Source organism: Bacillus sp. MMSF_3328, from assembly GCF_030733525.1.
Classification (GTDB): domain Bacteria; phylum Bacillota; class Bacilli; order Bacillales; family Cytobacillaceae; genus Bacillus_AB; species Bacillus_AB infantis.
On record NZ_JASHIV010000009.1, the window covers coordinates 114,502 to 172,008 of the forward strand.

At 46.3% G+C, this 57,507-nt stretch carries 54 protein-coding genes and 4 pseudogenes (1 of these 58 only partly in view); 17 read left to right on the forward strand and 41 right to left on the reverse strand.

The window, feature by feature from the left end:
* Positions 1–233 precede the first annotated feature (233 nt).
* The 3 genes and pseudogenes from RBB45_RS15760 (at position 234) to RBB45_RS26335 (ending at position 3,129) form a co-directional block, all read left to right on the forward strand.
* Entirely contained in the window at positions 234–1,661 is a 1,428-nt protein-coding gene (locus RBB45_RS15760; protein WP_022544390.1) for a PAS domain-containing sensor histidine kinase, read from the forward strand.
* A gap of 151 nt (positions 1,662–1,812) precedes the next feature.
* A pseudogene (locus tag RBB45_RS26330) lies at positions 1,813–2,367 on the forward strand (protoglobin family protein); the annotation flags it as partial.
* A gap of 243 nt (positions 2,368–2,610) precedes the next feature.
* Entirely contained in the window at positions 2,611–3,129 is a 519-nt protein-coding gene (locus RBB45_RS26335) for a methyl-accepting chemotaxis protein (protein WP_371931603.1), read from the forward strand.
* 61 nt (positions 3,130–3,190) lie between these two features.
* Here RBB45_RS26335 and RBB45_RS15770 read toward each other — a convergent pair whose 3' ends face one another.
* From RBB45_RS15770 to RBB45_RS15785, 4 genes are all read right to left on the reverse strand, one after another.
* Entirely contained in the window at positions 3,191–3,331 is a 141-nt protein-coding gene (locus RBB45_RS15770; RefSeq protein ID WP_306009907.1) for a hypothetical protein, read from the reverse strand.
* A 54-nt stretch (positions 3,332–3,385) separates the two neighbouring features.
* Complete coding sequence (locus RBB45_RS15775; RefSeq protein WP_306009908.1) at positions 3,386–4,159, reverse strand: class I SAM-dependent methyltransferase; 774 nt, start codon at positions 4,157–4,159, stop codon at positions 3,386–3,388.
* Positions 4,160–4,246: 87 nt separating this feature from the next.
* Positions 4,247–4,708, reverse strand: coding sequence for a GNAT family N-acetyltransferase (locus RBB45_RS15780; protein ID WP_306009909.1), 462 nt, complete (start codon positions 4,706–4,708; stop codon positions 4,247–4,249).
* Between the two features lie 22 nt (positions 4,709–4,730).
* Entirely contained in the window at positions 4,731–7,013 is a 2,283-nt protein-coding gene (locus tag RBB45_RS15785; protein WP_306009910.1) for a bifunctional diguanylate cyclase/phosphodiesterase, read from the reverse strand.
* Between the two features lie 196 nt (positions 7,014–7,209).
* Here RBB45_RS15785 and RBB45_RS15790 point away from each other — a divergent pair, with 196 nt between their 5' ends.
* Positions 7,210–7,506, forward strand: a complete 297-nt coding sequence (locus tag RBB45_RS15790) for a hypothetical protein (protein WP_148974053.1) — start codon at positions 7,210–7,212, stop codon at positions 7,504–7,506.
* A gap of 19 nt (positions 7,507–7,525) precedes the next feature.
* Here RBB45_RS15790 and RBB45_RS15795 read toward each other — a convergent pair whose 3' ends face one another.
* The 3 genes from RBB45_RS15795 to RBB45_RS15805 all read right to left on the reverse strand — a co-directional run bounded on the left by RBB45_RS15795 (position 7,526) and on the right by RBB45_RS15805 (position 11,441).
* Positions 7,526–8,509 carry a Gfo/Idh/MocA family protein gene (locus RBB45_RS15795; RefSeq protein ID WP_224949643.1) on the reverse strand — a complete coding sequence of 328 codons (984 nt, stop codon included), beginning with the start codon at positions 8,507–8,509 and terminating at the stop codon, positions 7,526–7,528.
* A 120-nt stretch (positions 8,510–8,629) separates the two neighbouring features.
* Positions 8,630–9,823, reverse strand: coding sequence for a PDZ domain-containing protein (locus RBB45_RS15800; RefSeq protein WP_224949641.1), 1,194 nt, complete (start codon positions 9,821–9,823; stop codon positions 8,630–8,632).
* A 163-nt stretch (positions 9,824–9,986) separates the two neighbouring features.
* Positions 9,987–11,441 (reverse strand): S41 family peptidase, encoded by a 1,455-nt coding sequence (locus RBB45_RS15805; RefSeq protein ID WP_306009911.1) that lies wholly within the window; start codon positions 11,439–11,441, stop codon positions 9,987–9,989.
* A 194-nt stretch (positions 11,442–11,635) separates the two neighbouring features.
* On the opposite strand from RBB45_RS15805, the gene RBB45_RS15810 reads away from it, so the two are divergent.
* On the forward strand, positions 11,636–12,673 hold the full coding sequence (locus tag RBB45_RS15810) for an STAS domain-containing protein (protein ID WP_129613341.1): 1,038 nt from the start codon (positions 11,636–11,638) through the stop codon (positions 12,671–12,673).
* Positions 12,674–12,725: 52 nt separating this feature from the next.
* Here the strand turns inward: RBB45_RS15810 and RBB45_RS15815 are convergent, their stop codons facing one another.
* The 5 genes from RBB45_RS15815 to RBB45_RS15835 all read right to left on the reverse strand — a co-directional run bounded on the left by RBB45_RS15815 (position 12,726) and on the right by RBB45_RS15835 (position 17,384).
* Entirely contained in the window at positions 12,726–14,072 is a 1,347-nt protein-coding gene (locus RBB45_RS15815) for a murein hydrolase activator EnvC family protein (protein WP_306009912.1), read from the reverse strand.
* Between the two features lie 164 nt (positions 14,073–14,236).
* Positions 14,237–15,130 carry a permease-like cell division protein FtsX gene (gene ftsX, locus RBB45_RS15820; RefSeq protein ID WP_022544394.1) on the reverse strand — a complete coding sequence of 298 codons (894 nt, stop codon included), beginning with the start codon at positions 15,128–15,130 and terminating at the stop codon, positions 14,237–14,239.
* Entirely contained in the window at positions 15,120–15,806 is a 687-nt protein-coding gene (ftsE, locus tag RBB45_RS15825; protein ID WP_022544395.1) for a cell division ATP-binding protein FtsE, read from the reverse strand. Before ftsE ends, ftsX begins: the two co-directional genes overlap by 11 nt.
* 342 nt (positions 15,807–16,148) lie before the next feature.
* Positions 16,149–16,466 (reverse strand): cytochrome c551, encoded by a 318-nt coding sequence (gene cccB, locus RBB45_RS15830; protein WP_009793010.1) that lies wholly within the window; start codon positions 16,464–16,466, stop codon positions 16,149–16,151.
* A gap of 45 nt (positions 16,467–16,511) precedes the next feature.
* The gene (locus RBB45_RS15835) at positions 16,512–17,384 is read right to left on the reverse strand and encodes a YitT family protein (RefSeq protein WP_009793009.1); all 873 of its coding nucleotides are present in this window, start codon (positions 17,382–17,384) and stop codon (positions 16,512–16,514) included.
* A gap of 293 nt (positions 17,385–17,677) precedes the next feature.
* Here RBB45_RS15835 and RBB45_RS15840 point away from each other — a divergent pair, with 293 nt between their 5' ends.
* A complete protein-coding gene (locus RBB45_RS15840) occupies positions 17,678–18,178 on the forward strand; it encodes a hypothetical protein (RefSeq protein WP_224949633.1) in 501 nt (166 codons plus the stop codon).
* 91 nt (positions 18,179–18,269) lie between these two features.
* Here the strand turns inward: RBB45_RS15840 and prfB are convergent.
* From prfB to RBB45_RS15865, 5 genes are all read right to left on the reverse strand, one after another.
* Positions 18,270–19,374, reverse strand: a protein-coding gene (gene prfB, locus RBB45_RS15845) for a peptide chain release factor 2 (protein WP_101549396.1) whose coding sequence is annotated in 2 segments (ribosomal slippage) — positions 18,270–19,301 and positions 19,303–19,374 — 1,104 coding nt in all. Because the reading frame shifts where the segments join, the coding sequence is not laid out codon by codon here.
* Positions 19,375–19,469: 95 nt separating this feature from the next.
* Positions 19,470–21,986 carry a preprotein translocase subunit SecA gene (secA, locus tag RBB45_RS15850; RefSeq protein WP_094768492.1) on the reverse strand — a complete coding sequence of 839 codons (2,517 nt, stop codon included), beginning with the start codon at positions 21,984–21,986 and terminating at the stop codon, positions 19,470–19,472.
* 592 nt (positions 21,987–22,578) lie between these two features.
* On the reverse strand, positions 22,579–22,863 hold the full coding sequence (locus RBB45_RS15855) for a hypothetical protein (protein ID WP_009793004.1): 285 nt from the start codon (positions 22,861–22,863) through the stop codon (positions 22,579–22,581).
* Between the two features lie 18 nt (positions 22,864–22,881).
* Positions 22,882–24,804, reverse strand: a complete 1,923-nt coding sequence (locus tag RBB45_RS15860) for a tetratricopeptide repeat protein (protein WP_306009913.1) — start codon at positions 24,802–24,804, stop codon at positions 22,882–22,884.
* Between the two features lie 72 nt (positions 24,805–24,876).
* Complete coding sequence (locus RBB45_RS15865) at positions 24,877–25,719, reverse strand: DUF1028 domain-containing protein (RefSeq protein WP_306009914.1); 843 nt, start codon at positions 25,717–25,719, stop codon at positions 24,877–24,879.
* A gap of 130 nt (positions 25,720–25,849) precedes the next feature.
* Between RBB45_RS15865 and RBB45_RS15870 the strand changes: the two genes are divergently transcribed.
* Together RBB45_RS15870 and RBB45_RS15875 are read left to right on the forward strand one after the other, a co-directional pair.
* The gene (locus tag RBB45_RS15870; RefSeq protein WP_306009915.1) at positions 25,850–26,842 is read left to right on the forward strand and encodes a BMP family lipoprotein; all 993 of its coding nucleotides are present in this window, start codon (positions 25,850–25,852) and stop codon (positions 26,840–26,842) included.
* Between the two features lie 13 nt (positions 26,843–26,855).
* Positions 26,856–28,514, forward strand: a complete 1,659-nt coding sequence (locus tag RBB45_RS15875; protein WP_306009916.1) for a methyl-accepting chemotaxis protein — start codon at positions 26,856–26,858, stop codon at positions 28,512–28,514.
* A gap of 44 nt (positions 28,515–28,558) precedes the next feature.
* Here the strand turns inward: RBB45_RS15875 and RBB45_RS15880 are convergent, their stop codons facing one another.
* The 5 genes and pseudogenes from RBB45_RS15880 to RBB45_RS15900 form a co-directional block, all read right to left on the reverse strand.
* The gene (locus tag RBB45_RS15880) at positions 28,559–29,089 is read right to left on the reverse strand and encodes a chromate transporter (protein WP_306009917.1); all 531 of its coding nucleotides are present in this window, start codon (positions 29,087–29,089) and stop codon (positions 28,559–28,561) included.
* Positions 29,086–29,658 carry a chromate transporter gene (locus tag RBB45_RS15885; RefSeq protein WP_306009918.1) on the reverse strand — a complete coding sequence of 191 codons (573 nt, stop codon included), beginning with the start codon at positions 29,656–29,658 and terminating at the stop codon, positions 29,086–29,088. The genes RBB45_RS15880 and RBB45_RS15885 overlap by 4 nt, the downstream gene beginning before the upstream one ends.
* A 152-nt stretch (positions 29,659–29,810) precedes the next feature.
* A pseudogene (locus tag RBB45_RS15890) lies at positions 29,811–30,966 on the reverse strand (gamma-glutamyltransferase family protein).
* A gap of 74 nt (positions 30,967–31,040) precedes the next feature.
* On the reverse strand, positions 31,041–32,609 hold the full coding sequence (locus RBB45_RS15895) for a glutathione ABC transporter substrate-binding protein (RefSeq protein WP_306009919.1): 1,569 nt from the start codon (positions 32,607–32,609) through the stop codon (positions 31,041–31,043).
* Entirely contained in the window at positions 32,606–33,700 is a 1,095-nt protein-coding gene (locus RBB45_RS15900; RefSeq protein ID WP_306009920.1) for a M24 family metallopeptidase, read from the reverse strand. Before RBB45_RS15900 ends, RBB45_RS15895 begins: the two co-directional genes overlap by 4 nt.
* A gap of 183 nt (positions 33,701–33,883) precedes the next feature.
* Here RBB45_RS15900 and nikC point away from each other — a divergent pair, with 183 nt between their 5' ends.
* The 8 genes from nikC (at position 33,884) to RBB45_RS15940 (ending at position 41,438) form a co-directional block, all read left to right on the forward strand.
* A complete protein-coding gene (gene nikC / locus RBB45_RS15905; protein WP_224949615.1) occupies positions 33,884–34,783 on the forward strand; it encodes a nickel transporter permease in 900 nt (299 codons plus the stop codon).
* 13 nt (positions 34,784–34,796) lie between these two features.
* Positions 34,797–35,717: a nickel ABC transporter permease gene (gene nikB / locus RBB45_RS15910; RefSeq protein WP_224949613.1), complete on the forward strand. Its 921-nt coding sequence runs from the start codon at positions 34,797–34,799 to the stop codon at positions 35,715–35,717.
* 23 nt (positions 35,718–35,740) lie between these two features.
* On the forward strand, positions 35,741–36,769 hold the full coding sequence (locus RBB45_RS15915) for an ABC transporter ATP-binding protein (protein WP_306009921.1): 1,029 nt from the start codon (positions 35,741–35,743) through the stop codon (positions 36,767–36,769).
* Positions 36,750–37,748: an ABC transporter ATP-binding protein gene (locus tag RBB45_RS15920; RefSeq protein WP_306009922.1), complete on the forward strand. Its 999-nt coding sequence runs from the start codon at positions 36,750–36,752 to the stop codon at positions 37,746–37,748. Before RBB45_RS15915 ends, RBB45_RS15920 begins: the two co-directional genes overlap by 20 nt.
* Before the next feature lie 150 nt (positions 37,749–37,898).
* On the forward strand, positions 37,899–38,669 hold the full coding sequence (locus RBB45_RS15925; RefSeq protein ID WP_306009923.1) for a sensor histidine kinase: 771 nt from the start codon (positions 37,899–37,901) through the stop codon (positions 38,667–38,669).
* Positions 38,666–39,361, forward strand: a complete 696-nt coding sequence (locus RBB45_RS15930) for a response regulator transcription factor (RefSeq protein ID WP_306009924.1) — start codon at positions 38,666–38,668, stop codon at positions 39,359–39,361. The genes RBB45_RS15925 and RBB45_RS15930 overlap by 4 nt, the downstream gene beginning before the upstream one ends.
* Positions 39,358–40,626, forward strand: coding sequence for an SLC5/6 family protein (locus tag RBB45_RS15935; protein WP_306009925.1), 1,269 nt, complete (start codon positions 39,358–39,360; stop codon positions 40,624–40,626). The genes RBB45_RS15930 and RBB45_RS15935 overlap by 4 nt, the downstream gene beginning before the upstream one ends.
* A gap of 422 nt (positions 40,627–41,048) precedes the next feature.
* Complete coding sequence (locus RBB45_RS15940; RefSeq protein ID WP_306009926.1) at positions 41,049–41,438, forward strand: sporulation protein; 390 nt, start codon at positions 41,049–41,051, stop codon at positions 41,436–41,438.
* 457 nt (positions 41,439–41,895) lie between these two features.
* Here RBB45_RS15940 and hpf read toward each other — a convergent pair whose 3' ends face one another.
* The 6 genes from hpf to flaG all read right to left on the reverse strand — a co-directional run bounded on the left by hpf (position 41,896) and on the right by flaG (position 46,320).
* The gene (gene hpf / locus RBB45_RS15945) at positions 41,896–42,450 is read right to left on the reverse strand and encodes a ribosome hibernation-promoting factor, HPF/YfiA family (RefSeq protein WP_094768487.1); all 555 of its coding nucleotides are present in this window, start codon (positions 42,448–42,450) and stop codon (positions 41,896–41,898) included.
* A gap of 238 nt (positions 42,451–42,688) precedes the next feature.
* Entirely contained in the window at positions 42,689–43,075 is a 387-nt protein-coding gene (locus RBB45_RS15950) for a DUF8042 domain-containing protein (protein WP_129613333.1), read from the reverse strand.
* Between the two features lie 8 nt (positions 43,076–43,083).
* A complete protein-coding gene (fliT, locus tag RBB45_RS15955; RefSeq protein WP_306009927.1) occupies positions 43,084–43,425 on the reverse strand; it encodes a flagellar protein FliT in 342 nt (113 codons plus the stop codon).
* Positions 43,425–43,826: a flagellar export chaperone FliS gene (gene fliS, locus RBB45_RS15960; RefSeq protein ID WP_306009928.1), complete on the reverse strand. Its 402-nt coding sequence runs from the start codon at positions 43,824–43,826 to the stop codon at positions 43,425–43,427. The genes fliT and fliS overlap by 1 nt, the downstream gene beginning before the upstream one ends.
* Positions 43,827–43,868: 42 nt before the next feature.
* A complete protein-coding gene (gene fliD, locus RBB45_RS15965; RefSeq protein WP_306009929.1) occupies positions 43,869–45,950 on the reverse strand; it encodes a flagellar filament capping protein FliD in 2,082 nt (693 codons plus the stop codon).
* Positions 45,951–45,966: 16 nt separating this feature from the next.
* Positions 45,967–46,320: a flagellar protein FlaG gene (gene flaG / locus RBB45_RS15970; RefSeq protein WP_306009930.1), complete on the reverse strand. Its 354-nt coding sequence runs from the start codon at positions 46,318–46,320 to the stop codon at positions 45,967–45,969.
* A gap of 278 nt (positions 46,321–46,598) precedes the next feature.
* On the opposite strand from flaG, the gene RBB45_RS15975 reads away from it, so the two are divergent.
* A complete protein-coding gene (locus RBB45_RS15975; protein WP_306009931.1) occupies positions 46,599–47,330 on the forward strand; it encodes a DNA endonuclease in 732 nt (243 codons plus the stop codon).
* Between the two features lie 77 nt (positions 47,331–47,407).
* Here RBB45_RS15975 and RBB45_RS15980 read toward each other — a convergent pair.
* The 13 genes and pseudogenes from RBB45_RS15980 to RBB45_RS16035 all read right to left on the reverse strand — a co-directional run.
* Positions 47,408–47,521: pseudogene (locus RBB45_RS15980) on the reverse strand (flagellin); the annotation flags it as partial.
* A 341-nt stretch (positions 47,522–47,862) separates the two neighbouring features.
* Positions 47,863–49,746 (reverse strand): flagellin N-terminal helical domain-containing protein, encoded by a 1,884-nt coding sequence (locus RBB45_RS15985; protein WP_306009932.1) that lies wholly within the window; start codon positions 49,744–49,746, stop codon positions 47,863–47,865.
* 504 nt (positions 49,747–50,250) lie between these two features.
* Positions 50,251–51,339, reverse strand: coding sequence for a flagellin (locus tag RBB45_RS26420; protein ID WP_483861647.1), 1,089 nt, complete (start codon positions 51,337–51,339; stop codon positions 50,251–50,253).
* Between the two features lie 336 nt (positions 51,340–51,675).
* A pseudogene (locus RBB45_RS26345) lies at positions 51,676–52,029 on the reverse strand (flagellin N-terminal helical domain-containing protein); the annotation flags it as partial.
* Positions 52,030–52,172: 143 nt separating this feature from the next.
* Positions 52,173–52,406, reverse strand: coding sequence for a carbon storage regulator CsrA (gene csrA / locus RBB45_RS15995; protein ID WP_306009934.1), 234 nt, complete (start codon positions 52,404–52,406; stop codon positions 52,173–52,175).
* Positions 52,407–52,838, reverse strand: coding sequence for a flagellar assembly protein FliW (fliW, locus tag RBB45_RS16000; protein ID WP_306009935.1), 432 nt, complete (start codon positions 52,836–52,838; stop codon positions 52,407–52,409).
* Between the two features lie 16 nt (positions 52,839–52,854).
* Positions 52,855–53,415 carry a DUF6470 family protein gene (locus RBB45_RS16005; protein ID WP_306009936.1) on the reverse strand — a complete coding sequence of 187 codons (561 nt, stop codon included), beginning with the start codon at positions 53,413–53,415 and terminating at the stop codon, positions 52,855–52,857.
* Between the two features lie 52 nt (positions 53,416–53,467).
* Positions 53,468–54,331 carry a flagellar hook-associated protein FlgL gene (gene flgL, locus RBB45_RS16010; RefSeq protein WP_306009937.1) on the reverse strand — a complete coding sequence of 288 codons (864 nt, stop codon included), beginning with the start codon at positions 54,329–54,331 and terminating at the stop codon, positions 53,468–53,470.
* An 11-nt stretch (positions 54,332–54,342) separates the two neighbouring features.
* Complete coding sequence (gene flgK / locus RBB45_RS16015; protein ID WP_306009938.1) at positions 54,343–55,941, reverse strand: flagellar hook-associated protein FlgK; 1,599 nt, start codon at positions 55,939–55,941, stop codon at positions 54,343–54,345.
* Positions 55,942–55,958: 17 nt separating this feature from the next.
* The gene (locus tag RBB45_RS16020) at positions 55,959–56,441 is read right to left on the reverse strand and encodes a flagellar protein FlgN (RefSeq protein ID WP_306009939.1); all 483 of its coding nucleotides are present in this window, start codon (positions 56,439–56,441) and stop codon (positions 55,959–55,961) included.
* Between the two features lie 18 nt (positions 56,442–56,459).
* The gene (flgM, locus tag RBB45_RS16025; protein WP_306009940.1) at positions 56,460–56,726 is read right to left on the reverse strand and encodes a flagellar biosynthesis anti-sigma factor FlgM; all 267 of its coding nucleotides are present in this window, start codon (positions 56,724–56,726) and stop codon (positions 56,460–56,462) included.
* Positions 56,727–56,829: 103 nt separating this feature from the next.
* Positions 56,830–57,246 carry a TIGR03826 family flagellar region protein gene (locus tag RBB45_RS16030; protein WP_306009941.1) on the reverse strand — a complete coding sequence of 139 codons (417 nt, stop codon included), beginning with the start codon at positions 57,244–57,246 and terminating at the stop codon, positions 56,830–56,832.
* 38 nt (positions 57,247–57,284) lie between these two features.
* Positions 57,285–57,507, reverse strand: partial view of a ComFC family protein gene (locus tag RBB45_RS16035; protein ID WP_306009942.1) — the 3' portion only. It continues 497 nt past the right edge of the window; 223 of the gene's 720 nt are visible here — the last part of the coding sequence; its start codon lies off the right edge, out of view; its stop codon occupies positions 57,285–57,287.

Here is a 57,507-nt window from a genome sequence, read left to right on the forward strand (position 1 = left end):
GATAAAAATTCTTATCCACAATTTTTGAAAACCCTTACTTAATTTTGGGGAGTTTTGAAAAAATAAAACTCCATCTGCTGTGGATAAAGGAGGTTTTCCACATTTTTCCTCCCCTTATCAACATTCTCCCCAGACTTCACACAAGAAGAGGGAGTTTACTCCTATATTTATGCCCGCTTGTCTATTGTATAATAGTGGAAAAGAGCAAATTGAACTGCATTCCGGGAGGGAGAATGGTTTTGATTGCAACAAACAGAGACTATCAATCTGAATTATTTGTGGACAAAGTTGAAGCAAAGAATCTCGAACTGGCTCTGAAGCATTCGGCAGACCTGATTTCAAGGCATACAAAAGAAGGCATCTTTTTATATGTTTCCCCATCCTGCAGCACCCTTTTGGGCTATTCACAAGAGGAACTGTACAAGGACTGCATTCTGGCCTACTGCCACCCCCAAGATAAAGAAATCCTCAAAAAAGAATTCCGCGGGCTATCCCCGGGCAGCAGCTCACGCATTTCATTCCGGTTCCGCCGCAAGGAAGGCGATTATATCTGGCTGGAGACCAGCATCAGCACACTCGGCGACGGCCAGGAAGCCATGTGCATATCAAGAGATATGACCGAGCGCGTCAATATGGAAGAAGAAAACATGGAAACCCAGGAAAAGTACCGTTTCCTTGTCGAATACAGCAGGGATACCATTGGCATGACAACCGAGAAAGGCATATGGACCTACATGAATGATGAAGGCAAGAAGGTGTTCGGCTTTACTTCAAGCAAGGAAATTATAGGCGCTTCTTTGTATGACTATGTATCACCTTCTGATCATGGCTATCTGAAGGATTTTTACCAGGCGAACCAGACTGTCTCTTTTGAATTGAATATCATCAGGAGTGACGGGAACACCCGGAAGGCCGCTATCCAGCTGATCCCCACCGTTTTTAAGAACCGGAAGCTTTTCCAGATCATCATCAAAGACGTCACAGGCCAGAAAAAGACCGAAGAAAAGCTTCATAATGCTGAAAAGCTCTCTGTCGTCGGGCAGCTTGCAGCAGGAATCGCCCATGAAATCAGAAATCCCCTTACCGCCATCAAAGGCTTTACCCAGCTTCTTACAGAGCGTAAAACAGAAAAATATGCAGATGTAATCCTTTCCGAGCTCGAACGGATTGAAGAAATCGTCAATGACCTCCTTGTCCTCGCCAAGCCTGTTGTGACAGAGGCTCAGGAAACCAATCTGGTGAATATAGTCAAGAGCGTCGTCACCCTTTTAAACACACAGGCGCTTATCTATAACATCATGATAGATGTAAAATACTCTCTATCTGAAATCAGCGTCCGCTGTGAAATCGATAAAATCAAGCAGGTGCTTATCAATGTGATCAAGAATTCAATTGAAGCCATGCCCCATGGCGGAAAAATCAGCATTGAGGTCAGGCAGGATAACAGCTTTGCGATGATCAGCGTGAAGGATGAAGGGATCGGCATTCCCGAGGAAAGGCTGCCGAAGCTCGGTGAACCGTTCTACAGCACGAAGGAAAAGGGGACAGGCCTGGGGCTCATGATCTGCAACCGGATCATTAAGAGCCACGGCGGGAATATATATATAACAAGCAAAGAAAATGAAGGAACCATCGTGAAACTACTGATTCCTGTGGTCTGATTGAAGCCTCCGGCGTTACTGCCCGGGGCTTTTTTGATTCTGCTCCAGCTTCTCGCTGCAGACCTTCTTGAAAACAATTGTACTTCTGTTTAAACAATAGTAAAAACTTCCCCTATATTGCCGATATAAAGCAGGATAATAGATATAGAAAATGGGAGTGTTTCAAGTGCTTTTTACGAAAACAGCAAAACCGAAATCGTTTGACCTTGAAAGCCTGATTCAGAAAGAATTGGAACATGCAGTACAGGAAACTGAATTTGATCAGGATTTAAAGCTTCAGATTGAAGTGATGGGCCTGACAAAAGAAGATTTGGCTATTTTGCGGGCAGTGCGCCCGATTGCCGAAAAGCATATCAGCGCCGTTTACAATAAACTTCTCACTTATGAACAAGAGGATGTCAGGAAAATAACCGATATTTCGAAAATTGGCGTGACTACAGAGATGAGCCAGCAGTATATCCTCAGTCTGTTCAATGGCATAGTTGACGGCGAATTCGTTGAACGCCGCAGAACAGCAGCAAAAGCTTATGTGCAGATCGGGGTGCAGATTCACTGGTATATGTCCATTTACCAGCTGCTTATGAAAAACATCTTGGAAATTGTCCTGCAGGAGCTGGAACTGTCATCGAAAGATCAAAGCCGCGTGACTTTTGCGATGGCGAAGATTTTCAATCTTGAAATCCAGCTATGCATTTCCATCATGCAGCAGACGATGGAAGCATTCTCAGCCGAAAGGGAGAATCAAGCGAAGGTCGAGCTGAAAAGCTATGTCGGGGAAATCGTTGAAAATTTGGCTGCCATGTCAGAGCAGACAGGCGCTTCTGTAGAACAGATTGTGCATCAGTCCCGTCAGATATCCGGCAATGCAAAAGATGGCGCCGCTTCTTCGACTGAAATGGAATCTCGTTCATCCAAAGGCCGCGACCAGCTGAATCGGGTTGTCGATAATATGCATGAGCTGAAAAGCAATGTGAATGAAATTACCAGCACCATCAGCAGCCTGGAAAAAACCTCGAACCAGATCGGCGAGATTGCCGGCGTGATTACAAGCATTGCAGACCAGACCAATCTGCTCGCCCTTAATGCTGCCATTGAGGCGGCCAGGGCAGGCGAGCATGGAAAGGGATTTGCCGTTGTTGCCGATGAAGTCAGAAAGCTGGCAGAACAGACAAAAGACTCATCCTCTAACATCACCTCACTGCTGAACAGCACAATCAGGCAGATTTCAGAGGTGATTTCGCAGATTGGCACCATTGATGGAATAGTCGTGAACGGGAATAAAGAGATCGAAAACACAGGAAATGTCTTCAAAGAAATCCTGTCGGCAAGCACAGAAAGCAAAGATAAAAGCCGCCAGATCGAAAAGGACATCGAACTTCTTACCGGCCTTCTTTCCGAAATCAGCAGTGCAGCTGCCAAATTATCCGATTCCGCTGAAGAACTAAGCTTAACAGTGGCTAATTTTTAAAAATGCAAAAGAGAAGCATAGGCATCACCGCTTCTCTTTTTTTATGTTGATAGCTTTCTGTTCACTGCACAAATTTAAATAGGGAACGGATGAGAAACCGGGACAGAAGGTATATCGGCTCTATCAGATCGATTGCAGCATCAATCGCTTCAAGCTTGTTATTCTTTTTCTTTTCTTTCTTCCGCTTTATTCTGAATTTCAAAATACCGCCCCCAGCCTTTATTTGTATATATTTTACAGCAATACGTTTACTTTGTCATTTCACAGCGAGCCAGATGGTCCAGCAATCCTGCTCCGTAATTTTCCCTGCATCTGTCAGCCTGCTTTCAATATGCTCCACGAGCTCTGCCAGCTCGCTGTCATTCAGCTCATGAAGGATGGAGCGCCCTGTCCTTTCAAGGAGATCATGGCGCAAACCGCTGATATCGCTGTACGTCTTCCTTACTTCCCATAAGGAAATCTCTTTGACGGATGAGAACCCTGCCTCCTCCAGCGCCGATTGTACAGCTGAACTGCTATATCTCCGGGATATCTCTTTCTCCGCCAACTCCGGGAATTTTTCAAAAAAGAACCCTCTGATATGTGTCCTGCTGCCAGGAAGCAGGCAGTCCTCCGGTGTCCGGTCCTGAATCAGGCAGAATCCGCCTGGGCGCAGCACCCGGAAGCATTCAGCAAAGGCGTCCGGAAGCCGGTCGAGATGATGGATGACAGCCCTTTCAAGCACCATATCATAAGCATCTCCCTCCAAAGTGGTTTCGTACGCATTTCCATGCACAAATTCTATTTGCGGATAACCATCTGAAGCCCGGTCTGCCGCCTCAAGCAGCTCCCGTGAGAAATCCAGTCCTGTCACATGTGAGGCTCCCATATCGGCCAGAGCTCTTGAGTAGATTCCCCCTCCACATCCAATGTCGAGAACACTTTTTCCCCTTAAATCAAACTCTTTCCCAACCGTTTTTATCCAAGTTGAGTCAGCTTTCCGGGAAGAATAGGCATCCTGATTCATTTTATCGTGAAAATTGATTGGCATTGGAATCCCCTCCTTATTAGTTTTATTATAAGGCAGGGTGATGAAAGGAAAAATATTGAAATTCCGATCGTATGTGATAGGTTTTGCTTATTCTTTTTCCAGGACCGTCAGCTGCACGCCTGGTTCAGGCTCCAGCTCACCTTTTTCTTTAAACCCGAAACTTATATACAATTGAAGGGCTGGCATATTCCCCTTCCCGGTCAGTACCCTCCATTTTCTGCCGGTAAATTCACTGGTTAAATGAGCAAGCAAACTCTTTGCAATCCCTCTCCGGAAAAACGATGGATGAACGGTCAAACGGCTGATGACCACCCAATTTTCATCCTCTTCATAAGCAAGAACGCCGGCCAGCCTGCCATCCAGGCACATTCCAACAAAACTTTCACGGGAGGCCATCAAGCTTTCAGCTGTATCAAACAGCTGCGGGATAGCATCAAAGCCTATAATCTCAGCTTCTATTTTATAGGCTGGGATCTGGATGCTTAAGACTGCCTTTGCAGTTTCAAAGTCTTTGATATTCAGGTGTATAATTTCTCTTACTGCCCCCATCTTCCCGCCTCCTTTTCATTTATCAAATCAGCCTAGCTGTTAATTTATTCAGCTGCTTTTCCAGCTCAGGGGCCGGTAGAGGCTTGCTGAAATAATAACCCTGCAGCTTGGAGTCACTGTTTTCCCTGATATATTTCAGCTGTTCCTCTGTTTCGATGCCTTCAGTTACACAGTCCAGCCCCAGTTCATTAAGGATTTTGTAGATTCCCGTCAGCAGTACAGTATCAAAGGCTTGGAAGGGAACCTTTTTGACAAAATTACGATCGATCTTTATTGTATCGACCGGGAGATCTTTAAGGAAGATCAGCGAGGAAGTACCGACCCCAAAATCATCAAGAGCTATTTTGACCTTCCTTTTCCGGAGGTCTTCGACAAATGGCAGCAGCTCTTTTTTATAATCGCTCACATCGCTTTCCGTAATCTCGATTTGCAGCAGCCCAGGCGTAAATTGGCTTTGTTTAAGAACCTCATCCAATTTTTCAACAAAGCGGCCGTCCTTCATTTGCGATTTGGATAGATTAATGGCCAAACCAAGCTCTTCAAGGCCGTCCATATGCCATTTACCAACCTGCTTAACAGCCTCCTCCAGTACCCAGGAGCCCATCCTATTAATAAGACCTGTTTCTTCAGCGATCGGAATAAATTTATCGGGGGAAATCAGGCCCTTAGCAGGGTGGTTCCAGCGAAGAAGGGCTTCAACACAGACGATATGTTCCCCCGCTTTATCCATAATAGGCTGATAATAAATTTCAAGCTCATTCCGTTCTACCGCATATTTCAGCTCATGCTCCAGCTCCAGGAGATTTTTGTAATAGCTGTCCGATGAGATATCCTCATAGAAAACATATTGGTTCTTGCCTGTGCTCTTAGCCTCATACATCGCAATATCGGCCTTTTGCAGAAGTGCGTCCAGAGCAGTTCCATCCAGCGGAGACACTGCAATACCGACACTGGCTGTTGTAAATGCCTTGTACTGAAATGTCTCATACTCCTTCCCAACCTGAGACAGAATTCTCCTGGCGATTCCTTCCAGCTCCGTCCTCTCGCTAGTGCCGACAAGCAGGGCAAATTCATCGCCTGCCAGCCTGGCAAAGAGGCCGTTCATTTCGTCTGCAAGCGCCTTTACTTTTTCTGCAATTTCCTTTAGAAATATATCGCCTGCCTGGTGGCCCAATGTATCATTGATCCGTTTAAATCCATCCAAATCAAAAAAGAATACAGCTTTCATGCCTTTCAAGCCCGTCAAGTAATGCTCAAACAGATAGGCCTGATTGGGAAGGCCGGTCAGCTGGTCTATATAAGCAAGATCCGTGATTTCCCGGTTCTTATCTTCAAGAGAGGCCAGTACCTTATTGATGGACTGCTCCAAATTTGTAATCTCATCCCTGTGCTTTGAACTGATGGGCAGCCTTAAGCCAGTATCCCGCCTCTCCTGTATTCCCCTTAAATCCTCTGACAGCCTGGCCACCCTTGAAAGGATGAAGCGGTCCAGCAGGGTAAGTGCCAGCACTAGCAGCAGACCGGAAAAAGCCAGGATATAATAGAAAATCTGCTTCAGGCTCACAAGTCTCTGCAAATAGAATTCCCGTTCCTGCAGAAGGCTGATCATATAGAGGTTAGCTCCCCCATAGTCTCTTAAATAATGTGCCCCCCTGATTGTTGTATCACTAAATGATTCTGTTTTCGGCTCTATACCCTTTATTTGCTCCACCTTGCGGAAAGACAGGGCCATGGAAAGCTCTTTTCCAACCTTGCTTATATAAGCCTGGTCCAAAAGCCTTCCCATGATTAAAAAGCCTGCCATAGGCCCGCTCCCGTTGCTTCGGTATACTGGCTGTAAGGAGAATAAGGCCAAGCCAAACTCTGTCTGTACGAAACCCTTATCTGCCTTCATATCATCAAAAGGATCGGAAAAGGCAGATGACAGCTGAATTGGAGCATTCCTGTTTAAATCATAGCCTCCCTGATAGATAGTCTTCCCCGATTGATCTTTGAAAAGAATAAAGTTCACAAAGTTATTTTCATAGGTTTCGGGCATTAAATTGATTTCGGGATAATCGCTGTATTGCCCCTGAAGGAAGTTATAGCTATCATCCCAAACGGCCCAATCCAGGTTCGTTCGATTTAAAGCATCCAAATCAGAGTCAAGATAGAATTCAATTCTATTTAGATCCTTTGAAACAGAACGTTTATCCATTGCATTGGCCTCTTTCAAAAGCATAGGTCCAATTACTAGCAGAATGCCTCCGAGAAATAAAGCGACCGCACTTCCTGCTACAATGAAAGTTTTTAGTATAAGTATCATATTAAGTAACTCCCGCATAAATGAAATTTTCCGATTACTGCATATATCGGCATTTTGCGGAATCATTTTAGAAGCTAGCAAATTAGGCCTATGATAATTGAATCCTTTTAAGCAGATTCTTCCAACCATCTCTTTATTAACAAATAATCGGGTATATTATAAATAACCCATTTTTTAATAGAAAGGCGGAATAACCATGAAAGAAACTTCTGGAATCCCTTATGACGGCATGCTGACGACCAATGAGATTAAAGATTTGCTCTCCATGTATATCACGCCTTTTCGGGACATGTGCATCAGAACATCAGAACAATCTGAGGTGAAAATCAGCAAAGGCCGCGCCATCAGCCTTATGCTAGACAAGCTGAGCAAGGTCCAGCTCAATGAACTCATCAACCAGCTTTACCTTATGCGCAAGAAGAGGCAGAATGAACTCTGTTATATTCAATATATTTTAATAGCCATTTTGGGCCGAGAACGCCAAACCGGGTAACCTGGCGCCAGTGACTTTTTCAAAGGTCTGCCGGGTATACGACGCCCATCTGTTTTCTGGCTTCATCCAGCATTTCCATGACCAGCAAGCTGTTCTGGAAAGTGTTAATATCTGATTCTGTTTCCCCCGCCTTTACGAGGCGGATAAATTCCTGGAGCTCATAGAAAAGGCTGTTATTATTCTGGGCAACAGAGATGATTTCAGGCTCCTGATTGCGCAGCTGCAGCTCCACTACATCCATTGTGGAAATCCGGTCTATTTTTATTGAGCCTTTTTCACCCTGTATTTCGGCCGGCAGGGAGGAATCGGTGATTTTTGAAAAAAGGACAGCCGCATCCATATTTTCATAGGTAAACACAATGCTTCCGGACGCATCTGATCCGGTTTCCAGCAGAAATCCGCTTGCCTGGAGGCTTTTCGGCTTACCGAAAAGAACCAGCATCGGAAAGATCGCATACACGCCGACATCCATTAAAGCGCCGTTCGACAGCTTCGGATCAAAGGCATTCGCCTGCCTTCCTGCCTTGTAATCTTCGTACCTGGAGTCATACTGGCAATAGTGGGCGAAATATTGCCTCACCTTCCCGATTCTCGGCAAATGCTCCCTGATCTGCTGGAAGTTCGGATAGAATGTCGTTTTCATCGCTTCCATGAACAGCACATGATGTTCTTTAGCAGTCTGGATCATCCTTTTCAGCTCAGCCGTATTTGAAGCTGCCGGCTTTTCACAAAGCACATGCTTCCCATTTCGCAAAAACAGCTCTGCCTGACCGCTGTGAAGCGAATTCGGGCTTGCAATATACACCGCATCAATCACTTCGCTTTTGGCCATATCCTCTAAATCTGTGAATATATGCTCTGCACCAAATTTCTCTGCGAACCTCTCGCCTTTATCCCGTGTTCTTGAATAGACTGCTGCCAGCTGAAAATCCTCCAGCTCTTTCCCGGCAAGAACTAATTTTTCCGTGATCCAGTTTGTACCGATGACGCCGAATTTGACCATGAGCAGGACACCCCTTTTCTTTTTTTGATAAACTAATTCCAGTGTATACCAGCAGGGAGAATGGAGTCTATGCAAAAAAGCCGGCTGCGTTAAAATTGCAGCCGGCTTTTGATTTGGCCATCAAACGGCCCGCTCATCTTTCTTCCATTCATCCTGCACAAACAGAATGCCGAGCTCATGATGGTCGCCTTCATATAATGCCTTCTGGACAAAGCGGATCTGTCCATTGACGTCGAATACTTCCAATTTGCAGTGGGCTCCGTTGCGCTGAAGGGCATTGTATAAATCATTTTCATCGTGAACCTTCAGTCCATTCACCTTTGAAACCAGTTCACCAGTTTTAAGGCCCATCGATTCTGCGGGCGTGCCAGGCTTCACTCCTAGAACAACAAGGCCCTCGTTCCTTCTCGAGAAAAAGAAAGACTGGTTCCGGTCATATACCTTTTGGCGGTATGTGATGAATTCCCTTCCGATCACAGCCAGTGCAGCAACCCCGATTGATGCCAGCGGGTACCAATAGCCTGCTGCCGAAAGCAGGAGTAGGATGATAGAGAAGACCAGCAGCCTTCTGCCTGTCCGCTTGGCAGCCGTATCCGGCAGCATGCCCTGAACCTGCTGAGAGAACCCAACTGAAAATGGAACTAAGATGATTGCATAAGAGCTGTCTCCTATGGAAAACAGCGGCCACCAGCCAAACAACCCAGAGATTGCATCACCAGGGATAAGCAAAAATAACGGAAGCAGCCAAAGCCTTTTCGTTTCATGGACACCGATGGTCTGTCCCCTCTTGCTTTTAATGAGCTTCGGAGACGTTGCCCGGCCGCCGTTCCGCAGAATTAGGTAAGCTTCACCAATCATCAGAAGAGCGAGCAGAGATGCACCTGCGGGGAACAGCATCTCCGCCGTCCAATTGCCTGTCCCTTTAATAAGCGGGATACTAAAGCCCCGGTCAATGATATAAATGCTTGCGAAAAATGCTGCGCCCACTGTGTAAGCCGGGGCAAGCAGCCGTACCTTTCCTGTCAGACTCCAAAGAATGGTGAATGCAGCTGTCAGCCACACAAGCTCTATCGGGATCACCATGCCGGTTCCCAGAGTAATCACGGAAAGAACCAGACCTGCTGCAAGTCCAGCAGGGATCAGCTGACGAAGCTCAAAGTAGGCATTTTCCACCCTGATATGAAAATTCTTGCGCTCTCGCTTCACTCTGGAAACCCCAAGCAGCGCCGCTAAAAAGAACAGATAATAAAACACGGGATTCAGCAAAAGCTTTCCCGCACCCTTTGCCAGCTCCAAAAGCCACTCCTGAATCAAATCCTCCCACCAACCTCTAGTATAAAAGTTTCTATTACTTCTATTCTATCAAAAAAACAGGGCAGCAGGCACCTGTTATATTCGATATGGCGAATATTACTGATGCCTGCTGCCCTTTAATAAATTCGACAAAAACCGGGAGGTGCCTGTCACCGCTCTGCGGTCACCTGCTGAGATAGCGGATAGCGGCCTGCAGCTGAATATCATTTTCTTCTTTCTTGGTTTCCGCGATGATAGCCTGCTCAAGCGCGGCAGCAGTTTTGCTGTCAACCTTGCCTGTTGCCTCCAGTCCCTGATGCTGCTGGAAGGCTTTGACCGCCGTTTCGGTCGCTTCACTGAAATAGCCGTCCTTCCGGCCTGGCGACAGCCCGAGCCCATCAAGCATGATCTGTGCATTTTTGACCTGCTCATTATTCATATCCAGCATAAGCGGCTTTTCCATATTAAGCGGGTGGGTATGGAAGATCTCCGGCTGGACGACTTCAATCGTCGGCTTGATCCCTTTCCTATGAATCCAATTTCCATCCGGAGTGAGCCATTTGAACAATGTCAGTTTAATATTGCTCCCATCTCCCATCGGGACTGGCTGCTGGACGGTCCCTTTCCCAAAGGTGGCTTCTCCGATGAGCGGATAGCCTGCCCCTTCCTCCAGTGCTCCAGCAAGAATTTCAGACGCAGATGCACTGCCTTTATCAATCAGAACGGCTACCGGATAGCCTTTTTCTTTATCAAGCTCTGAGAAATATCTTGTTTTATCTCCGTTTCTTTTTTGAATCTGAACATACGGCTTTTCTTTAGTAACAAGACCTTTCAGAATTTCCTCGACGCTTGACAGCAGTCCCCCCGGATTGCCGCGCACATCAATGATCAGTCCATCCAGTCCCTCTTTCTCAAGCTTTTTCAGCTCCCTGGTGAATTCCTTTGCTGTATCCTCTGAAAAAGTCGTAATTTCAATATGTCCGATTCTTTTATCGTTTTCTTCTTTCATTTCCGCATAGACAGTAATCTGCGGAATTTCATCTCTTTTCACCTTTACCGAAAGCGGCTCCTGAAGGCCCTGCCTCCGTATTTCCAGCATAACATTGGTTCCTTTTTCACCGCGGATTTTCAAGGTGGCTTCATATAAATCAAGGCCTTCAACGCTTTCGCCATCCACCTTCAGGATCTGGTCGTTCGGCTTCAGGCCGGCTTTTTCTGCTGGAGAATCTTTAAATGGAGATACAATGATCACCTTGCCATCTACCATGCTTACTTCCGCTCCGATCCCTTCAAACGATGACTCCAGTGTTTCATTGAATTGCCTGGCCGTTTCCTCGTTCATATATACCGAATAAGGATCATCCAATGTTGAAAGCATCCCCTGGATGGCCCCTTCTGCCAGCTGCTCTCCCTCTACCTTCTCTACATAGCTTCCGAGGATCAGCTCATACGCCTGGCCTACCTTCCCGAGCTCCTCGGGTGCTCCGCTGCCTGGATCTTCCTTGCCCTCCAGCCCGGCTTTAGGCTCAAGGCCGGCCTCTTTTTGCGAATGATAGAACCACTGCATCCCTGCATACGTTCCTCCCGATCCGGCCAGCAGTGATCCGGCCATAAAAAAAGCGATCACTCTTCGATTCATAGGTATCTTCCTTTCATAAGCCTGTTAAGCTTGATACTTCACTATATGAAAGATAGGGACAGGTTATGATGGAATCCACTTTCCCCTTAGATTTAAATCGCATTCTTTCCCTTTTTATTGGTATTCACCCCCACTAAAGGGTAAAATGGTAACGAAGTTTATGAATAACTTGCTGGCTGAAGGAGGAAAGGTTTTTGGAGGAGAAGACTAATAATGAGTATAAAATCGGGCAAACGACCATCCAATGGAATGAAAGCAGCGGTTCCCTTGATTTTGAAGGGGATGATGCTATTCTCCTTTGGACCAAAACAGCCCTGAAAACCTTTATGAATACAATTGAAGAAATAGCTGGAGACGATTCCGCCAGGCTCGTGCTTGAAACAGCAGGCTACAGGACCGGTGAGGATGTAAGCAGATTTTATAAAAGCACAGGCAAAAGTGTAGAAGCAATCATTGAATATCTTCCGCCGCTTTATAGCAGTGCCGGATGGGGGCAGGTGGAAATAACCGAATATTCCATGGATAAAAGAACGGCTGCACTCCGGCTGAAAAATGATTGGGAAGAAAGGGTCATCCGCGCCCAGGGAAAAAGCACGGCAGGAGCCTTCATTCCGGGCCACTGGGCAGGAGTGCTGTCAGGCCTTTTCGCTACAAGCATCTGGTATGAAATCACAGCGAGCACCTTTGAAGGAAGCACCTATACGGAAATCAGCTATTTCCCTTCTCAAATCACTCCAAAGGACAATATCCATGACAGCATCCGAAAGAAAGAGCAGCAGGCAATTCTCGAGCTGGAAAGAAAAGTCGATCAGCGTACAAGAGAATTGAGCGAGCTGGTGAATGATCTGTCTTCTCCGCTTATCCCCGTAATAGATGGCATTACAGTCCTTCCTTTAATGGGCAAATTTGAGGAGAACCGTTCATCACAGCTCATCGAAAAGGTTCTTTCCGGCCTTTTGCTTCATAAGCCCTCTACACTGATTGTGGATATTACGGGCATCAACTCAGTTGATGACTATATTCTGGAGCTAATAAATAATCTGACAAAAACAACCACCCTGATGGGGGTCAAGCCTTTCATTGTAGGCATCTCCCCGCAGATCAGCATCCAGCTGACCGAGCGGAATATCACGCTGAATGACCAGCACTGTTTTGCCACACTCAAGCATGCCATCAATGAGGCACTGAGCATAGAAGGGCTTGAGATTGCACCTGTAAAAAAGACTGACTGATCTTTTTGCAGATAAAAAAAAGGAAGAAGCATCTAAGCTTCTTCCTTTTTTATTACATCGGTACGATCCCGATCGGATTGATTGCATTGGATTTAGATGCGTTCCAAGGGCCTCTGTGCAGTTCGAAGTGCAGATGCTGTCCTTGTGAATCACCGGTGTTGCCCATGATCCCGATCTGTTGTCCTTTTGAGACAGTCGCTCCAGTGCCGATTGAGCGGCTGCTCATGTGAGCATATACTGTCGTGTAGACTTGTCCGTCAATGGAATGGGCGATGAATACAGCATTGCCATAGCTGCTGGAGAAATAAGATCTGATGACAACACCATCTGCAGCTGCTACGATTGGAACTGTCCCGCTCTTAGCAATATCAACACCCGCATGGAAGGTTCCCCAGCGCTGTCCAAGTCCTGATGTCACAACCCCTGCAGCAGGCTTCGTAAAGTTGCCTCCCGAAATCGAAGGTGCGGATGATACTGGGCCGCCGCCTCCACCGCCGCTATTGCTGCTATTACTACTACTACTACTACTTCCTGATGAGCTGTTTTTCTTGGCAGCCGCTGCTGCAGCCGCACGTCTTTGACGCTCAAGCTCAGCCTGCCTTGCCAATTCTGCCTGGTGCTTTTTCTCAAGCTCTATTGCCTGCTTGATGGCAGCTTCCTGGGCAGCAAGCAGTTCATTTTCTTCTTCAAGGTTCAGCTTTTCAGCATGCTTGTGTTCTTCCTGATTCTTTAAGCTGGCCATCAGCTTGTTCTTTTCAGCCTTCTGTGCATTCAGCTGCTTTTTCATGCTCTCAAGGTCGGTGCGCATCTTCTCCAGGGAAGAAAGCTCACTTTCCACCTTTGCCTGAGTCTCTTCAAGAAGCTTTTTGTCTGCCTCATGCTCGCGCAGGATATCCTGGTCTGCTTCCACAATCGTAGCGACTGCTCCTACACGGTCAATGAAGTCACTGAAGTTCTGTGCTCCCATCAGGACATCCAGATAGCTGACCATCCCGCCATTTTCCTGGAAGGAGCGGGCGCGGTCCTTCAGCATTTCGTTCCGCTTGTTGATGCGGTCAGTGATGACAACGATCTCTGCCTTAAGTTTCTCTATTTCTTCTTTCGTTGCTGCAATCTGCTCTGTTTTTTCCTTGATTTTCGTTTCTGTATCGGAGATGGACAGGCTCAGGCGCTCAATCTCCTTGCTCACCTGATCCTGCTCACCCTGAAGTCTATTAATCTCTGAATCTGCGCTGTTAATCTTGCTGTCATTACCGGAGCGCTGCTCCTGAATTTGATTTTTCTTGCTTTCCAGATCACTGATTTTGCTCGCTGATGCCTGGCTGGCAGGGATGCCTCCAAAGATGCTTCCCAGGCCGACTGCCGTGGCAACAGAAAACGCCGCTATTGATTTTTTCAAGTTCCGATTTCTCCTTTCCAATGGGGCCATATGTACGGGTTAGATCGTCTTCTATATGTTTTTGAAACTTTTCATACTATTCATACGTCTATTCTATGACGCATAAAGGGCCCGGAGTATGGTTCCCCCCTGCAGGGCCCTTCCATGCATCTTTTCTTTTATACTTATACTTTAAGGAATTTGCGGACACTCATCAGGCTGCCCCAGACTCCGATCAATGCTCCCATCAGAATGAGGAGTGCGGAAACCTGGTAGACAAATGGATTGAATTCCAGCAGCTGGATGAAATGGCCCTGAAGCCTTGGCGAGATATAATCATAGGCATAATTATAAGTGGTTGCAACCAGCACGATCGGCAGGATCGACCCCAGCACGCCCAGCCACAGCCCTTCAAGGAAGAACGGCCAGCGTATAAAGGCATTGGTCGCCCCTACCAGCTTCATAATCTCAATTTCTCTTCTTCTTGCTACAATTGTAATTTTAATCGTATTCGAGATCAGGAACATGGCGGTGAACAGAAGGCCCACTACCAGGACAAGACCGACATTCCGGCTTGTATTGATAAAGCCGAACAGCTTCTCAACCTGTCCCTGTCCGTATTTAACCTTTGTGGCATACTGCAGCTTCTCGATCTTTTCTGCCGTCTTCATTGTATCTTCCGGGTTTTTCGTTTTTACGATAAATACATCGTTCAGCGGATTGTCCTGTTCAAAAAGTTTGAAGGCCTGGCCTTCATCTCCAAGACTATCTATCAGATTGGTCAATTCTTCTTCCTTGGCTGAATATTCGACACTCCCCACTTCGGGTATCTGTTCAATCTTACTCCGTAAAACCTGCTGATCCTGCTCATTTGCAGCAATATCGATGTGAACGCGGATTTCCACGTCCTCTTCAATGGTTGTAGCCACTTGATTAAGATTCATCATAATAACGAAAAACACACCTACCAGGATGAGAGTGACCGTTACCGCACTGGCGGAGGCAAAAGTCATCCATCCGTTCCGGCCGAGGCTCTTGAAACTCTCCCTGATGTGACGGCGAAGGGTTCTAGCTTTCATAACCGTAATCTCCCCTTTGCTCATCACGTATGATTTTTCCGCCTTCAATGGCAATTACGCGATGCTTGATTGTATTAACGATTTCTTTGTTGTGAGTCGCCATCACGACTGTAGTGCCCCTCGTATTGATCTCATCAAAGATATTCATGATCTCCCATGAGGTATCGGGATCAAGGTTCCCGGTAGGCTCGTCGGCGATGACTACCTTCGGCGAATTTACAATGGAGCGGGCAATGGATACTCGCTGCTGCTCTCCGCCTGACAATTCAGTCGGCAGCATGCGCGCCTTATGCTTCAAATTGACCAGCTCAAGGGTTTCCATAACCTGTTTTTTAATATATTTTGGCTGCTCCTCGATAACTTCAAGGGCAAATGCGACATTCTCGTAAACTGTCAAAGTAGGAAGCAGCTTGAAATCCTGGAATACAACGCCGATGTTTCGGCGGAGCAGCGGAACTTTGTTAGGCCTCAGCTTTTCAAGATTCACGCCATTTATCGTAATTGTGCCGGATGTGGGCCTCTCTTCCCTGTACATCATCTTGATGAAGGTCGATTTGCCGGCTCCGCTCGGACCTACAACATATACAAACTCTCCTTGCTTGATGCGTACGTCTATCCCGTTGGCAGCAGTTACTCCGTTGGAATACTTCTTATATACGTCTTGCATTTCGATCATTTATATCACCTGTAGTTTAGTGTTAAGAATAGAATTAACTTTTCGCTAGAAATCGACAGCAATTCGACAACAGTGTTTATTAAATCGTGACAAAATTAAACACAAAACTACTAAAAGCAGCTTGTTCGTATTCTCACTCAACCCATTATAACATCATACTTTGTCAAAATAACGGAAAAAAATATTACAGTTTCTTTTCATTTGTATAAAAAACGGTTCTTTTTACCCAAAAACGGGTATCGTAATTTGTTAAAATACGACAAAAACATTGGAAAAACCTTCATATTTATAAATTAAAAAAACCGCCATCCTACTAAAGTAGGATGAAACGGTTTCTCCCTCTTACTTCTTAGCTGCCAGCCATTCTGCCACCGCAGCGGCATCCTCGCCTTCAAGAAGCCTTGGCGGCATGGCACCTTTACCTTCTGCAATCGTCTTTTCAATTTCTTCCTGGGAAAGCTGTGATCCGATCTTCTCAAGGCTCGGCCCAACCCCGCCCTGCAGATTGTCGCCATGGCAGCTTGAGCATTTCTGGGTGAACATTTTTTGCGGATCGCCCGCTCCTGCCGATTCACTGCCTTCATTCGCTTCTTCCCCGCCGCCGCACGCAGCAAGGACTAAGGAAGCTCCCATAAAAATCATCATCAATTTCTTCTTCATTATAAATACCTCCTATATCCGGATCATTTCCGGACATCTGCAAGCCTAGGCACGTTTGAAGCCTTCGCCGAGCACTTCAGATGCATCCATTACTATAATAAACGCTTGAGGATCTATGGTCTTGACGAGTTGTTTCAATTTAGTGAACTCCGTCTGATCAACAACACACATCAGGATAGGGCGTTCATGGTCGGTATATCCGCCATATGCTGATAGTTTTGTCACTCCGCGGTCAATTTTATTCAAGATGCCTTCCCTGACAGCTGCCTGATTGTCCGTAATGATCATGGCCATTTTCGAACGGCTGAAGCCGACCTGGATTAAATCGATCGTCTTGGTTGTCACGTAAAGGGCAATAAGTGCATACAAACCTCTTTCAATATCAAATATGACCGCTGCAGAAAGGACGATCAATCCATCAATGATGGCCACACATGTCCCAAGGGTCAGCCCTGTATATTTATTGATGATCTGGGCCGCAAGATCAGTGCCTCCCGTTGAAGCCTTCCCGCGGAATACAATCCCAAGCCCAAGTCCGACCCCGATTCCGCCGAACAGGGCGCCAAGAAGCGGATCCTGTGTCCATGGGTCTGCATGGCTCGTCAAAAAAACAACAAGCGGCAGGAATATGGTTCCCGCTAAGGTCTTTGCCCCAAACTGCCTGCCCAAGAATATCAGCCCTGCGATGAACAGCGGAATATTAAAAGCCCACTGCACATAAGCCGGCTCCCAGCCAACCAATGCGTCCAATATCGTACTGATCCCGCTCACTCCGCCGGAAGCAATCCGGTTCGGCAGCAAAAACACATTGAACGCCACCGCCACAATCCCGGATCCCACCAGCACAAACAAATACTCAAGCGCCCACTCCGCCCCAGGGTTATATGTACTTCCTCTCTTTCTCTTGCTCACTTGCATCCTGCTCCTTTATTGGTGACAGGCACCTCCCGTTATTTGTCGAAAGTTTCCTGTTTACTTTTTTTCTTCCATGGGCTTTTCATAGCCGAAAGTGAGTATAGCATGTTGAAAAAAGGCTGTAAATGCCAATAAAGTGACGTATTAAAGGAGTGGAGCGGAAGTGTATGGGAACAGCGGAATCCAGAAAAACTAAACCAATGCTTTCTTTAGTTTTTATCTTTTTTACAAAAATATACAAAATGGATTTCCGAATACAGAAAAGTGGTATAATGTCGAAAAGGAGGTGAAAAAACATGGAGAAGTCACTCGAACAAATCCTGGTCATCATGCAGGAGCAGATAGTGGATCTTGGGTCACAGATGAACAGCCGGTTTGATGCAATGGAGAAAAGGCTCGACGGGATGGATGAAAGATTTGACGGTGTGGATAAAAGATTTGATATTGTTGATAAAAGGCTCGGTGGTGTGGATAAAAGGCTCGATGGTGTGGATAAAAGGTTTGATGCTGTTGATAAAAGATTTGACGCTGTTGATAAAAGGTTTGATGCTGCGGATGAAAGGTTTGATGCTGTTAATAAAAGGCTCGATACTATGGATGAAAGGTTTGACAATCTGACAACCGAAATGAGAAGCCATTTCAAACAGATAGAAACAAAGCTTGATAATCATGAAAAGCTGTATCTGGTGGTTTCCAATGAATTGAACGCAGCGAAAATTGATATTGAATACTTAAGCAAGAAAACCGGTGTCCATGATAAAGAAATCAATCAACTGAAAAAGACGATAAAAGTATAGAAAGCTCCTTACATTCCTCATGACAGGCCCCCACACATAATCCGCATAAAAAAAGCCTTTGCCATTTCCGGCAAAGGCTTTTCCTTCAATATTATAAGCTTAGTCTTGAACGCAGATAAGCATTGATGAACGGATCGAGATCGCCGTCCATTACGCCCTGGACGTTTCCGGATTCCGTGCTTGTGCGGTGGTCCTTGACCATGCTGTACGGGTGGAATACGTAGGAGCGGATCTGGCTGCCCCAGCCGATTTCCTTCTGCTCGCCGCGGATTTCCAGCAGCTCCTGCTCCTGCTCTTCAATTTTTTTCTGATAGAGCTTAGCCTGGAGCATTTTCATGGCACGCTCACGGTTCTTAATCTGGGAGCGCTCGGTCTGGCATGTTACCACGACATTTGTCGGCAAGTGGGTGATCCGGACCGCTGAGTCGGTTGTATTGATATGCTGTCCGCCGGCGCCGCTTGCCCGGTACGTATCGATTTTCAGGTCTTCTGTACGGATATCGATTTCGATTTCATCATTGAACTCCGGCATAACCTCACATGAAACGAAAGAAGTATGGCGGCGGCCTGAAGAATCGAACGGCGAAATCCGGACAAGGCGGTGGACGCCTTTTTCAGCCTTCAGATAGCCGTAGGCATTATGCCCTTTGATCGCGAGTGTTACGCTTTTGATTCCTGCCTCATCACCTGGCAGATAATCAAGGGTCTCAACCTTGAAGCCTTTTTTCTCTGCCCAGCGTGTATACATGCGCAGCAGCATGGAGCCCCAGTCCTGGGATTCCGTACCGCCCGCTCCCGGGTGGAGTTCAAGGATGGCATTGTTTTTATCATATTCCTCACTAAGCAAAAGCTGCAGCTCGAATTGCGCAAGGCGCTTTGTCAGCTCAGTCAGCTCTTCGGCAAGCTCATTCTGGAGATCCTCGTCGCTTTCTTCCTTCACAAGCTCATAAGTGAGCTCCAGGTTTTCAAATGTTTCATACAGGTCATGGAATTCATGGACCTGATCTTTCAGGGCATTCGACTCGCTGATAACAACCTGCGCCGCTTTCTGGTCATCCCAGAAATTCGGGTGCAGCATTTCTTCATCAAGCTCGGCGATGCGCGCCTCTTTGTTTTCTAAGTCAAAGAGACCCCCTAAAGTCCGCTAATACCTTAGCTGTTCTCTCTAACTCATTGCGAATGTCTGCTAATTCCATTCCAGTCACCTCTAAATAGTTTTTTTACAGTGTATCAGGAAAAAGAGAGCAGGCAAAGCTGATCGAGCTTTACCGGCCCTCTTCTGTTCTTATGCTTAAGCTTCTTTACCGCAGCAGTTTTTGTACTTTTTCCCGCTTCCGCAGATGCAGCTGTCATTGCGTCCGACATCCAATTGCTTTACAGCCGGCTTTTTCTTTACTTTACCGCCCTCATTTTCCTTGGGGTTGACCGCCTGGCCTTTGGCCACTTCTTCACGCTGAAGGTTGTTGCGGATTTCCGCTTTCATGATGTACTTGGCCACATCTTCTTCAATGCTGGCAATCATGTTCTCGAACATCGCAAAGCCTTCATGCTGGTATTCGCGCAGCGGATCAATCTGGCCGTAGGCGCGAAGATGGATGCCCTGGCGAAGCTGGTCCATTGCATCGATATGGTCGATCCACTTAGAATCAACCGCACGGAGCACAACAACTTTTTCGAACTCGCGCATCTGGTCTTCAGCAAGAATTTCTTCTTTTTCATCATAGCGCTCTTTTACCTTCGCATAGATGGTTTCAAAGATTTCCTCTGTATCCTTGCCGCGCAGGTCATTGACAGTGAGGTCGCCTTCATTGAGAAGGTTGCCGTTCACATAGTCAAGCAGGCCATCCAGATTCCAGTTCTCTTCATCCTCAACAGCAGGGGCAAAAGCCTCGACATTGCGCTGCAGGGCAGCCTGGATCATCTTCTCAGCAATTTCGCGGAGGTTTTCAGACTCAAGCACCTCATTGCGCTGTGCATAAAGGATTTCACGCTGCTGGCGCAATACATCATCATATGACAGAAGCTGCTTACGGGCATCAAAGTTATTGCCCTCCACGCGTTTCTGCGCAGATTCAACCGCTCTTGATACCATCTTGCTCTGGATCGGCTGGCTGTCATCCATGCCAAGGCGCTCCATCATTGATTTCATATTGTCTGATCCGAAGCGGCGCATCAATTCATCTTCCATAGAAAGATAGAACTGCGTCACACCCGGATCTCCCTGGCGTCCGGAACGTCCGCGGAGCTGGTTATCAATCCGGCGGCTTTCATGCCTTTCCGTACCGATGACCGCAAGTCCGCCGACTTCCTTCACGCCTTCCCCAAGCTTGATGTCAGTACCGCGCCCCGCCATATTCGTGGCGATGGTAACAGAGCCTTTTTCACCGGCATGGGCAATGATTTCCGCTTCGCGCTCATGGTTTTTCGCATTCAGGACATCGTGGCGGATGCCTTTTTTCGTCAGATATTTAGAAATGATTTCAGACGTCTCGATGGCCACCGTACCAACGAGCACCGGCTGGCCTTTCTGGTTGCGCTCGGCGATATCCTCGACCACCGCACGGAACTTGCCGTCCATGCTCGCATAAATGAGATCGGCACGGTCGTCACGGGCAATCGGCCTGTTCGTCGGGATGACCGTTACATACATATTGTAAATATTGCGGAATTCCTCTTCCTCTGTCTTCGCTGTACCCGTCATACCGGCCAGCTTTTCGTACATACGGAAATAGTTCTGGAAAGTAATTGTCGCAAGCGTCATGCTCTCGTTCTGGATTTCCAGGCCTTCCTTTGCTTCGATCGCCTGGTGGAGACCGTCGCTGTAGCGGCGCCCTTTCATCAAGCGGCCTGTGAACTGGTCAACGATGACAATCTCGCCGTCCTGGACGACATAATCAACATCAAGATGCATGCTCGCATGCGCCTTCAAGGCCTGTGTGATATGATGGTTGATCGCCACATGGGAAATGTCGAACAGATTCTCGATGCCGAAAGCCTTCTCTGCCTTCGTCATCCCGTCCTCTGTCAGCTGGACTCCCTTGGTTTTTTCATCATATGTGTAGTCGTCTTCTTTTTTCAGGTTGCGGACAAACGCATTTGCCTGGATATAAAGCTGGGCAGACTTCTGCGCAGACCCGGAAATGATGAGCGGTGTACGCGCCTCATCGATCAGGATGCTGTCGACTTCATCGATTACGGCATAATACAGCGGGCGCTGGACCTTCTGCTCTTTATAAAGGACCATATTGTCGCGCAGATAGTCAAAGCCAAGCTCATTATTCGTGCCGTAAGTGATATCAGCCGCATAGGCAGCCTGCTTTTCTTCTTTTGAAAGTCCGTTCAGGTTCAATCCGACAGTGAGGCCCAAAAATTCATAAAGACGTCCCATCTCAGTCGCGTCACGGCTGGCCAGGTATTCATTGACCGTTACAACGTGTACGCCTTTTCCTGCCAGTGCATTCAAGTATACCGGCATGGTTGCTGTCAGCGTTTTACCTTCACCGGTTTTCATCTCGGAAATATTCCCCTCATGAAGGGACACGCCCCCCATCAGCTGGACCGGATAAGGATAAAGGCCAAGCACACGCTTAGCTGCCTCACGGACAACTGCAAATGCTTCGACAAGAATATCATCAAGCGTCTCGCCTTTTTCCAGGCGCATCTTGAACTCAGCCGTCTTGTCGCGCAGCTGATCATCAGTCAATTTATCTATAGTGGAAGCCAGGGCATCAATCTGCTCCGCCTTCTTTGACAGTTTCTTCAAATCGCGTTTATTTTGATCGAACACTTTGTTTAAAATCCCAAGCATCAAAAACGCTCCTTTATATTGGATATGGGCTCGTCAATTGGCCTCAGAGCTTTTTATGAAAAAATAAACAGCAGCCTCTATGGCAACTGCCGCTCCTGTACCTTTCGCTATCACAGCAGCTATCTCCTCCTGCAAAAAATCACAGGTTTCCTCCTTAATTCTACCACTTCCTCTATAGAGTGACAACAATTGTGAGAAAGTGCACGAAGCATGCTGTTCTGGCTGGGCGAGAGGATGGGTTTAGAGGTGTAGATGAATTTAATTAATGGTAATTTGCTTGCAAAGGCCTCTCAGACATTATATATTTGACTGCTAGTGAGTTGCGCAGCCAATGGGCATGCTTATGGTGATGGTTTTTGAGAAATTTCACCCCAAATTTAGCCGCACCGCCGCGGATTATTCCCGGTTTGGTAAGTTTTCTACCCAAAAGTGATTTTTTTCACCCTAGTTTCTCTATGATTCTACCTCAAAATCCTGTGATTCTCCCCAAAAAGAGCTATAATTTTTCCTTCTTACATTTTTTCACAAAATCAACACCACAGGACTCATAGCAAAAAACCGGCACCCCCATCAAAGGAGTACCGGCCCAATTTCAAAACCTCAACAAAGACGTAACAACAACAATTCCCAGCACCGAAAACGCGAACGTGCTATACTCCAGCTTTTTATTCTGGTCGCCGAGGAATTTAGCTGTAACGGTTTCCAGCACCCGCACCAGGACAAATAGAACCACCAGCACCGGAATCAGCAAATAGATATTTTCACGCACCGGGCCAAAGTCAATCAATCTTACTAAGAGCAGGAGCACGCCCAGGGAGACCAGGTCGCTCAGATTGCGGTAATTCTTTTTAAACAGCCATCCAAAAAATGTATTCAATATGATGTCGCACCCTTTTTAGTTATTTTGCAGCCATGTCTGGATCCCGGGAATTTCCTGCCATATGTGAAGATGTCCATCCGCATAGGTGATAGCCTCATTCTTGTCGCCCCAGCTGTAATAGTCCGGAACCTCACGCGGCATTTTCTTTTTCCCTGAAAGATAATCCGAAGCATGAGGATTATGTTTCTTCGCTTTCTTCAGCAGCGCAGCCGCTTTGCTTGTGAAGCCTTTTTCCAGCAGTTCGAGCAGGACCTGATTGAAGAGGCCTGCAGCCATTTCTTTCGGATAAGCTTCTAATAGCTTTCTGGCTTTCTTGTATTGCCTGCTTTCACAGTAAGCCTGGAACAGCACAAACCTGACACCCTGATTATCATTCGGATTTAGCTCAAGAAGCTCTTCATAATGCCCAATCGCTTCCGGCAGATTGCCAAGCGCATGCAGCGCCTGTGCATAATTGGCTTTAGCCCTCATAAATGGCCGCGTTTCAATCAGGCCCCAAAAGTGGCCTTTATTTTCCTTGAAAAAGCCGTCCCCGAGATCCTTCTGTCCAGCCTCCATCCCCTTTTTAAACAGCTTAGCCGCTTCCGGGAGATCTTCCTTTTCAGCAAGGATATTATAGGCATCACTATTGAGCGGATTCAGCTCAAGCGCTTTCTCGGCAAGCTTATATCTTTTAGCACCGGATGCTCCGAATGCTTCATACATGATATCCTGGGCTTTACCCTTCTTGGTGGCCGAAGCTTTTTTCGGCAGCGGTTTATTCATGAGCCCCTGAAGGAAGCTATCCAAATCCTGTTCGTTCTCGAACTCCTGCTCCCCGATAAGACCCATCAAATCCTGCATCATCCGCTCAGACTCCATCAGGGAAGCCGGCTCCTGGAGCTCAGATTGAAAGATTTCCTCCAGCACGTCCTCGATCGCATGATAGATTTCACCATAAGCATTCGATATGCTGGCTGTAGACACGCCATAGAGGGTTCCCAGCTGTTTTTGAGTATACGCAGGGCCCGACGGATTTGCCAGAGTGCCGACAAGATAGCGGAGGCCCGCCACATAAATCCCGGCCTTCTTTGGCTTTTTGCCGGTCTTCTCGATATATTTCATCCAGAGGGTGACCCCCATATCAATGACCAAGCTTTCCTCGCCCTCTTTCTCCATATCTCTGGCAAACAAATCAGCAACTTCCGCAGCCCCTTCATTCGGCCACTCAAAGGCAATAGCGGCCCCTGGCACTTCTTCCATCATCTCAAGGAAGAACTCCTGCAAAAATTCCTGCGGATCATCCATCCGGGTGGCTTTATATTCTCTTAAAAGAAAATCCCTGTATGCGTCGGAGTTTTCCCCGCCAAGTTCAAATGGCGCCGGGAAAAATACATGATGATCCAGATAAGGAAGCAGCATGCCGAATGCAAAACGGCCAGTCTCTATATCCCTGTAAGGTTCAAGGATGGTGACTGTAAAAGATTGTCCGCTCATTGCATCCTCAACCAGAAGCTTGCTTTCATTTCTTTCCTTAATAATACCTGCAAAGGCAAACGGCTTGTCCCATTTCTGCAGGATATCCTTCAGGTAGGAATTCTTCAATACAGGGAGCATTTCTTCTATAAATAAATCCATGATCCTCTCCCCGGAATTGAGCTCCCCAAAAGCTGTGAACCAGAACCTATGGACAAATTCATAAAAGTCCCGCTCTTCCTTATCAAATTGTGAAAGATCCTCTAATTCGAAAGACTCCTGAAGCAGTTCTCCGTATACATGCTTGGCAAATTCAATCGCTTCTCCCTGGAGAGCGATGATTTCCCCTTCCATCCTGTCCGATATCACAATTACATCCTTACTGCCGCAGCATTTTTTATATTTTTTTCCGCTGCCGCATAAACAAGGATCATTCCGATTGATTCTTCCGCTCAACATCAATCTCTCCTTCCGGACATTCATTCTATCTCCTTTTTAGCATAATCCCTGCAAAATTGAAACCACTTATAAAAAACAGCCGCCAAACGGCAGCTGCTATTCTTGTTTCTTCATATATTCAAGTATATCCAGATCTATCTTCCCTTCATCCTGCTCGCGCTCTTCGAAGTTTTCTGTATGGATATAGGTTTTCAGCGCCTTGTATAACTCCCCGCCGGATGCCTTTTCTTCCAGATAGCCGAGCCTTACTAGCTGGCTGCCCAGTTCTGCCTCGACATCTCCTTCAATGTCAGCCACCCTGCCCTCTCTGCTTGGTGCAAAATAAAGCTGCTGAAGATGATAGATTCGGATTAATTCAGTGATCGGGTCAGGATGGTCATCGACACGCAGATCGATATAGCGGTCATTAAAGCCGCCATACCCGCCCTTTTCTTTTACCACCAATAGAGCTGCTGACTGCTGGCCGCGGCTGTCCCCGCCTGCTTCCTGGCCGGCGTTAAGAGAGGCAAGCAGCCGTTCAGCCAAAGTGCCTTCACTGCTGTAAAAAGTGTCAGCCATCGCCTTTACCGTATTTTCATCTACTAAAATATTGCCCTGTGCTGCGAAATATGTGCCTGCAGTCCCGCCGGCCCAGTCATAGCAGCCATTTCCTGTAAAAGTAGCACCATTTCCCTGAAAGTCGACAATACCGACCTGGCGTAGTTCCTTTTCAGGATCTTCAGCCGTAATAAGATCAAGAGCTTCCTGCGCTGTCTTCCCCTGCGCCATTAATTCAAGAGCCTGAGGGCCGTAAGCTGTATTGGCATAAGACTGCGTCGCCACTGCACCAACGCCTGCCTTCGCAAAGGGCACGACCGCACCAACACCTAAAAATTTGGATTGGACCGCAATCCCCCATTCCTTTTCCTCCGGATCATAGCCAACGATTGAAAATGTCATATTCTATTCCTCCTAAAAATCTCTCTTTATATTCTTTCGCTTCTCTAAACGTTTTCTCCTTTTTCTTCCTTCTAAATAAATGTCACAATCTGTCGATATACTTCACGTGAGAATTTTTTGATAGAGGTGAATGGAATTGGTGAAAAAGTTAGGCCTGCTTCTGCTGGCCATTCTGCTGCTGGCAGGATGCTCGCTGCCGGGTGATGCAGCGGAGGTTAAGCAGGAAAAGGAATATAAGATTGGCATTTTAATGTCCGAAACAGGATTGGGGGACGACTCCTTCAATGACTCGGCCTTCCGCGGCCTGGAAAGGGCCCGTGATGAGCTGGGCGTCCTGTTTGATTATAAAGAAGCGCCAGACGGAGATTCAGAAGAAAAGCTGACAGCGCTTGTCGAGGAAAAAAATGACCTTGTCATCGGCCTTGGTTTTACAGCACAAGAGCCGCTTGAAAAAATCGCTAAGAAATATCCAAAACAGCAATTTCTGCTGATTGATGCCGTATCAGAATTGCCGAATATCGCTTCGATCACATTTAAGGAGCATGAAGGCAGCTTCCTGGTCGGAATGGCAGCAGCCATGGCCAGCAGAACGGGCACACTTGGCTTCATCGGCGGTGAAGACGCAGAAGTCATCCACCATTTTGAACAGGGGTTCATTCAGGGTGCCAGACATGTTAAACCCGATATCAAAATCCTGACCGAGTACGCAGGCTCATTTAGTGATGCTGAGCTCGGCGGAAAGATTGCAGAATCACAGATTAACAAAGGTGCGGATTTCATTTATCCAGCAGCCGGGTTTACCGGCTATGGCGCGCTCCAAAAAGCCCAGGAAAAAAGGGTTCATGCAGCAGGAGTCGACTCTGATCAGTTCTTTGTCGCGGAAAAAGCTATTGTTACCAGCATGCTGAAAAATATCGATGTTGCCGTCTACGATACCGCCAAGCTTTTAAAAGAAAAAGGGAAAGTGGACCAGCATTCCTTCGTCCTTGGCCTGGCAGAGAACGGAGTCGGCCTGGCGGAATTGCGTGCATTCCCATTCTCCGAAGAACAGAAAAAAGCCCTTGTTGCTGCCAAGGATGAAATCATTGCCGGCGATATTATTGTAAATTCAACTAAACCATAAAGGAGGCTGCACCATGAGATTGCGCAACCGACTGATGATGATTGCCATCATCCCCCTTATCTTATCAACTGTAATCATCGGTTATATGATCAGCCAGATCCTTGAGCTTCAGAGCTCCTCCAGGGAGGATGTAGAGGTCCTGCTGCAGATAGAAACCCTGAACGGTGAATTTGTCAGTGCCAGGCAATCACTGGCGAGCGCAGCGGCGACCGGCACGGACGCTAATAAGCAGGAAGCTGCCGGAATGCTCGGGAAAATTGAAAAAGACATGAAACAGCTGAAATCTGCCATAAGTGAAGCAGACCAGAAAGCCACTTTCACAAAAGCGGAAAATAAATTCAGCATCTTAACAAAAGAAGCCGGAGACGCCCTTACAAGCGGGAACCAGCCGGAAATCAAGCGGCAGTCCATCCGCATTGCAGGCATCATGAATGATTTTTATTTTTTGGATAAGCAGGCAGAACAGTGGTATGAAGCAAAGACAGCCCAGATGGAAAAACAGATCGGCTTCATCGTCACATCATCCCTGATCGCCAGCATCCTGCTGATTCTTCTGTCCGGAGGATTTTCCTGGCTGGCAGCCAGAAAGATTACACTGCCGCTCAATGAAATTGTCCAGCAGGCAGGGCGGGTCGCCAAGGGAGATTTGACCATCGGGCTACAAAAGGCAAAGCCGGCGAGCAAATTTGAAATAGACCTTTTACGCTCAGCTTTTGCCGACATGATCGGGAATGTAAAATCAACCGTAGAATCAATAGATAATGTTGGAAAGCAAGTGTCCACTTTTTCAAAAGAAGTATCCGGCTATATGGAAAGTGTGACAGAAAGCAGCAGCCAGGTTGCTGTTTCCACCGAGGAGCTCGCTAAAGGAAGCCAGGCGATATCCGAGGATATCCAGTCAACCGCAGAGCTCATGCGCAGCATGGGCGACAACTTTACAGTGGTCCAGCAGGAAAGCCAGAACTCACTCCAGGCGAGCATGGAAGCAATGAGCTCCATCGATGACGGCCGCAAGTCACTCGAAAAGCAGGCAGCCTTCGCCGGACAGCTTTCCAGCTCGTCTGAAGGAATCAAAGCCTCCGTCCAGGAATTCGCTGAGTATACCGGTAAGATCGAGAATGCCGCCAATACGGTCAGAGAAATTGCCGAGCAGACCAATCTGCTTGCACTGAATGCAGCCATTGAAGCAGCCCGCGCCGGCGAGGCAGGCAAAGGCTTTGCCGTTGTTGCGGAAGAGGTAAGGAAGCTCGCAGATGACAGCTCTAAAGCTACCGTCCAGATCACCAGCATGGTTTCCAGCATCAAGCAGGGTGTTTCTACCATATTGAATGCAACAGAGCTCGGCAGCAAGCTGACCGACGAACAGCTCGGATCCATCAAAGAAACAGAAGACAGCTTCTTCACCATCGCCGGACATGTTGCAGGAATCTACGACCAGCTCACAACACTGGCGGAAGGAACGGAAAAATCCGCAGGAATGAGCCAGCAGGTCATCGCGGCGATTGAAAATGTGTCTGCTGTTACGGAAGAAACGGCAGCCGGGACAGAAGAGATTTCTGCATCCACCGATGCCCAGCTCCGCTCCTTCGAGCAGGTCGGCGATAAGGTTTCAGCACTTGAAGCATTGACTGAGGAAATGAAGCGTGAGCTTGGAAAGTTTAAGGTGAGTTAATGAAAAAAGAACCGAATCCAATTGGATTTGGTTCTTTTTTCTCATCACGCTAAAAATATCCCGCCATAAACAAGCGATCCGGCAATCACATACGCAGGATGCACCTTGAACTTTTCCATAAGCACCAGGCTGACAAGCCCTATGAAGATGGTCTGCCAAAAGCCGGCACCTTCGTAAGAGGAAAACAGGAAGTCGTACGTCATGAGCCCCAGAAGGACGGCTATGACCGGTCTGATGACAACCGTCATCCGTTTGACCCGTGGGGATTCCTTGTATTTCATGAGCAATCCGAGAAGGCCGATCATCAGGATCAGCGACGGGGCAACGGTGGCAAAAACACCGACCGCGGCACCCAGAACACCTGCCTGGTCATAGCCGATATAGCCGGCCATCTTTGTGGCAATCGGTCCGGGAAGTGTGTTCCCTAATGCAAGCATCTCACTGAATTCACTTGTGCTGAGCCAGTCATAGCGATCGACCACTTCATTCTCAACCAGCGGGATGGACGCCGGGCCGCCGCCATAGCCCAGGATTCCGGGGATGAAAAACGCTAAAAATATCTGGATATAAATCATGCTGAATCTTTCTCCTTTTCCGCATTTTTTCCAGCCCTATCCTTTTTAAGGAGCGCCCCGAGCAATAAACCAATAATTATGATTGCGGGATGAACGTTCAGGACCTCCAATACAACCAGGCTTCCGGCCACAAAAAGCAGCGTCCAGCCCCAGCCGAGATTCGATTTGACTGATTTTTTCACAAAGTCCCAGGTCAAAGTGGCAAGCATGACGGCAACGACAGGCACAACCGCCATTGACATCCCCTGCACCCAAGGCTGGTCTTTATAGGAATTCAGCACGGTCAGGAGAAGCACCATCAGAATGATCGTCGGCACAATCGTCGCGATGATGGCATTCAGCATCCCCCAGACCCCTGCAACCCGGTAGCCGATATAGCCGGCCATTTTCGTGGCAATCGGTCCCGGAAGCGCGTTGCCGAGCGCAAGCACATCGCCGAACTCATCTGAATCCATCCATTTATATTTTTCCACCACTTCTTTATGGACGAGCGGAATAGAGGACGGGCCTCCGCCATAGCCCAGGATTCCTACCCTGAAAAAGGCTAAGAATATGTCTGCATGCTTCATGACTGATTCACCTTTTCATCCTTTCCGGCCTGCCCGATGAACAGGCATCCTGCAGCCCTCCCGGCACAATGTCAGGAGGGCTGCGCTAATTATTATTATTTTCTAATTATAACGCTCTATAACCCCTTTGCCTATCCATTTACTTTAATTCGTTACCATGCAGCAATGGTTCCGTCGGTGCGGGATTCTGTTCCGCCAAGCAGGACACCTGTTGCCGGATCCCGCCAAATGATCTGTCCGCGGCTGAACCCGCCTGTGTCAACTGCCATTTCTATTTCATGGCCGCGCCGGACCAGCTCCTGGACGATGTGCTGCGGGAAATTAGGCTCCACCTTTACTTTCTTGCCTTCAATCCATTGCCATCTCGGCCCATCAAGGGCAGCCTGAGGGTTCAAGTGAAAATCAACGGTGTTCATCACGACCTGCATATGACCTTGAGGCTGCATATAGCCCCATCTGCCGCGGCCAGGTAGACTGTTCCGCTCCTTGAAGGCTGATAGGTCCTTGGGGTCAATGCTTCGTTCCCGATTTCCGCCCTTCTTGCTGCACCATATTCTTCGCCCAGCAGTTCGTCAACCGTTACATTCATATCGGCGGGATCCGTAATAAATGCCTTTCCGTCTGTAAAAGCTAGTTTCATTGCTTCAATTTGCCGGTGATACGCTTCAGCCGTTTCTTTATGCAAAAAGTCAAATCCCTGTGCAATGTTCAGTCCAAGCAGTGCCACCAGTCCCTGGCCGTTCGGCGGGATTTCCCAGACATCATAGCCTCTGTAATTCACCTTAATTGGTTCGACCCACTCAGGCTTATAGGCGGCCAGGTCCTCTTTTGAAAGGAAGGCATTATATTTTTGCGAAAAAGCATCGATTTTATCGGCCAGCCCTCCCTGATAAAAGCTTTCAGCATGGGTCTCACCGATGCTTCTCAAGGTTTCCGCATGCCCTTCAGACCGCCAGATTTCACCTGTTTCCGGAGCCCTGCCATGGACAGGCATTTTCTCATGGCCCTTTTCTCTTACCGCCCTGATGCTGATGGATTGCGGAGCAGGCCCGCCCGCATTGAGGCCGTGAAGCTTCCCTTCGTCCAGACGAGCGCAAATGCATCTCCGCCGATTCCGTTGGACGTCGGCTCCACGACAGTCAGGGCTGCGGCTGTCGCAATGGCGGCATCAATGGCATTGCCGCCTCTTTTAAGCATATCAAGCCCGGCCTGTGCTGCCAGCGGCTGGGAGGTCGCGACCATACCTTTTCTCGCTGTGACAGTCATCCGCTGCGAAGGATATGGGTGATGTTGAAAATCGAATTGCATGCTTGTTACCTCTCTTTTCTCGTTTTTTTCGAAATAAGAAGCTGCAGCCAGAGGCAATTGCAGCTTCTCTATCCTTATTTAATTGTCACTTCATCAATCATGTAGAGCCCGGATGGATGCATCCAGAAGCCTTTTACATTGCTTCCGATTACCGCCATGTCTTCATCATTGCGGAGGAAGACGATTGGTGCCTCTTCCATTTCAATTTCCTGTGCTTCTGCATAGATTTCTAGTCGCTTCTGCTCATCGGTTTCCTGGCGGCCTTTATCAATCAGCTCATCCACCTTCGGATTGCTGTAGAAAGAGCGGTTACCCGGATTTCCGCGTGCATCGCTGTGGAACAGGAAGTATTGGTTATAGTCAGCATCACCTGTCATATTGGACCAGCCCAGAATGAACATATCATGCTCCCCGTTAGCTGTTCCTTCAAGGTATGCTCCCCATTCAACTACCTTTGTTTCTGCTTCGATCCCGATGCCCTTCAGCTGGGACTGAACTACCTCTGCTACGTCCATTCGTTCTTTGTTGTCATTTGTCCAGATCGTTGTTTTAAATCCATCAGGATAGCCGGCTTCTGCAAGGAGCTCCTTCGCTTTGTCCAGATTGTATTCGTATCCCTCAAGCTTGTCATTATGACCCCAGATGCTTGGCCCCATTGGAGCAGTCGCAATAGTGCCGACATTATTGTAAACCCCTTTAACGATCGCTTCCGTGTCAATTGCATAGCTGATTGCCTGGCGAACTTTTACATTATTGAAAGGCTCTTTTTCCACATTAAAGCCGATATAGTCAACGCCCAAAGCATCGCTGCGGACAAGCTTCATGCTGTCGCTGTTTTCAATACGCTCCACTTCATTGACCGGCACAGGCTCGGCAATATGGGCTTCCCCTGTTTCGACCATGGCAATTCTCGTTGAATCCTCCGGCACCACCTTATACGTGACGGTTTCTACACTTGGCTTATCACCCCAATAATCGGCGAACTGCTCAAGTACAATCTCCTGTCCAGGCTTCCACTCTTTTAAAGTAAATGGACCGGTTCCAACCGGGTTCTGGCCGATTTCCTCGCCGGACTCGATTGCTTTCGGGCTGATGATCCCTGAAGCGTAATGGGACAGGTTGGCCAGCAATGGTGCGTAAGGATAAGCAGTTATCAGCTGGACCGTATAGCCATCGACAATTTTTACTTCTTTGATCATTTCGAATAAGTTTGAGCGCGGTGAAGCTGTTTCCTCCGCCTGGACGCGCTCAATCGTCTTTTGGACTGCTTCAGCGGTAAAATCGGTGCCATCATGGAACTTTACGCCTTCACGGAGTTTGAATTCCCATGTTGTATCATCAAGCTGATTCCATTCTGTCGCAAGTGAGGGCTGGATTTCCATGTTTTCATCCTGTTTGACAAGGCCTTCGAATATTTTTCCATGGTATACATTGGCAGAAGGAATGTCGGTTCCCAGATGCGGATCAAGCTTTGTGGCATCCGAGAGGACCGCAATGATCAGATCCTTGGTGGAAGCTGACCCGCTCCCGCTGCCGGATGCTCCCAGGCTGCCGGGATCATTTCCGCCGGAACAGCCTGCCAGCAATAAAAGAGACATAATAACACTTGTAAGCCAAATAAAACCCTTCTTTTTCCCCTTCATCCCAAGACCCCCTGTTTTGTTCGAATGATTTGCAGTTCTTTGGTAGACTTTGTTAAATTTTCGTGCCCATCCTTGGTGATCAAAACCAAATCCTCGATTCTGACTCCGCCGAAGCCCTGGATGTAAATGCCCGGCTCAACCGTGATGACCATCCCTTCCTGTAGTACAGTATCATCGGTTGCCCTCATCGCAGGGCTTTCATGGATAGCGAGCCCGAGTGAATGGCCGAGGCTGTGCCCGAAGTGATCTCCATAGCCTGCTTTGCGGATAATGCCTCTGCCGACTTCATCAAGCTCATTGCAGGTTTTCCCAGGACCTATAGCCTTCAGTGACTCCTCCTGGGCATGCCGTACAATTTGATAGATCTCCTTCTGCTTTTCAGAAGGCTCTCCAACAACGACGGTTCTTGTGAAATCAGAATAATAGCCATTGACGATGGAACCGTAATCCATCTTCACAAAATCACCTGCCTCGACCACCCGGTCTGTAGCCTGGCCATGCGGAAGGCAGGAACGCGGCCCTGAAGCAATGACGTGGTTCGCTTTGATGCTGTCGGCTCCCTGCCTCTTCATAAAGATTTCCAGCTCAAGGCCGATCTCTTTTTCCGTTACACCCGGCCGGATGAAGGTGACGATATGCTCAAAAGCCTTATCACAAATCTCAATCGCTTCCCTCATCCACTGGATTTCCTGGTCATCCTTGATCATCCTGATGGCATTAGTTGCCGGAGCTGCATCCTCAATTTCTGCTCCCGGGATCCGTTCCCTTAACTCCAGATAGGTTTCCGCCGGAACAGAGCCGAGCTCCAGCGCCAATTTCCCGCCGGCACCCCCTGCAGCGAATGCCCCGCTGGCCAGCTCAATCATATTCTGATAATGCTGCACCACCTCATAATCCGGTGCCTGCTCTTTTGCTTGGTCTATGTAGCGAAAGTCGGTGAAAAGCTTTAATGAATCCTCTTCGATGAGAAGAACGCCTGCCGATCCTTTATAACCAGAAAAATAATAGCGGTTCTCCGGCGAGGTAATCAGTACAGCCCTCCAGCCATTGTCCTTCATCCTGCTGCGCAGTTTCTCAATTCGATGCTTCATTCTTCCACCCCCTGTTTTTCCCTTGTTTGATAAGGTTGAGTTCATTATAGGAGAAAATTTCAGGGTATGTTTTCAAAATCTTGTCGTGTTTTTGCAATTTCTTTACTTTATCTAAAAATTCAGACAAAATAGATTTTTTTTCTGATATCTTTGTTTTCAACAACTATAAATGGAGGTTCGATTATGAGCAGCATGGCTAATCCCGGGCAGACACCCGCTTCTTCCATTCCAATTTCCAAAAGGAAACGGAAAGGGGCTGCCCTCGCAAAAGAGCTTGTCCAAAATAAAATGTCGCTGATTGGCGGCACAATCGTTCTATTATATATCCTGCTGGCCATACTGGCGCCTGCCATCTCCCCTTACGATCCTTACGAAATTGACCTTGTCAATAAACTGCAGGCACCATCCGCTGAGCATATCATGGGGACGGATGATAAAGGAAGAGATGTATTCAGCCGCATCCTGTATGGTTCGCAGCTGTCACTGGCTGTCGGGTTCGTGTCTGTCCTTATTGGTGCAGTTTTCGGCATCGTACTTGGCATCATTTCCGGCTATTACGGAGGCTGGGTCGATACACTCATCATGCGCTTTATTGATGTCCTTCTCGCCTTCCCTGGGCTGCTGCTGGCTCTTGCCATTGTCAGCGCTCTTGGCCCTAGCTTGATCAACGTTATGATTGCTGTCGGCATTTTTTCCATCCCAACCTTTGCCCGGATTGTCCGGGGTTCAACATTGAGTGTGAAGAAGATGGAATATATTGATGCAATCAAAGTACTCGGGGCAAGAGATTCGAAGATCATTTTTGTTCACATTCTTCCTAATATTATGAGCCCGATCATTGTTCAGGGCACTTTGAGGCTAGCCACCTCCATCCTGTCTGTTGCAGGTCTCTCCTTCCTTGGAATGGGCGCCCAGCCTCCAACACCTGAATGGGGCGCGATGCTGAGCGACGGCCGCGACTTTCTGTTTACAGCACCGCATATCGCACTGTTTCCCGGGATCGCCATTGCCACGATTGTGCTGGCCTTCAATCTGTTTGGAGACGGACTGCGGGATGCACTGGATCCCCGCATGAAAAAATAAGGAGGTACTTCTGATGTTGATCTTTTTAATCCGCCGGTTCATTCAAATCATCCCCGTCCTGCTCGGGGTTACACTGATTGTCTTTCTGATCATGCAGATGGTCCCTGGCGACCCTGCTGCACTTGTTGCCGGTGAAGGCGCAACAGACGCCCAGGTGGATTCTATCCGCCATGAGCTTGGGCTTGATCAGCCTGTCCTTGTACAATATGCCAAATATGTCGGCGATGTTGTCCAGGGAGATCTTGGCGAATCTATCCGGACAAGCCGCCCTGTATTGGATGAAATCCTCGTCCGCCTGCCGATCACTCTAGAGCTGGCTTTCTGGAGCATCCTGATTACGGTTATCCTTGGTGTAATCATCGGTATTATTGCCGCCACCAAGCAAAACAGCTTTACTGATGTAGGTCTGATGATGGTCGCCCTCCTCGGGGTTTCATTGCCGAACTTCTGGCTCGGCCTGATTCTGATCCTTTATTTTTCCGTTGAACTGCAATGGTTCCCTGTTGCCGGCTGGGGCACCTTCAGCCATATCATTCTTCCTGCATTGACGCTCGGCACGGGCGGTGCCGCAATTGTGGCCAGGATGACGCGGGCGAGCATGCTTGAGGTCATCCGCCAGGATTATATCCGGACAGCGAAGGCAAAAGGCGTCCGCCAGCGCTTCATCATTTATAAACATGCTTTGAAAAATGCACTGATCCCGGTCATCACAGTAGTCGGCCTTCAATTTGGCGCCTTGCTCGGCGGAACTGTCCTCACCGAATCGGTATTTGCCATTAACGGCGTCGGCCGCCTGATCATTGATGCCATCAGGATGCGCGACCTGCCGCTCGTACAAGGGACGATCCTTTTTGTATCGGTATTGTTCGTCCTCGTCAATCTGCTGGTTGATGTATCTTATAGATTCTTAAATAAACGTGTGGAGCTTAATTAATAGATATGAAAGGAGAAAAAAACATGGGCACTGAGAAAGATACCATCCTGGAAGTCAAAAACCTGAAGACTCACTTTTTCTCCGGCAAACGGGTCATCAAGGCAGTGGACGGAGTTGACTTTGAGGTCGAAAAAGGAAAAACGCTCGGCATTGTGGGCGAGTCCGGCAGCGGCAAAAGCATCACCTCCCTCTCGATTATGAGACTGATCGCCGAGCCTCCCGGAAAAATTGTCGACGGTGAGATCCTGTTCAAGGGAAAAAACCTGCTCCATGAAACAGAGGAAGGCATGAGGAATATGCGCGGCAATAAAATCTCAATGATTTTCCAGGAGCCGATGACCTCCCTCAATCCGGTTTTCACAGTGGGCGAACAGATTGCCGAGGCTTTCCGGATCCATCAGAAGCTGCCTCGCAGGGAAGCATGGAACAAGGCTGTCGAAATGCTCCGGATCGTCGGGATCCCGTCTCCAGAGAAACGGGCCAGACAGGAGCCCCATGAACTGAGCGGCGGGATGCGGCAGCGCGTCATGATTGCCATGGCCCTGGCCTGCAATCCAGAGCTATTGATTGCCGATGAGCCTACCACTGCACTGGACGTTACCATCCAGGCCCAGATACTTGATCTTCTGAAGAACCTGCAGGATCAGCTGGGAACTGCTGTCATTATGATTACCCACGATATGGGCGTCGTGTCGGAAACTTGCGACCATGTGGCCGTCATGTACTGCGGAAAAATAGTGGAACATACAGATGCCGACTCTCTTTTTGAAAATCCGAAGCATCCCTACACACAGGGTTTGCTCCGCAGCATCCCGCTTGTCGATCGGGATGTGGAAGAGCTGGAAACCATACCGGGCACTGTGCCAAGCCCGGATAATCTCCCAGCTGGCTGCAGCTTTGCACCGCGCTGCCCTTTTGCTGCTGAGATTTGCAAATGCGAGGAGCCGCCGTTATTTGACAGCAGCAAGGATAAGGTCCGCTGCTGGATGTATTCAGAAAGATGGGATCAGACAACGAAGGAGGTTGCTGCCGATGTCAGCCGTGCAAACTGAAGCCAAGCCCATCCTCGAGGTAAAGGGACTGCAGCAGCATTTCCCGATCAAAGGCGGAATCTTTGGCCGGACCGTGAATCATGTGAAGGCTGTAGATGGTGTTGATTTTACGATCTATGAAGGCGAAACTGTCAGCATCGTCGGTGAGTCCGGCTGCGGCAAATCGACTACCGGCAGGGCCATTCTCCGGCTGGATGAACCGACCGGAGGCAGCATTTTCTTCCAGGGAGAGGATCTCCTCGCCCGTTCAAAGCGCGATATGCGCACCGTCCGCAAGGATCTGCAGGTCATCTTCCAGGACCCCTTCGCTTCCTTAAATCCACGCCGGTCAGTCGGACAGACGCTGGAAGAGGCGATGGGTATCCTGAATGTTGTCCCAAAAAATGAACGCAGGCAGCGGGCAATCGAGCTCCTGCAGCAGGTCGGCCTTCGTGAAGAACAAATCGACCGCTATCCGCATGAATTCAGCGGCGGGCAAAGGCAGAGGATAGGCATTGCCCGGGCCCTAGCCGTGGAGCCAAAACTTATCATCTGTGATGAAGCCGTCTCAGCCCTAGATGTATCCGTCCAGGCACAGGTCCTGAATCTATTGAAAAAACTTCAAAAGGACTACGGCCTGACATATCTGTTCATCTCTCATGACCTTGGTGTTGTCCGCCATATTTCGGACAGGATCATCGTCATGTATCTTGGGAAGGTTGTCGAGATAGCCGAAAAGAAAAAGCTGTTCGACAAGTCGCTCCACCCATACACGAAAGCCCTGCTTTCAGCGATCCCGGAGCCGAACAGAAAGCAAAAGAAGGAAAGAATCATCCTTAAAGGGGATGTCCCTTCTCCGATCGATCCGCCGGCAGGCTGCCGATTCCATACCCGCTGTCCGCTTGCGACAGACCTGTGCCGAAATAACGAGCCGGATTTGCGCAGCCTGGCTCCCGGTCACCAGGCTGCCTGCCACTATGCAGATCAGCTGACATCTTAAACAGGAGTTTCAGCCATCTTTGGCTGTTCTCATATCATCCCCATTCTATGGCGAAGCCCTTCCGGCTTCGCCGTTTTTAATAGACTCTTCCCCATTACCTTTTTAAAATGTTATACTATTTTGTAAATTCACTATAAAGGCTGTGTAAAGATGCTGCTGTCTTATGAAACCTTTTCCCTTTTTGCCATCTTTTCCATCTTTATCCCGATGGCAGCGGCCATCATCCTGATGATGATCCTCGCCTTTGAAAAGCAGATTGACACGCTTTCCTTTGAAAAAAAACAGGCGCTCCTGGAAAACACACTGCAGGAAAGCAAGTATATGCAGCTCAATCAGCAGATCCACCCCCATTTTCTCTTTAATACCATCAATCTGATGCTCGGCCTGGCACGCCTGAAGCGGATAGATACACTAATCAAGGCAATGGAGACACTTTCACTGTTCCTCAAGTTTAAGTATCAGGTAAAGGAGCCGCTCATCCCTTTCGAACAGGAACTGAAATACACGGAATATTATCTGAAAATCCAGGAGCTTCGCTTCCAGAACCGGCTGGACATCGTGACTGAAATAGAAACCGGCACATTAAGCTGCCAGGTGCCTCCCTATCTCCTGCAGACTCTTGCCGAAAATGCCTTCAAGCATGGGCTGGAGAAAAAACCGGGTCCTCTCTGCCTGACTATCAGAGCTTCCATTCAAGAGGAACGTATGATTCTGAAGGTAGAAGATAACGGGCTAGGAACCGGAGAATTGACATTTGAAGAGATGCTCACAAAAGGCAGCGGCATGGCCAATGCCCAAAAGCGCCTTCGGCTTTTATTCAAGGAAGCGACCCTGCTGCTGGAACCCGGCAAGGAGGAAGGTGCAGTCGTGACAGCATCCATTCCTCTGCAGAATACCAAAATGGAGGAAGAAACAGGATGAATATCTTATGTGTGGACGATGAACCGATTGTAATTGAACAGCTGGAACTGATCCTGAAGCCAGCCTTTCCCCTATGGAATTTCCATTTTGCCTATGACAGCAGCCAGGCGGCCCAGCAGTGCGCGGACACTTATTTTCACCTTGCTTTTGTCGATATCGAGCTTCCAGGCAAATCAGGGCTAGAGCTTGTCAAAGAAATGAAAACCCTCCAGCCTCATCTGCAGGTCATCATCCTGTCGGCCCATCAGGACTTTAGCTTTGCCCAGAAATCCATCCAGCTCGGTGTCTCGGAATATCTGACAAAACCAATCATTGAAGAGGAACTGACGGAAACCCTGAAAAAATTTTCTTCGCCTATTTTCAAGAAAGAATACTCAAAGCTTGTTAATGAAGCCCTGCTGCAGATCCATGAGCATTTTGACCAGCGGATGACCCTGCAGGACATAGCCCAAAAAGTACACAGCAGCGCTGCCTACCTAAGCCGGAAATTCAGCGAGGAAACAGGCACCCCGCTGATTGATTATCTGACCACTTACCGGCTGGAAAAAGCCAAGCACCTGCTGTCTTCAACTGACCAGTCGATTTCCGAGGTCGCAGAAAAAACGGGCTTTAACAGCCTTCATTACTTTTCAAGCCAGTTCAAAAAGAAAGAACAGATCACACCAAAGCAATACAGGGAGCGTCAAGGATGAGTACAAGCAAGGATAAAAAAATGACTTACGGATTTGGTTTGCTGAGCATTGCGCTGATCTCACGATGGATCACCGGCAATGCCATTTTCACTTCTTCCGACAGTTTCCTCCATTATGGGTATATCGGGGCGATCACCTTTTCAGCCGGCGGCTTTCTCGCCTTCCTTGCCCTCATTCCTATTCTGATGAGGGTACGGCGGTTGGGCAGCTTCAGCTCCCTCCCGGAGGTACTTGCCAGCCGGCTTTCCCCCGCTGCCTTCCTGTGGATGAATCGCTTGCTTATCTTTGGTGTCCTCTGCGGAATCATCGTGATGGGATATGCTGCTGCCATACTGCTTTATCCGCTCCATATCCCGATTGAATTCGGGATATCCGCCTTTTTCCTGATTGGCTTTCCCATCGCCGTGTTCACGAGGATCAAGTGGTTCACCCGCTACAGCATGCTGAAGGTAGGCGGCCTATTCCTATTAATGATCATGATGCTCGTCCACGCCTATATGCTCGAAGGAATTGAAAAAGTATATGACGGCCTCCGCCTGTATCATCCCTATCTGCTCTACATCAACTGGCCCAGCGTCCCGATGCTGCTGACTGTCTTTTTCCTGGCAATGCTCGGGCATATGCTGATCGATCAGAAAATGTGGAATCTGCTATTGAGGAGCAGGCTGGACAAAATTAAGCTCGGAATGGCCACGACTGGTTTTATCTGGAGCACCATCCCCTTTTCTTTTTCCATGATCAGCATGTCTGCCATCTATCTGGGGGGCTTCCATAATCTCATCACGGTTTTTGAAAAAATCATCCTCCGGTATGATTCGCGTTTGCTGGCGATTTTTCTGATCGTCCTGCTGCTGTTCATCCTGTTCGAATCCTTCCTGGGGCAGATGCACTCCCTTTATGTGCTATATAACAAAAACGACCGAAAGTTAAAAAAGCACATCTGGCTCTTATTTATCTTTTACACTGCGGCTGTCCCTTTCCTGATCTATTATTTTGCTTTGACCATCCTGGACCTGTTCTTTATCTTCGGCTGTTATTTTGCATCTGTCATCCCTGCTGTCCTGCGTATCTTCTGGTCGCAAACAAGGCTCGGAAAAGAGATCACCTTCGCTGCCGCCTCAGGGACTTTGGCAGGCTGGACGGCCCTTGGCTTTGGCCTCAGGCAAAACTCAATCTTAATCGCCTTTATTGTTTCCCTGGCTTTCCTTTTGGCGGCCGCTGCCCACTTATGGCTCATCCCCAGAAAGGGATATGTTCAGTATTGATTTTCCACGCAGCTTTTTGTACAATAGAGTTATAAATTCATAGCACGTCTCCCACAAAGGGGAGTAGCTTTTACAGCATAGTCGTCATTACAGAGCATTCGCTCTCGGCTTTGCTGGCAGATCAGATTCTGTTAGCCAGACCTTTGCCTGAACGGTAAAGGTCTTTATTTATGCACTCAAAGAGGCCTTTGCCGCGCTGGATGACTCCAGCATTGGCAAAGGCCTCTTTACGTTGCGGGACAGGCGCCTTTTTTGGCAGACAAGTGTGGTAAATCGCTGCGGGCGTGCATATGAAAAGAAAAGAGCTTTGTGGCTGGAATGCCAGAAGGAGCAGGGAATGTAAAGAGAGAAAGTTCCAAAATGAAGTTTAAACAGGACATCCAAAGACTAACAAAATAATAAAAAACTAATAGGAGAGATTTATGTTGCTTTTACGAAAATATATGTCATTGATCGGTGTCGGGTCGGCGAGGATTGACCTTATATTGCCAAAGCTGAGCTACCATCCGGGCGAGAGCATTTGCGGTTATTTCAACATTGAGGGAGGCACAATCGACCAGCAGATCAAACGTATTGAGTGCGACCTGGTTGTCACTGATGAAACTGGAGAGAGTGTAGTAGACTCTACCACCATCCTGACTACGAAAAAAATTGAATCGGATGAATGCAACCATATGCCGTTCCACTTCACTCTGCCGGAGACACTGCAGCCGTCCGGCAAAAAGCGCTCCTACCGTTTTAAGACGCGTATGATCTTTAATGAGGGCGTTAAAAGTGCAGATTTAGATGAAATCACTATTATTCAAGCTTAATGGAGGAAAAAGTGAACATTAGGCAAATAAAACAGCTCATCATGGCCGCGGCCCTTGTGAGCATCGTCGAAACCGGCTATCAGGCTGCATCCGCACTGGAGATTAAAAACCCGCCGCGGGTATAGCTCATTCATTCCAGCTTTCAAAAAACCTCAAAATTCGACATAAAGAACATCTTGATTTTTTCTTTATAAAGAATTTTTATCCACTTAATGTAATTTTTTTAGGATAAAAGGAAGGTTTTTTCCCGGTTTTATAGTATAGTAGAGGGTATAACATTCGAAGGAGTGAACGGCCTTGAAGTTGAAGTCCCTCTATTGTTTCTTTTTAAAGAACCATAAATACAGCTATTATAATGATCAATGTGTCAGGTGCGGGAAAAAGAGAAAGCGTACCGCTGCCTAAGTCATCTAAATAATAAGACCCTGCTCCATTTAGGAGCAGGGTCTCTTTATCATTATTGAGCTTCAATCAGGCCGTAGCGGCCATCTTTACGCTTATAGACTACATTGGTGCGGTTTGTTTCCGCGTTCGTGAATACATAGAAGCTGTGGCCGAGAAGATTCATCTGCAGGATCGCCTCTTCGTTGTCCATCGGCTTCAAATCAAAGCTCTTCTGGCGGACAACTTCAAGCTCATTATCCTCTTCTTCCAGGACCGGCGCCTCCGGCTCATCAAAAGAAGCAAACATCAGCGTCGGGCTTCCCTTCTCACGGAACTTGCGGTTCACCTTCGTTTTGTGCTTGCGGATCTGCCGTTCCAGCTTATCCACAATCAAATCGATGGCCGCATACATATCTTCATGATCCTCCTCAGCGCGGAGCACCAGGTTCTGCATCGGAATGGTCACTTCCACTTTGGAGCGGTTATTATTATACGTTTTTAAGTTTACATGTACATTTGCATCAGGAGTTTCAGTAAAATATTTTTCCAGTTTCGCAATCTTCTTCTCTACGTATTCTCTAATCGCTGGAGTTACCTCAATGTTTTCACCACGAATGTTATAATTCATAGATGAACTCCTCCTTTTCATTATACAGTAAAGCTCTCACAGGCGTCCGCGGCCTTTAAGCTGCCGCTCCCTGAAAAAGCCTAGCCTTAAAATTTTATTAAGACTATGTAAATATAATTCTACTGTACCCCAGAAAAGTCCTGCAAAAACGTTCAGATAATTTGAAAACATTTGTCGAAAGCGTGTCGATTCAGCTACCATCTTATCTAAAAGAAAAAAGACCGCTCCATTATAGCGGTCAGGATTGTGTATAAGGCTTAAGCTCCTGCTGGATCATGACGCTCCAGGCGGCAAAGGCAGGATAAAGCTGTTCACGGATGATCTGCTGCTTTTTCTCCGCATTCTCGAAATTCCCTTCCAGGAGCTCCGCTTTTTCAGCCACCACATCAAACACAGCAAGCACTTTCTCAATCGAAGAATGATTCTCGAACAGCTGGCTCAGCTGCTCATTGACAGAGGCAATCTGCGGCAGGGCGTGAAAAATATCAACCAGCAGTGTATCGCCTTCTGTCTTTTCTAAATTCGTGAAGCTTTCAACTATGTATTCGAAGGCTTCTTCAACGGTATCAAGCAGATCCTGGTATTCCTTTACCAGAATATGCTGTTCTTCTTTCAGCTTTAACATGGGGTCACCTATTTTCGTTTATCGTAAAACATACCGTCCGTCGCCATGGATTGATATGGATTCACATATTTATTGTTTGATTCCTTCTTAATGGACAAGCCTTTGATATCCTTCTGGATCATCGCCTTTTCCTTCTGCAGCTGATGCGACAGCCGGATATTGAGGTCCAGCAGCTTTTTTCCCAGGAGCTTTTCCCCTTCGGAATACGGCGGCTGCAGCTCCTGCATTAGCTGGTCCCGCTCCTCAAGGGCAGCTTCAATCCAGCCGATCTTCTGATCGCGGTCGCTTCCCTGCTCCAGCCGGTCAACCAGCCCGGCCGTTAAAGCATACAGCCGCTCAACCGAACTCATTAAATCTGCCCCGCCTGGCTGAACTGCTTCTGGCGGTTCACCTGGATAACCTCTTTCCATGTATCGCGGAACTCGGTCACAAGGCCTACCACCTCATCCAGGATAGCTGTATCACTTTTCAAATTCGCCTCAATCAGCTGGCGGTTCATATAATCATAAAGTGACATCATGTTCTGCGAAACTTCCAAGTCCATATTGAGCGTCACCATCAACTCCCTGATGATGTTCTGCGCCTTCTGGATGTTTGTATTCTTCGCTTCAATATTCTCATCAGCAATCGCCTTCTTCGCCTGAGTGATGAACTTCAGGCAGCCATTATAAAGCATAAGCGTCAGCTCCCCAGGCGAAGCCGTAGTCACTGAATTCTGCTGATAAGACTTATATGGATTTTGTGTGGCCATTAAGGACACTTCCTTTCAAAACTGTATTCCCAGTGGCGGTGATTATCCTCCAAATTGCTGCATTAAATATGCCATTTGCTCGTTGGAGCGCTGGATGGCTTTTTCCATGGCGGTGAATTGGGACCAGTAGCGGTTTTCCACCTGTGTCAAACGGTCCTCAAAGCGGTCGATGCTTTTGTTGAGGCTGTCAAGCTGCTTGCCCATTGTAAACTGCTGATTGGTAGAAAAAGAGTTTCCTGCCTTCAGCTTGATTTTCTCCATTGAATTATTGACTGTATCATAGAGACGCTGAACAATTCCTTTTTGATCATTAGTTGTTCCAGAGGCATTAAATAACTTTTCAACGGAGGAAGGATCAGCCTCAATCGCTTTTTTTAGCTCTGCCTCATTAATCTCAAGCTTACCGCCTTCAAGGTAATTAGCCGTCGTTTTTATGCCAATGGCAGAAAGCTGCTTATATAGCGGATTAATTCCTTCACTGTTGACGGAAGTGTAAAAGTCCGTTCTCATTGTTGTAAGAAGGCTTGATAGTGTAGGATCCCTGCGCAGAGTTCCGCTTTTTGCCTTCTCCTCCCACTGCTCCTGCTGTTTGTCAGAAAGCTGCTCGCGCTGTTCATCAGTGAGAGGTGTATATGATTTATATTTCTCCTCGGATACCTCACTCTGTATTTTGCCGATTAATTCATTATACTTGTCGACGAACCCTTTAATATTCTCATAAATATCGTTGGTATTGTTATTAATAGCAATATCAACTGGAGCATCTGAGAAGGTTTGCTTTAAAGTGAAGGTCACTCCGCTGATATCAAAGGTGTTGGAGCTTCTTTCTGTTTTCAGACCGTTAATGGTGAAGACAGCGTTGACTCCGCCCGTTTCTGTTGCTCCGGAGAATTTAAGAACATTATCTATAAAGTTACCGGAGGTAATTATTTCATCATCTGCTGCAGGTGTTTTTGTTGTTGACTCCCCATCCAAACCATGAAAATTTCCGGTTTCCGTTCTAGTTAAAGTGATTTGGTCTGTAAAAGAATCATAAAACATCGTAACACCAGCTGTTGAGGTATTCACTTTGTTAATCACGTTATTAAGAGACTCTGAACCTTGTATATTAAAATTCTCTGTGACCAATCCTTTTGATGTATAGGATCCAACTTTAAAATTGGTATAGTTTTGCGTGTAGTTAACTTCAATGACTGACTCTTTAGGAATAGCTTCATTCATTGTGACTTTTCCATTCGTCCTGTCTAGTGTTCCTACTACTACGTCATTCTTTTTAATTTCCCACATTACTTTCCCGCTAGTTTGCTCTGTTTCATCTATAGTATAGTCATCTCCTGCAATTTTGAATGATTCAACAGAGCTTATGGACCCTTTTGAAAGAGAGAATGTTGTGAAATTTTCACCAGCAGTAATTGTGTCAATCTTATTTGTAGCTATGTAGTCTACTTTAATAGATGAGCCCTTAGTTATAGATTCTCCAAAAGTCAAATTTCCTTCTTTATCAACCAGTACTTGACCAGCCATTAACTCGGATTTATCAATGCCTGACTTTACCTCGTACGCTTTTCCATTAACCCTCACATTCATGCTAGAGAATTCTGTTTCTATGACGCTAACATTGCCTTTGAGATTTAGAGTAAAGGCTTGCCCATCTTCAGTGACATTGATACTTTTGGTTTCAACACTACCTGGCTTCCACTTAAAATTAGAACTTGGTGCAAATTCAGATATACCATCAAATAAGGATTTATTCACATCAACTTTTTTATCAGGAGAATCTGATATTCTTCCTGCATTAACTTTTGTTGCCGCAGATGCTAATTTCTCTACTTTAGATATAGAATAGGAAGCCAATGCAGCTGCACTGGTAGCTGTCGCAGTAACCCTGGCATCATTTGTGGTAGTTGTTGAACGAGCTCTATATTTTGTAGATAGTTTCATTTGTGTTAATTCTGTTCTGAAATTAAGTAAAAGAGTATTCATAGAACGGTAATCATCCCGCTGCCATTCCATTACTTGCTTCTTCTGCTTCATCTTATCTAACGGCATACGCTCAGCCTTCATTAAATCCGATACAAGCTGATCTATGTCCATTCCACTTGCCAATCCACCGATTCTAACCAAGATTGGTCACCCCGCTTTAAATCTTTTTATCAACCATCAAACCAACAAACTCAGTCATGGCTGCATACATATCAAGCATCTTTTTAGAAGGAATCTCCTTTACAACCTCATGTGTGGTGTCATCTATGATTGTTACATAATACTCATTTAACTTTTCATGAAGCTCAAATTTGAGAGAAGTGTTTGAAGGATGGAGAAATTCATTCATTCCCTCAATAATGCCATCAAGCTTCTCTCTGTTATTTTCATTCGAATAATTCTCTGTTATTTCAAGAATTTTTTGTTCTTCGTTTCCCTGCGTTTCCACTTTGTCTAAAGGTGTTGTTCTAGGTGAATAGGCGACGCTTTGTCCTGAAAGCCTCTCTATCATGGAGGATCCCCCTATTCTTGTGTTCATGTTAATTATATCGGCTGCAAGAAAAAATATTTAAGAGAAAAATTAGACTGCTAACTTCTATTGTTAATATTATGAAAGAAATCATGGTACAATAAGAACAAATGTTCCTTCCGAGGGGTGAGTAATAATGGAATTTAATAAACTCTCATTAATTCAGCAAAATATATTAGTCGCCAGTATCCTTGGCGACGGTGAAATTACTAAACTCTATAAAGGGTCCCGCAGGAAAAACAATAGCTACCGGGAGCACTATGGAACTAAACAAAAAAGAATACCGCGAATGGAAACAGGCATATTTGCCTGAGCTGCTCTATATCACTCCTAAAAGCTGCACTTTACGTTCTTCATCCCATGTACTCTTTACCGAGTTATATCCACATTTTTATGATAGCAGCGGAAATAAACAAGTGCCTCAAGCTCTTTTAAAGTATTGTCACTTGCCACATTTTCTAGCAATATTATATATGGATGACGGTACGTTGTGCATCACGAAAAGAATCAATCATAGAAAGAAAATCATTTATTTAGCGCCTTCCATTATGCTTGCTCTGCAAAACTTCACCCGTCAGCAGCTTGAAATACTTCTCCTGCACATTCAAAATCATTTTCATATGACATTCCGCTATCTAACCGTTAAAGATGGCAATAACGCAGCGCTAAAATTTACTTCTATAAAGGACACTCTTGAATTTCTCAATCTCATTTCTTATATCACAGTGAGCTGTCCCTGCATGTACTACAAAACTAATTGGGATTGGCGCTTTCAAAAAGAAAAGGGGCTGCTTGAAAAGGCTTATCCAGACTATAATATTATCGCTTCCAGCTCTGAGCGATATAAGAACTATTCTGATGAGGAGATCGAGACGTTATTAAGGATGAGAAAAGAAGGAAACACAGTAAAAGATATAGCTGGTGCCCTCGGGCGAACTTATTGGTCAGTAACCTACAAACTTAGGGAGATGCGTGCTACTGGTTTGCCCTAAGACCAGATGGCATTTCAGAAGATAGACGTAAAAAAGAGACTCTTATATGACTAGAGCCTCTCCTATATAGTTTAAGATTAACGAAGAAGTTGAAGAACTTCTTGCGGCATTTGATTGGATTGAGCCAACATTGCTTGTGCTGCTTGAGAACGAATAGAATTCTTTGTTTGATTCATCATTTCTTTCGCCATCGTGCGAACATTTACTTTCATAAATGACCAGACTATATCTTCACCCTCTTTATAAGTAGGGGTCGGGCACTTCGGATTTACAATACTGATGATATATTGTTTCTCCTACGGATTTCATCACCATAGCTCTCGCCTTAGATGGTCTATCCTAGTCGTTGAACCTTCTCCACTCTTTCGAGAAAGGAGCTTGGCTGCTGATTGCCCAATCTTTCTTCTTTTCACCCTTCACGTTTGTCGTTTCCAAGTCCGTTGTGGGGAAGAAAGCTCTAAGGGGTTTCCAGCAATTCACCCGATAATGTTCTCTAGCCGTTACCAGCTAGGACGACTGTGCTTGACACTGTTTATGCAGCAGCTAAAGCATAATCTAAGTCACGTATACGAGATTCCGCAGCTGTTAAGTTTTCTGAAGCTTGAGAGTTGTGTTTAGAGATATGTTCTAACCGATTTTGATATGCTCCAAACTTACCACGTTGAGAAGAAACTTCCTGAATTGCATAATCAATTTTAGTAATTGCATTATCTGCACTCTCTCTGGATAATACTGAAAGTTCGCCTATTCCAAGAGCATTAGTACGAACATCTGTAAGAGTAATGTCAAAGTTGTGACCATTGTTGTGTCCTGCCTGTATGGTTAAAATACCCGAAACAGGAATAGCATCGATTTCTATGAGAGGTTCCTCCCCCTGGTCAACCTCAAAAAAGAGATCAACCATGGAACTTCCAGAAATGTGTTGTATAATATCTCCATAAGTAGAGTTAGTATTACTAATAACCAACTTATTCATATTATTTGTTTCTGCATGCAAAAAAATACCATTACTCTCAAACTGTTGATTTATTTCCTCTATTATTCCCTGTTGATTGTATCTACCAGGTCTAAGTACAATGGTATTGGAAACATCATTTATTGATAAGTTAAGAGTATCATTCTCTCCGGCAACAATCATCAGACCATCAGACAAATCTGCTTCACCTATAATTTGGGCTGGATTGGCTGTAACACTGCCTTGTTTGATAATAGAAGAGTCAGTATAACTCCATCCGTTCACTATTTGTTCAAATAGTAGTGATTTTGCATTTCCTCCGAAGTTTCCAAACGTGTGAATACCATCTGACAAATAATTCGAGGCATCGGCATTTTCTAAAGCAGTTAAATACAAACCTGCTCCATTATTAAATGGACTATCCGGATTGGCATAGTATATAAAACCAGCTTTAACAGGTGCCCCTGTATTTATTAACTGTTGATTTATTTCCTCTAAAAAAGGAGAGTTTTTATTAAGATCTGACTGAGATGCTCCATAAACAGTGTAGTCTCCAGGTGTAATTATAATCGAATATGGATACGAATCAACCTCGAATGTTAAAGTATCATTAATCCCGGACTGTATAGTTATACCTGGACTTATCACTGGCAAGCCAGCTGTATTTATACCGCCAGATATACTTCCTACTATTGTGGGAATAAGATATCCTTCAGTTCGACTCCCTCCCCCTGTAATTCCTTCAATCCTATAGTTTCCTACAGGGCTGGTGAATTCTAGTTTGGTTGTATTTTGTGAAAAGGAAGCCGTGAGTGGGATATTATTTACTTTTAGTTCCGAATTCAATTCCGCTAAAAATGTGCTAGGTACATATGCACCAGGGGATATCTTCAATTGCTTAGTTTCACCATTAATACTAAATTCGAATGTATCATTTACACCTTGGAAAACAGTAAAACTCGCGGGTAGCCAATTAGGTGCTGTTACTTTCGTAGCTTTACCTAAACTTATTACGTTTTGACTTTCTGAACTCTCTGCAATCGTTTGGTTAAGAAGAGCAATACCGTTGAAATGAGTATTATTGGCCACATTATTAATCCCTTGTTTAAGCTGGTCAATCTCTGCTTGAATATACACACGATCTTGGTGAGTTAATGTATCACTTGCTGCTTCAACCGCTAGCTCTCTTATCCTCAATAGACTAGAATCTCCAATTTCAGATAGACCATTTTCTGCTGTTTGAATTAAGGAAACAGCATCTTGAATATTTTTGTCCGATTGTTCTAATCCTCTAATTTGAGCTCTCATTTTTTCTGATATTGCTAAACCTGCTGTATCATCAGAAGCTTTGTTAATTTGTAATCCTGAAGAAAGTTTTTCTAATGCTTTAATTGATTCCCTGCTACTTTTGTTTAATCTATTTCCTATGCTGAGACCTAAAATATTGTGTCTTATCCTCACATTTAATACCTCAATTTTTTAATACTATACTAACCTTATCGGTATAAACAAAAGAATATTTAGAATTTATTGGAAGTCTACAAAAAAAGAGAGACTCTAGCAAAACTAGAGGCTCTCCTAATGCTAATATTAACGAAGAAGTTGAAGAACTCCTTGTGGTTGTTGGTTGGCTTGCTTTGCCGCTATGCCTTTCGGCCATAGAATAGACTATATCTTCATCCATGAGTCCCATGGAGCTGGGCACTTCGAACAGCATTTGCTGCCCTACGAGATTCATAGTCATAGCAATTTGCCTTAGACCGTATTCCCTAGTCGTTGAACCTTCTCCAGAGTTTCCTCACAGGAGCTTGGCTGCTGATTATCCATTGTATTATCTCCATCATTTTCAAGGCCATTACGCTTACCGTTTCCAGTTACGTTGTGGCTGTTGGAGCTTTAGGAAGTTCCAGCAATTCACCCAGTTATCCTCCAGTTCGTTACCAAACTGGACGCCCTTCTTATCAGTTATCTCAAGAGTTGTAATACACCTTGAGGCATTTGATTCGATTGAGCCAACATTGCTTGTGCTGCTTGAGAAAGAATAGAATTCTTAGTTTGGTTCATCATTTCTTTCGCCATGTCAACGTCACGGATACGAGATTCCGCAGCAGTTAGGTTTTCAGAAGATGTGTTTAAGTTGTTGATTGTATGCTCTAAACGGTTTTGGAATGCACCAAGTTTAGAACGTTCTGATGATACGCTTTCAATAGCATCATTAATTGTTTTGATTGCAGCAGAAGCATTTTCATGAGTTGATACATCAAGAGCTGCTTCTTGTGTAGTGCTGCTTGTACCATCAGTTACAGTATTTGTAGCTGTGAAACCAGCTTCACCAGCTTTACCAGTGATACCTAATGCATCAGAACGCATATCATTGATATCAATTGTGAAGCTTTGGTTTTTATTAGCACCTACTTGGAATGTTGCTTTGAAGTCCTCTTGTACTCCACCATCTTTAATCTCAATATTATTACCAGCAACTCCGCCTTCTGCTGCACTTATTACTAAAACTTGAGCAGTAGTACCTGAACCAGTTCCTTGTTGAGTTACCTCAACACCATCAATATTTTTCGCAACTTGTTGTGCAATATTTTTTACAAGTTCGTCTACTTTTGCTTCATTAGTTCCAGCTGATAATGCAGTACTAATATTTACACCAATAGCATCTCCTGTGTAAGCTCCATCATTCGCATTGTAGAATTCAACTTGTTTACCGTTAATTGTTAAACCAGTTTCAACTAATTTTTTTATATTAGCATCAGTTGTGGTAGCATCTGTACCTACAAGAGAGTCAAAGTTAATTTCTTTTGTAGCTTTTACAGCTGCTGTATTAGCACCAGCAACAATATCTGTACCAGTACCAGCTGTTATCTTAGCTGCAGTTGTACCAGATGCAGCAGATATGTTTCCGGCTGCTCCTTTAAATGCGCCTGTACTTAAAGCTTCTATTTTAAAGTCATTAGTACCTGAAGCTGTTACTTTATAATTACCTTTTAATGTATCATTCTTTTCAATCATTGCATTCATTGCTTCAACAATTGCATCTCTATCCATTGCAGGTGTATTAGTTCCCTTAATACCAATTGTTGCAGTGTTAGCAGTACTTGTTGTTAGCTGAGAATCGTTTGTACCCGCTAAAGTGTTATCAGTTGCAAAAGTGATTGCTAAATCTTGACCATTTATTGTGTACTTAAATGTATCATTGTTTGCAAAAGCTGTAGCACCTACAGTATCAGTTCTACTTGCCTCTGTTGTCGTAGCATCTGTACCATTAGTTAATTTCCCAGTAACACCTGTTAAACCTGTTGATTTAAGATTTGTGTTTCCGTCGCCTTTTAAAAGACTTTGAGTATTGAACTCAGTAGTATTCCCTACACGGTTAATTTCAGAAGATAATTGGTTAATTTCTTTTTGTATTTCCTCACGGTCAACACCAACATTTGTATCGTTGGCTGCTTGAGTTGCAAGTTCACGCATACGTTGTAAAATATCATGTGTTTCGTTTAATGCACCCTCAGCTGTTTGAATCATAGAGATACCATCTTGAGAGTTTTTAGACGCTTGGTCTAAACCACGGATTTGTCCACGCATTTTTTCAGAGATTGCTAAACCAGCAGCGTCATCTCCAGCACGGTTGATACGAAGACCTGAAGATAATTTCTCCATTGATTTTGATTGAGCGCCTGAAGCACTATTCAACTGACGATAAGTATTCAAAGCAGCAATATTATGATTAATTCTCATTACTATTTTTCCTCCTTGAGTGTTTGTCCCACATCCATGTGGTTAATTTTTCAGCTGGTCTAAAGTCGGCCGCCTTTAGGTTAGCTGGTTACATAGATAATATCGGCTGGTTTAGACAATGTTTAACAAAAAATAAAAGTTTTTTAGTTTTTTTGTCTAAAGAAGGAGGTAATGCTGCCCAGCAGCTCGCTTTCTGTTTTAGTGGCGCTGCTGTTTTCCTGCTGGATGGAGAGATAAATTTCTTTTCTTTGTATCTCTACGTTCTTAGGGGCGTTGATGCCGAGTTTGACCTGGTCTCCGTCAATAGAAACAATCGTGATTTCTATGTCGTCATTCAACATAATAGATTCTTTTGTTTTCCGGGTAAGGACGAGCATTTATTTCCCCTCCTTGGTTATAAGCAGATGCCTAGTTGTGTAGGAAGTTCCATTCAGGATAACTTGCTTGCCTTGTTTTTCTTTTTGATTGATGATGACTGGTGCCTGGAGGTTGGCGGTTGTTTTTTCAAAAGGCTCCTGGACGGTTAAGATGACAAATACAGCGACGTCTTTATCAGATGAAATGGATAAGGCTTCGGTCACTTCTTCTGGCAGATCAAACTCATAGTCTGTGAAAAAACTGAAGGGATCTGTAAGGATGAAGGCTGTTTCAGCAGACTTGACCGATTGCAATACAAATAGGGGTGTATCCTCTATCGGCAGGATGCAGAATTTCTTCTCATCGATAAATCCTGGTATTCCAGTATTAAAATGAAGAACTTGTTCCTCGTTTATTTCTACTCTTCCATGAAACTTTGTTTGCAGGTTCATATTTTCACCACATTCCTTATTCATTGCTGACAAAGTCGATTGTCAGGCTGTTTTTTTCGAGTATCTCTGGTGTGACTTTTCCTGGTGTGTAATGGTGGACCGGCTTTTGGGTTTCTGCGCTGATGATTGGCTTTTGCGGTGTGGCGTTTATTTTGACCTGTGCCGGCTCATAGTGCAGCTTTACACTGAAATGGGATGGGACCCAGCCGATATTGAACTGCTTCTCCGGCCCTTCGCTGTTTGCCTTGGCCTGTCCGGGGATAGGATTGCCTCCGTTTTCAATTTTCATCAATTCACTGCCTTCTGCCGCTCTCCGCTCAAGTCCTGACAGCCAGTCCTGATAGCCGTTTTGAGCAGCCTCAGCGACTCGTACACTGAGCGACTTGAGATCCACATCTTCCCTTGCCTTTGTCTGATCAATGGTCAGCCTTCCAGGGATCGTTTCTATCTCCAGCTTAGCCTGCGGCTGTTCAATCGACTGGATCGCCTGCTGCTGCTGAATTTCCTGTACTGGCTTTTCAATATTAAGGCCTAGTCGTATAAAGGTAGATTCCAGTCTTAATTGAGGTACATTCATATGCTCTGCTCCTCTCTATGAAAAAAAGCTATCACTGGGATAGCTTTCATCTTTATCTTAAAAAGTCCATCAAGGTTGGCTGTATGATCCTTGAACCAATACTTAAAGCGGCACGATGGACGCTTTCCTGAGTGGTCATCTCCATAATCACTTTTTCCATATCCACATCTTCATTGTCAGACAGGATACGTGTTGAGAAGACTTCCTGCTGCTGGAGGCGGTCATCCATAAGTTCGATCCTGTTCTGCTTGGCTCCTATTTTTGCCCTGCCGGCAAGCATTTGATCAATATACTTATCGACCTTTTCCAGATAGCCGCCGATTTCGGGGCTGTCTGCATCCAATGCATTAATCAGTCCCTGGATGTCGCCGCTGTCTGTGAGCATATCGCCAAAGACTTCATTGCCGTTCATATTCACCTGGATCTTAATATTGGAGAAAACCTCGAGATTAATGGCCCCTTCGCCAAACTGCCCATTTCCTTCAGGCTTTACATTGGTCTGGGTGCCGTTGAAGATATATTTGCCGCCGACCTGGGTTTCCCCAATATCAATCAAGTGCTCCTTCAGCTGCTTGATTTCTTCCATGATATTTTTCTTTTGTTCGCCTTCAAGCGTGCCATTGCTCGCCTGGACAGTAAGTTCCCTGATCCTCTGAAGTGCCATGATACCCTTATCCATCGCATCATCCGTGCTGTCAATCCAGTTCTTAGCTTCACCGATATTCCGCTGGTACTGCTCGATCCTGTTCAGATCCGTCCGGTAGTTCATTGCCATCATCGCAGAAACAGGATCATCTGAAGGCTTGGTGAATTTCTTCTGGGTGGCGATCTGGTCCTGAAGTTTGCCAAGCTTTGTGTAGCTATTGCTCAGGTTGCGGAGCATATTATTGGATAGCATTGATTGCGTTACGCGCATCTGTTTTCACCTTACCTTCCGACGACGCCCATGCCGTTGATGATTTTGTCGAGCATTTCGTCCACTACAGTTATATTTCGTGCAGCTGCATTGTAGGCATGCTGGAATTTGATCATATTGGTCATTTCTTCATCGAGTGAGACGGCACTTACTGATTGCCGGCTTCTATCGACTGAGTCTGCCAGCACTATAGAGTTATTCGCATTCTTTTGGGCGCTCTGGGAATCGACGCCAAGGCGGCCGATAATTCCAGAATAGTAGGTATCGAGATTTCCAGACGTCATAGAAGCTGGGAATCCTGCGTCACCCTTTGATAGAAAGCTGCCAAATGCCTTTGTCTTTATTTGGGACAATTCATGGGCATTGTCATTATCTCCTGATCCGCCAGTGCTGGTGGCTGCTGCCGCGATCAGGCTGGAATCAGCCAGTATATCTTTGTTTACTCTGATCTGCTGGGCTGGGTTATCCCCTTGAGACGGATCAAATTCAAATAACGCTTTTCCTGGATTGCCGTTCAGGTCGAATCCTGATTCATGGATCTTATTGAATTCCATGGCAAACGCAGTGGTAAAATCATTCAGCTTCTGCAGCATATCCGGGTAGAAGCCGGCTTCATTTCCGGCACCATCCTTATAGCCGTAGCTTTTGATTAAACCTGACAGCTCACCTGAAAAGTTCATGCTAGGCAATGCTGCACCGCCGACGCGAACCTCGGTGATCAGTCCGCTGACCAGCTCAAGATCTTCATTTGCAGCATCTGTTGTGTCAATAACCTCAAGAAGGTTTGGATCCTTAAGGCCGTCCTCCTTCGTAACATCCAGCAGCACAGCAGGGGGGGAAAATGATTTCCCGTCATCTCCGACAATTTCAATCTTATAAAGTCCTTCTGAAATGTCCTTTGCATGTCCGTAGTTATCCGGTTTTACATTGGTCACTTTTATATTAACCAGCTGTGAAAGCTGATCCACATATAGATCGCGCTCATCATAAAGGTCATTTGGCAGGTATCCATTCGGCTCTACACTGGCGATCTGCTTGTTGAGCTCATTGATTTGCGAGACAAGGCCGTTGATTTCTTTTACCTTGACGCCGATTTCGCTGCCGATGTCCTGCTGGACTCTTGATAGAGAGTTATAGTAATAGTTTAAAGTGTCTGCCACCATCTGTCCGCTGGCCGCTGCTACATCACGGGCACCTGTGTTTTCCGTATGGCTGGCGATATCCTGAAGGGAATTCCAGAACTTTTCCATCGTAGCGTGAAGACCGCTCTCTGATGGCTCGTTCATGATTTCCTCCATCTTGGTGAGCGATTCGCTCATGCTGTTATAGTAGCCGACCTTATTGGCTTCGACACGATATTGGAGGTCAAGGAAACCTTCACGGATCCGCTGAACAGAGCCTGCCTCCACCCCTGTTCCCATCTGCCCCGGAATCTGCGGACGATTCATGGATGCTGCCGGGTATGGCGATGTTTGCTCAAAGTTGATGCGCTGGCGTGAAAAGCCTGGCGTGTTGGCGTTGGCGATATTGTGTCCTGTTACATATAAAGCGCTTTGCTGGGTGAACATGCCGCGGCGGGCTGTTTCAAGTCCCATAAAGGTTGAACGCATGGTGATTCCTCCGTCTCTTAGGCTTTCGAGTTAAACAGCCCTTGAGAAGGAAGCTGTTTGTTCTGCTGGCCGGCTGCAGGTCCGTAATTGATATTCTCCGGCTGCGGCCTCATCAGATTCATGGATACATTGATATACTGCAGGCTCTGGTCCAGCAGCTGCTGGTTCAGGTCATTGGCTTCTTTTATATGAAGGATGGCTTCTGCAAGCTCTTCCGTCAGACTTGCCAGTTTTTCCTGGTCCGGGAGGCTGAGAACCTCCAGGCAGTCTGATATAGTTGGAGTCGCTTTCCCCGGTACCAGGGCCGCTGCTGTTTTCTGCCTGTCATTTTCAATCCTTCTAATTGCAGCCACATGGGTCTGTTCTTCTTTTAAAATCTGGCTGAGGGCTTCAGTGTCCCCTGCCTTGATGATGCCGGTTTTCCGGGCTGACAGCTCAGAAAGACTTTTATGGAGCCTGATCAGCTTCGTCATACTCTCGAGCAATGCTTCAGCGGACATGAAGTCCCCTCCCTTCTGTTAATTCTTTGTATAATAATCAAGAAGGCTTTTCGCCACTTCTTTCGGGTTTACTTTATAGTTGCCGTTCTCGACCTGAATGCGCAGCTCCTCAACTCTTGCCTGGCGCTGCTGGTCGATTTTGGAGGTTTGCTGCATTTCCTTGGCAGCAGACGAAATCTCCACCTTATCCGCGGCTTTTTTTGCCTGGGCATTGGCAGTGTCCTGCTTGTTCTGCTGGCGTTTGTATGGGTTAATTCCTGAAGGTCCGAAATTATTAATCTTCATTGTTTTCCCTCGCTTTCGACCGAACTAGTCTTTCCTTTATTATCGGCTATATATGGGGATTTTTTAATAAAAAGAAGAAAATACTTCTTTATGCCTATATTATTTACTTGTCATTAATTGAAAAATAGGTGCCTTGCTTCTCCTTAAACGCCATCTGCTTTTTCCGCTCTTCTTCAGCCTGTAAGGTGTTTATATCCTTCCGCAGCTCTTTTGCACATTTTTGGCAGATCTTCCCTTCGCGGATATACGCTCCGCATTTATCACAAGGATAGCCAAGATTCGGGAATTGGGCCAGCTTCAGCTTGCCTGTGCGGATGAATTTCAAAATCAGCGCTTCTTCAATCCCTGTCGCATCGACAACTTGCTGCATCGTCGCGGTCCGGTTCTCTCTTTTGCGGATATATTGATAAACCGTTTCGTACTTCAGCTCCTCTTCCTTCCAGCAGTCATTGCATATATCACGGAATTGATTTTTTACAAATACCTTGTCGCATTGCGGACAATTCGCCAGTTCAGCCATGATAATTCTCTCCTAAATAGCGTATATAGTGGTCACGGTCACCCTCTTGCCAGTGTGAGAGACATGATGTTAGCCGCCCCCGCTTGTTTCAGCGGCAGGGCGGCATGCCGGAGGGTGCTTCCTGTAGTATATATATCGTCAATGAGAAGGATATTTTTAGCCTCAATTGTGGCAGAGGTGCTTATTTGAAAGATTTCGCTGAGATGGATTCTTTCTTCGCGGGATTTTTTGGACTGCTTTTCGGTATGAATTCTATTGAGA

Excerpts from the sequence above, each read along its gene's own strand:
- RBB45_RS15775 (WP_306009908.1), bottom strand. The coding sequence starts at position 4,159 with ATGCCAATCAATTTTCACGATAAAATGAATCAGGATGCCTATTCTTCC.
- RBB45_RS15880 (WP_306009917.1), bottom strand. The coding sequence starts at position 29,089 with ATGATTTATATCCAGATATTTTTAGCGTTTTTCATCCCCGGAATCCTG.
- RBB45_RS16005 (WP_306009936.1), bottom strand. The coding sequence starts at position 53,415 with ATGAATGTACCTCAATTAAGACTGGAATCTACCTTTATACGACTAGGC.
- RBB45_RS15950 (WP_129613333.1), bottom strand. The coding sequence starts at position 43,075 with ATGTTAAAGCTGAAAGAAGAACAGCATATTCTGGTAAAGGAATACCAG.
- fliS (WP_306009928.1), bottom strand. The coding sequence starts at position 43,826 with ATGGCCACACAAAATCCATATAAGTCTTATCAGCAGAATTCAGTGACT.
- RBB45_RS15865 (WP_306009914.1), bottom strand. The coding sequence starts at position 25,719 with ATGACATTTTCAATCGTTGGCTATGATCCGGAGGAAAAGGAATGGGGG.
- fliT (WP_306009927.1), bottom strand. The coding sequence starts at position 43,425 with ATGAGTTCGGTTGAGCGGCTGTATGCTTTAACGGCCGGGCTGGTTGAC.
- RBB45_RS15915 (WP_306009921.1), top strand. The coding sequence starts at position 35,741 with ATGGGCACTGAGAAAGATACCATCCTGGAAGTCAAAAACCTGAAGACT.
- RBB45_RS26335 (WP_371931603.1), top strand. The coding sequence starts at position 2,611 with ATGCATGAGCTGAAAAGCAATGTGAATGAAATTACCAGCACCATCAGC.
- RBB45_RS15795 (WP_224949643.1), bottom strand. The coding sequence starts at position 8,509 with ATGGTCAAATTCGGCGTCATCGGTACAAACTGGATCACGGAAAAATTA.
- RBB45_RS15870 (WP_306009915.1), top strand. The coding sequence starts at position 25,850 with ATGGAATTGGTGAAAAAGTTAGGCCTGCTTCTGCTGGCCATTCTGCTG.
- flgM (WP_306009940.1), bottom strand. The coding sequence starts at position 56,726 with ATGAAGATTAATAATTTCGGACCTTCAGGAATTAACCCATACAAACGC.
- flgK (WP_306009938.1), bottom strand. The coding sequence starts at position 55,941 with ATGCGTTCAACCTTTATGGGACTTGAAACAGCCCGCCGCGGCATGTTC.
- RBB45_RS26420 (WP_483861647.1), bottom strand. The coding sequence starts at position 51,339 with ATGGATAGAGATGCAATTGTTGAAGCAATGAATGCAATGATTGAAAAG.
- RBB45_RS16030 (WP_306009941.1), bottom strand. The coding sequence starts at position 57,246 with ATGGCTGAACTGGCGAATTGTCCGCAATGCGACAAGGTATTTGTAAAA.
- RBB45_RS15805 (WP_306009911.1), bottom strand. The coding sequence starts at position 11,441 with ATGAATCGAAGAGTGATCGCTTTTTTTATGGCCGGATCACTGCTGGCC.
- csrA (WP_306009934.1), bottom strand. The coding sequence starts at position 52,406 with ATGCTCGTCCTTACCCGGAAAACAAAAGAATCTATTATGTTGAATGAC.
- flaG (WP_306009930.1), bottom strand. The coding sequence starts at position 46,320 with ATGATAGAGAGGCTTTCAGGACAAAGCGTCGCCTATTCACCTAGAACA.
- RBB45_RS15975 (WP_306009931.1), top strand. The coding sequence starts at position 46,599 with ATGGAACTAAACAAAAAAGAATACCGCGAATGGAAACAGGCATATTTG.
- RBB45_RS15785 (WP_306009910.1), bottom strand. The coding sequence starts at position 7,013 with ATGATACTTATACTAAAAACTTTCATTGTAGCAGGAAGTGCGGTCGCT.
- RBB45_RS15860 (WP_306009913.1), bottom strand. The coding sequence starts at position 24,804 with ATGAATGTCCGGAAGGAGAGATTGATGTTGAGCGGAAGAATCAATCGG.
- RBB45_RS15900 (WP_306009920.1), bottom strand. The coding sequence starts at position 33,700 with ATGAAGCATCGAATTGAGAAACTGCGCAGCAGGATGAAGGACAATGGC.
- nikB (WP_224949613.1), top strand. The coding sequence starts at position 34,797 with ATGTTGATCTTTTTAATCCGCCGGTTCATTCAAATCATCCCCGTCCTG.
- hpf (WP_094768487.1), bottom strand. The coding sequence starts at position 42,450 with ATGAATTATAACATTCGTGGTGAAAACATTGAGGTAACTCCAGCGATT.
- RBB45_RS15885 (WP_306009918.1), bottom strand. The coding sequence starts at position 29,658 with ATGAAGCATGCAGACATATTCTTAGCCTTTTTCAGGGTAGGAATCCTG.
- flgL (WP_306009937.1), bottom strand. The coding sequence starts at position 54,331 with ATGCGCGTAACGCAATCAATGCTATCCAATAATATGCTCCGCAACCTG.
- RBB45_RS15875 (WP_306009916.1), top strand. The coding sequence starts at position 26,856 with ATGAGATTGCGCAACCGACTGATGATGATTGCCATCATCCCCCTTATC.
- nikC (WP_224949615.1), top strand. The coding sequence starts at position 33,884 with ATGAGCAGCATGGCTAATCCCGGGCAGACACCCGCTTCTTCCATTCCA.
- RBB45_RS15790 (WP_148974053.1), top strand. The coding sequence starts at position 7,210 with ATGAAAGAAACTTCTGGAATCCCTTATGACGGCATGCTGACGACCAAT.
- RBB45_RS15930 (WP_306009924.1), top strand. The coding sequence starts at position 38,666 with ATGAATATCTTATGTGTGGACGATGAACCGATTGTAATTGAACAGCTG.
- ftsX (WP_022544394.1), bottom strand. The coding sequence starts at position 15,130 with ATGAAAGCTAGAACCCTTCGCCGTCACATCAGGGAGAGTTTCAAGAGC.
- secA (WP_094768492.1), bottom strand. The coding sequence starts at position 21,986 with ATGCTTGGGATTTTAAACAAAGTGTTCGATCAAAATAAACGCGATTTG.
- RBB45_RS15925 (WP_306009923.1), top strand. The coding sequence starts at position 37,899 with ATGCTGCTGTCTTATGAAACCTTTTCCCTTTTTGCCATCTTTTCCATC.
- ftsE (WP_022544395.1), bottom strand. The coding sequence starts at position 15,806 with ATGATCGAAATGCAAGACGTATATAAGAAGTATTCCAACGGAGTAACT.
- RBB45_RS15835 (WP_009793009.1), bottom strand. The coding sequence starts at position 17,384 with ATGCAAGTGAGCAAGAGAAAGAGAGGAAGTACATATAACCCTGGGGCG.
- RBB45_RS15895 (WP_306009919.1), bottom strand. The coding sequence starts at position 32,609 with ATGAAGGGGAAAAAGAAGGGTTTTATTTGGCTTACAAGTGTTATTATG.
- RBB45_RS15780 (WP_306009909.1), bottom strand. The coding sequence starts at position 4,708 with ATGGGGGCAGTAAGAGAAATTATACACCTGAATATCAAAGACTTTGAA.
- cccB (WP_009793010.1), bottom strand. The coding sequence starts at position 16,466 with ATGAAGAAGAAATTGATGATGATTTTTATGGGAGCTTCCTTAGTCCTT.
- RBB45_RS15760 (WP_022544390.1), top strand. The coding sequence starts at position 234 with ATGGTTTTGATTGCAACAAACAGAGACTATCAATCTGAATTATTTGTG.
- RBB45_RS15940 (WP_306009926.1), top strand. The coding sequence starts at position 41,049 with ATGTTGCTTTTACGAAAATATATGTCATTGATCGGTGTCGGGTCGGCG.
- RBB45_RS15935 (WP_306009925.1), top strand. The coding sequence starts at position 39,358 with ATGAGTACAAGCAAGGATAAAAAAATGACTTACGGATTTGGTTTGCTG.
- RBB45_RS15840 (WP_224949633.1), top strand. The coding sequence starts at position 17,678 with ATGGAGAAGTCACTCGAACAAATCCTGGTCATCATGCAGGAGCAGATA.
- fliW (WP_306009935.1), bottom strand. The coding sequence starts at position 52,838 with ATGAACCTGCAAACAAAGTTTCATGGAAGAGTAGAAATAAACGAGGAA.
- RBB45_RS15920 (WP_306009922.1), top strand. The coding sequence starts at position 36,750 with ATGTCAGCCGTGCAAACTGAAGCCAAGCCCATCCTCGAGGTAAAGGGA.
- RBB45_RS16020 (WP_306009939.1), bottom strand. The coding sequence starts at position 56,441 with ATGTCCGCTGAAGCATTGCTCGAGAGTATGACGAAGCTGATCAGGCTC.